This window comes from Pseudomonas sp. 2725 (genome assembly GCF_050434585.1).
Taxonomy (GTDB): Bacteria; Pseudomonadota; Gammaproteobacteria; order Pseudomonadales; family Pseudomonadaceae; genus Aquipseudomonas; species Aquipseudomonas jessenii.
The window spans coordinates 57,672-115,342 of record NZ_JBNDIV010000011.1 but is presented as its reverse complement, the minus strand read 5'-3'; the positions used below and the strand labels follow the sequence as shown (position 1 = coordinate 115,342).

Genomic DNA, 57,671 nt, shown 5'->3' with positions numbered 1-57,671 from the left:
AGATCAATGTGGGAGCGAGCTTGCTCGCGATGGCTGCCTCCAAAGCAATGCACATCTGAAGGGCGGGACAGTTCATGCACACCACCATCATCATCACCTTCGGCCTGATTCTCCTGGCGCTGATGCTCTACATCGGCGAGAAAGTCGGCTTCACCCGCCAGACCCTGGCCTACAGTTTTATCCTGCTGTGGCTGGCGCTAACGCTAATCAATGGCGCAGTCGGCATAGTGCATGCCGGCCAGCCATTGAGCAGCGAACTGGTGGTCGGTAGCGCCGTGTTCGGTGTCCCGGTGGCGGCGCTGGTGTTGTTCATGGTGTTGACCACCGAAACGTGAAGGCCTTGATCAACGCACCAGATGCAGGAACTGCATGTGCCGTTCGTACTGGTCGAGGATGTCGTTGATGATCTGTTCCTTGGAGTAACCCACCAGATCGTAATCCTGACTGCCCTCACTCAAATGCACTTCGGCCCGGTAGTAACGGCGATTGTTGAGTTGCTTGGAACCCATGCCGCCACGGGCGAACGATGGCGTGAAATAGCCGCGCATCTGCACCTGATAAACGAACGGATGCTGGTCGCCATGGCCGATTTCCAGGCTGACGCTGTCATTGGCCGGGTCCGGGTGTGTCGCTACGTGCAAACCCTTTTCGGTGAACACGGCAGACACTTCTTCAATCGCCGGACGCACCGTCGTATCGAGGAAACGGTAGACCTCATCCCGCGACGGGAAATGCACCGCCTGACTCAGGCGCTGGCGCCAACCGCCCCGCCGTGAACCGGACACCGGTGCCAAGGAATGCATCTGCGCAATTTGCTTCTGCGATTCCAGATAAAACGCCTTGTGCAGCCCCCACATCATCAACAGCAAGATCAGCGAGAACGGCAACGAGGTCAGGACCACCGCCGACTTCAACGCATCGATACTGCCGGAAAACAGCAGCGCGCTGGTCACCAATGCGGTCATCGCGCCCCAGAAAACCCGCAGCCATTTCGGCCCGTCTTCATCAGGATTTCCGCCCTTGGCGGACAGCGTCGACAGCACCACGGTGCCGGAGTCGGCGGAGGTGACGAAGAACACGAAGCTGATGAACACCGTGACCGCAATGACGGTTTTGCTCCACGGGTAGGTTTCCAGTAGCAGGTAGAGCGTCATCGACGGATTGTCGATGGCCGACATGCCGAGCGCGCTCATGCCGTGATTGAGCACTTGATCGATGGCGCTGTTGCCGAAGATCGACATCCACGCCAGGGTGAAGCCGAGCGGAATCAACAGCACGCCGAAGACGAACTCGCGGATGGTGCGACCACGGGAAATCCGAGCGATGAACAGGCCCACGAACGGTGACCATGCTATCCACCAGGCCCAGTAGAACACTGTCCAGCCGCCCAGCCAGTCGCTGGGTTTGTCGTAAGCGTAGAGGTCGAAACTCTTCATCGGCAAGGCGCCGAGGTAATCGCCAAGGTTCTGGATCAGGGTGTTGAGCAGGTGCTGCGTGGGGCCGGCGAACAACACGAACAGCAGTAGCGCACAGGCCAGCAGCATGTTGATGTCGGACATGACCCGCACACCCTTGTCGACGCCGGATACGGCAACGATGATCGCAGCGCCCATCATCAAGGTGATCAGGCCGACCTGAACCCATTGGGTATGGGCGATGCCGAACAGGTAGTCCAGGCCCGAGTTGAGGTGCAACACACCGAAGCCCATATCGGCACCGAGGCCGAACACCGTGGCAATGATGCCGAAACCATCCACCGCGTAGCCGATGGGGCCATTGATGCGCTTGCCGATCAGCGGATACAGCGCCGAGCGCAGGGCCAGTGGCAGGTTATGCCGGTAGGCAAAGTAGGCCAGCGCCATGCCGACAAAGGCGAACACGCCCCAGCCATGCAGGCCCCAGTGCAGAAACAGAATCTGCATCGCCTGGCGCGCAGCATCTGCCGTACCGGCCTCGCCCTGGGGCGGTTTCAGCATGTGGGTCAGCGGCTCGGACACACAGAAGAAAAACAGGGTGATGCTGATCCCGGCGGCGAACAGCATGCCGGCCCAGGACAAATAACTGAATTCGGGTTCGTCGTGGTCGGCACCGAGCTTGATCTTGCCGTAGCCGGACAAGGCGGTGACCACCACGAAGACCAGATACAGGGTCATCGCCAGCAGGTAATACCAGCCGACCGTGTTGGCCGCCCAGTTTTGCGCCGCCAGCAACCAGGCACCGGCCTGCTCGGGCATGGCGATGACAACGACACCAAACAACAGAATGAAGCTTGCCGAGAACCAGAACACCGGCGGATTCATGCGGATCAGGCCGCTTGGAGGGATGGACGATGCACTCATGTTCGGTGCACCTCGAAGGGGTAAAACGTGGCTGTAGAAATCGGACTCAGCAAAGGCAAGCCTCCTGTTGTGAGCGGGCAGCGAACCGCCGGTTTAACTTGAATGAACGTTCAAGTTAAACATGGATAGGGGGCTAAGGACTAATCGCAGGGCTCGGCGGTACTGGTATTACGCTAGCTCAAGGGAGGGTTCGGCGCAGGATCAGATCAGGGCCACTGGTTCGATTCGGCTTGAAATCCAATCGCGAGCACGCTCGCTCCCACAGTTGACCGCGTCCCCCTGTGGGAGCGAGCTTGCTCGCGATGAGGTCTGAGAAATCAGTGGAGATTTAGAGGCCTACTTCTGCGCCCCATCATCATGCTGCAGATTTGCCTGGGTCAGGTTGCTGCCCGCCGGCACGCTGCGGGTCAGCCAGACGTTGCCGCCGATGGTCGAACCCTGGCCGATGGTGATCCGCCCCAGAATCGTCGCCCCGGCATAAATCACCACGTCATCCTCGACTATCGGGTGTCGTGGCTGGCCTTTCTGCAACTGACCGTCTTCGTCCGCCGGGAAGCGCTTGGCGCCCAAAGTCACCGCCTGATAGATCCGCACGCGCTCGCCGATGATCGCAGTTTCGCCAATCACCACACCCGTCCCGTGGTCGATGAAGAAACTGCGGCCGATCTGCGCTCCAGGGTGAATGTCGATGCCGGTGGCCGAGTGAGCGATTTCCGCGCTGATCCGCGCCAGCAGCGGCAACCCGGCGCGATACAAATGGTGGGCCAGACGATGGTGAATCACCGCCAGAATCCCCGGGTAGCACAACAGCACTTCATCGACACTGCGCGCCGCCGGGTCACCGTGATAGGCAGCCAATACGTCAGTGTCCAACAGGCTGCGCAACCCTGGCAACGCGAGGGCGAAGTCCTGAATGATCTGGATGGTTTTGGCTTCGACTTCAGTCTCGGCCTGGGCACTGTGGCGCGCGGCGTAGCGCAATTCGAGCCGCGCTTGGGCCAACAGCGCATTCAGCGCCACATCGAGGGTGTGGCCGACGTAGAAATCTTCGCTCTCTTCGCGCAGGTCAACCGGCCCCAGGCGCATCGGGAACAACGCACCGCACAGCGCTTCGAGAATCTCCGCCATGGCTGCGCGGGACGGCAATTCGCGACCGCCCTGCTCGCCGCTGGCCCGGCCGTTTTGTGCACGCCACTGTTCACGTGCCGTGCGCAGCTGGCTGACGATGGTCTGCAATTGCCAATGGCTGGAACGCTCACTCACGGTAAAAACTCCTCACGGGCGGCCGGACTGTCTGGCCGCACTGACGGCGATTACTTTACGGCAAGGGTCGCGAGGCAAATTAAGAACCAATAGTGCTGTGCTCAGTTCGATTGGCTATAAGCGATTGACGGTTGCCCCGGCTTTTGGGCGTGCCTATAGTCCTGAGATCTTCAACCGCCAGTATGGACTCATGATCAAACAACAGCTCGCCCGCTTTAACCGCCTCGACCTGCTCGGTCAGCCCACCGCCCTGGAAAAACTCGAACGCCTGTCGACCTGGCTGGGCCGCGACCTGTACGTCAAGCGCGATGACCTGACGCCGTTGGCGATGGGCGGCAACAAGCTGCGCAAACTCGAATACCTGGCCGCCGATGCCTTGGCCCAGGGTGCCGACACCTTGATCACCGCGGGGGCTCTGCAGTCGAACCACGTGCGCCAGACAGCTGCCATTGCCGCAAAGTTGGGTCTGGGCTGCGTAGCCCTTCTGGAAAATCCTCTCGGTACTGACGACAGCAATTACACCGGCAACGGCAACCGCCTGCTGCTCGACCTGTTCGATGCCAAAGTCGAACTGGTGGAAAACCTCGACAACGCCGACGAGCAACTGCAAGCCCTGGCCAACCGACTGTGCAGCAACGGCAAGAAGCCGTACCTGGTGCCGATCGGTGGTTCCAATGCCTTGGGCGCCCTGGGTTACGTACGCGCCGGGCTGGAACTGGCCGAGCAGATCAAAGACACCGGCCTGAAGTTCGCCGCCGTGGTCCTGGCCTCGGGCAGCGCCGGTACCCACAGCGGCCTGGCACTGGCCTTGAGTGAAGCGCTGCCGGATCTGCCAGTGATTGGCGTGACGGTTTCGCGCAGCGATGAAGATCAGCGACCAAAGGTTCAAGGTCTGGCCGAACGCACCGCCGAGTTGCTGGGCGTCAGCCTGCCGGAGGCTTTCAAGGTCGAGTTGTGGGATGAGTATTTCGCTCCGCGTTATGGCGAGCCGAATGCCGGCACACTGGCAGCGGTGAAGCTGCTGGCGAGTCAGGAAGGCTTGCTGCTGGACCCGGTCTACACTGGCAAGGCCATGGCGGGCTTGCTGGACGGTATCGGCCGTCAGCGTTTCAACGAGGGGCCGATTATCTTCCTGCACACCGGCGGGGCACCGGCGCTGTTTGCCTACAAGGATTTCCTGTAGGAGCGAGCTTGCTCGCGATGGACGACAGGGCACCGCGGGGTGTCAGGTTGCAAGCGTTATCGTTGACGACCATCGCGAGCAAGCTCGCTCCCACAGTAAAAACACAAGCTATTCCAAAATGGAATAACCAGAAGATTAATTATTATTTTCCAATCTAAAAACGCCATCATATAGTCATGCTACAGGCGAATTTCCCGAGAGACGCATTCGCTGCTTTAAGGCAGGATAGCGCTGTCGCTTAATTCCCGATTTCGCCAAATTTTCGCAAAAGCGTCTTCCATAAGAAAACACAGGGGCTTGTCATGAATTTTTCCGCACTACGTCGCAATCTGCTGGTGGGTTCGCTGGGCCTGGCACTGAGCGCCGGCCTGATTGGCCAGGCGGTTGCCGGTGAGCAACTGCAACAAATCAAGGACAAAGGCGTAATCAACGTCGGCCTGGAAGGCACCTACCCACCGTTCAGTTTCGTCGACGCCGACGGCAAACTGGCCGGCTTCGAAGTCGAGTTCTCCGAAGCCCTGGCCAAAGAGCTGGGCGTGAAGGTCAAGCTGCAACCGACCAAATGGGACGGCATCCTCGCGGCCCTGGAATCCAAGCGTCTGGACGCAGTGATCAACCAGGTGACCATCTCCGAAGAGCGCAAGAAGAAGTATGACTTCTCCGAGCCGTACACCGTTTCCGGTATTCAGGCGCTGGTGCTGACGAAGAAGGCCGCCGAGCTGAACATCAAGTCCGCCGCTGACCTGTCTGGCAAGAAAGTCGGCGTAGGCCTGGGCACCAACTACGAGCAGTGGGTGAAAGAAAATGTGCCCAAGGCTGACGTCCGCACCTACGAAGATGATCCGACCAAGTTCCAGGACCTGCGTGTCGGCCGCATCGACGCCATTCTGATCGACCGCCTGGCCGCGCTCGAATACGCCAAGAAAGCCAAGGACACCACCGCTGCCGGTGATGCGTTCTCCCGTCAGGAAGCCGGTATTGCCCTGCGCAAAGGCGAGCCTGAGCTGCTGGCAGCTGTGAACAAAGCCATCGACAAGCTGCGCGCCGACGGTACGCTGAAAAAGCTTTCGGAAAAATACTTCAGCGCTGACGTCACTCAATAATGGAAGAAGCTTTTCAACTCGCACTGGACTCCGCGCCCTTTCTGCTCAAGGGCGCGTATTACACGGTCATCCTCAGCCTGGGCGGGATGTTCTTCGGCCTGGTGATGGGGTTCGGTCTGGCGCTGATGCGCCTGTCGCGCTTCAAACTGGTGAGCTGGATCGCCCGCATCTACGTGTCGTTCTTTCGCGGCACGCCGTTGCTGGTGCAACTGTTCGTGATCTATTACGGCTTGCCGCAATTGGGTCTGGAACTGGATCCGCTGCCAGCGGCCCTGATCGGCTTCTCGCTGAACATGGCCGCCTACGCCTGTGAAATCCTGCGTGCCGCGATCAGCTCCATCGAGCGTGGCCAGTGGGAAGCGGCTGCCAGTATCGGCATGACCCGCGCGCAGACTCTGCGCCGGGCCATCCTGCCGCAGGCGATGCGCACCGCATTGCCGCCACTGGGCAACAGCTTCATTTCGCTGGTCAAGGACACCGCGCTGGCCGCTACCATCCAGGTGCCGGAACTGTTCCGTCAGGCGCAGCTGATCACCGCCCGCACCTTCGAAATCTTCACCATGTATCTTGCCGCCGCACTGATCTACTGGGTCCTGGCCACGGTGCTGTCGCACCTGCAGAACCAGCTGGAAGCGCGGGTCAATCGGCACGACCAGGAGTCCTGACCCGATGATTGTCGTGGAAAAACTGACAAAGCAGTTCAAGGGTCAAGTCGTGCTCAACGGCATCGATCTTGAGGTCAAGGAAGGCGAGGTGGTCGCGATCATCGGCCCTAGCGGTTCGGGCAAGACCACCTTCCTGCGCTGCCTGAATTTTCTGGAAGAACCCACCAGCGGCCGGATCAAGGTCGGCGATATCGAGGTCGATACCAGCCGTCCCCTGAACCAGCAGCAGAGCCTGGTGCGGCGTTTGCGCCAGCACGTAGGTTTCGTGTTCCAGAACTTCAACCTGTTCCCCCATCGCACCGCCCTGGAAAACGTCATCGAAGGCCCGATCGTGGTCAAGAAGACCCCACATGCCGACGCCGTTGCCCTGGGTAAGAAGCTCTTGGCCAAGGTCGGCCTGGCGGGCAAGGAGGACGCTTACCCGCGTCGCCTCTCCGGTGGCCAGCAACAGCGCGTGGCGATTGCCCGGGCGCTGGCGATGGAGCCGGAAGTGATCCTGTTCGATGAGCCGACCTCGGCCCTCGACCCGGAGCTGGTGGGCGAGGTATTGGCGACCATCCGCGGCCTGGCCGAAGAGAAGCGCACCATGGTGATCGTTACCCACGAAATGGGCTTTGCCCGGGACGTGGCCAACCGTGTGGTGTTTTTCGACAAGGGTGTGATCGTCGAGCAAGGCGAAGCGAAGGCATTGTTTGCCAACCCGAAAGAGGAGCGGACAAAACAGTTTCTCAGCAAGTTCCTGAATAACGCCCACAACTAACAACCCTGCTCAACAATGGTCATCTTCCATGGACGGAAGTGACACCCCCGAAAAAACACCTCATCAATACCAAACTAAACCCATCTATTCCATATACATATTTTGTACGCGCGCGCGGTACATATATATGCATCGCAACAATTAACCCCCCTATCTCCACCATGTTCCTTTCGCAGCACCTGGCCAACAACGCCCGCCGAGCCGCCCGACTTCAGCCACTTTCAGCGGACAAATTCGACGCAGCGGCATGGTTTACTTACTTTGCGCCGTAGGAACTTTCTGAATAACATCACGCATCACCCACAACTAATAAATCTTATTGACACTTGCTCCCCCTGACTCTTATCTAGTCTCCGACCAACATCACTCTTCACGCCAAACTCATTATTTCAATTAAAAATAATGAATGGTTTTGCTGTTCGATATTTAGTTTTTGAATTCCCAGAAACGGACTTCGCTGCAAGACTTCAAGGAGACTTCATGAAAAGCACCTCGAACAAATCCGCGCTTGTGGCCCCGACCTTGGCGCAATCCAACAAGACCGGCATCAACGTCACTTGCGCGGCGCACCTGCTGATCGATGTGGCGCCCTACCCCGCCATGGACGAAGGTGACCTGATCGAACTGTTCTGGGACAACTGCTACGTGGCCTCCCGCGTGCTGACGGCCAGCGCTGTCGGCCAACCGGTGCAGCTGCGGGTGCCTGAAAGTTTTGTCGCCAACGGGACCTCGCGCATTCACTACCGGGTCATGCAGGTGGGTCGAGACCCGGTGATTTCGGCCAGCCGAAACGTGCAGATCAAACTCGACTGCCCAGGCGGCCAACCCTCCGCGCTGTGCGGCGATGAAAACCAGTGCCTGGCACCGGTGAGCATTCCCGAGGCGATTCGCCGTCAGGGGGTCAATCCGAGCCAGGTCAAGCGCGGTGTTCCCTTGACCATCGAGCCGTACCTGAACATGGCCGTCGACGACGAAATCACCCTGCGCTGGGGCGATGTGCGCATGGATCTGCCACGGCTCAAGGCCACCGATGTGGGTCAGCCGATTCAGGTCTGGATACCGCCGGCCATCATCCTCGAAGCCGGTGAAGACCTGCGGCTGGAAGTGACGTACTGCATTCTCGACCGGGTGGGAAACAACTCCCGCTGGGCGCCAGCCCGTACGCTGAAAATCGGTTGCGCCAATCCTTATCTGAAAGTCCCCCCGAAAAAAGTGCTCAAGGCCGCCGAACCCCGCAAGCAATGAATACCGCTTCTGTGGCGAGGGGGCTTGCCCCCGTTGGGGTGCGAAGCGCCCCCAAAACCCTGCAATTGAGTCCATTCAAATAAATCGTGGAGAAAGGTTTTGCGACTGCTGCGCAGTCGAACGGGGGCAAGCCCCCTCGCCACAGGGATTGCGCTCTCCCTCGAGAACACCCTTCTATACATATTCCTAAAAGTTAGTTCATAAAATATTTATACACGTTTAGGGTATATACACCGGACCACCGGACATCCTTGTTTTCATGCGCCGCCACAAGCGGCGCTTCCATAAGATGTGAGGTAGGTATGGTCCGGAACACAATCACCCCAGTGCAGATCGCCAGGGCATTGCGTGCAGCCAAGGAGCGGCACTGATGTCCAGTCTGGCAGATGCAATCGTCCAGAGTGACCTGGACATCGCCCCGCTGTTGTTGCCCGCACAAATCTTGCGCAACGACGCTCAAGCCATCAAGGCGGCCCACGAACTGGCGCAAGTCGCCCGCCAGCAAGCAGCCAAACGAGACCAGCAGCGCAAGCTCCCATGGTCGGAAATCGAGCAGTTCACCCGCAGCGGCCTGGGCAGTATTTCCATCCCCCGCGAGTACGGTGGCCCGCAGGTTTCGTTCGTCACCCTGGCCGAGGTCTTCGCGATCATTTCCGCCGCCGACCCGGCGCTTGGGCAGATCCCGCAAAACCAGTTCGGCATTCTTAACCTAGTGCTCGGCAGCGCCACCGAAGCGCAGAAACAACAACTGTTCAAAAGCGTCCTGGAAGGCTGGCGCATCGGCAATGCCGGGCCGGAACGCGGCACCAAAAACACCCTGGAACTGAAGGCGCGCATCACCGCTGACGGCGTCCTCAATGGCCAGAAGTTCTATTCCACCGGCGCACTGTTCGCTCATTGGGTCGCGGTCAAAGCGCTGAACGACGATGGCAAGCAGGTGCTGGCGTTCATCCGTCGTGGCACACCGGGATTGCGCATTGTCGATGACTGGTCCGGTTTTGGTCAGCGCACCACCGCCAGCGGCACGATTTTGCTCAACAACGTGCAGGCCGATCCCGAACTGGTGGTGGATAACTGGCGGATCAACGACACGCCGAACATCCAGGGTGCCGTCTCGCAGCTGATTCAAGCGGCCATCGACGCCGGCATCGCCCGAGGCGCCATCGACGACGCCATCGACTTCGTGAAAACCCGCGCCCGGCCATGGATCGACGCCAAGGTCGAGCGGGCCAGTGATGACCTGTACGTGATCGCCGATATCGGCAGGTTGAAAATCGAACTGCACGCCGCCGAAGCACTGCTGCGCAAGGCCGGGCAAGTGCTCGATGACGTCAGCGCCGCACCACTCACCGCCGAGTCCGCCGCCCGCGCCTCGATTGCCGTGGCCGAAGCCAAAGTGCTGACCACCGAGATTTCGTTGCTGGCCAGCGAAAAGCTGCTCGAACTGGCCGGCAGCCGCGCGACCCTCGCCGAATTCAACCTCGACCGTCACTGGCGCAACGCCCGGGTGCACACCCTGCACGACCCGGTGCGCTGGAAGTATCACGCGGTCGGCGCCTATCGCCTCAACGGCACGCTGCCTAATCGCCATTCCTGGATCTGACGACCAGACATCTGGAGAAACATATGACAAGTTCTCACCACGTCGCGGTCATCGCCAGCGATGAACAAGCGCTGATCGTCGCCAGCGACCTTGCCGAAGACTTCAAACGCGACAGCGCCACACGCGACCGTTTACGCCGCTTGCCACACCCGGAACTGGAAGTGTTTTCCCGATCGGGCCTGTGGGGCATCAGCGTGCCGAAAGAGTATGGCGGCGCCGGCGTTTCCAACGTCACCCTGGCCAAGGTCATCGCCTTGATCGCCCGGGCCGACGGCTCCCTGGGGCAGATCCCGCAAAACCATTTCTATGCCCTCGAAGTACTGCGGGTGAACGGCAGCCACGAGCAGAAGCAACGCCTGTACGCCGAGGTTTTGGCCGGTCAACGCTTCGGCAATGCGTTGGCCGAACTCGGCACTAAAACCGCACACGATCGCGTCACGAGCCTGACTCGCGACGCCAGCGGCTATCGCATCAACGGTCGCAAGTTCTACGCCACGGGCGCGATCTACGCCCAGCGCATTCCCACCTCGGTGGTGGATGAAAACGGCGTGCAGCAACTGGCGTTCGTCCCGCGCAACAGCAAGGGCCTGAGCGTGATCGACGACTGGAGCGGCTTCGGCCAGCGCACCACCGGCAGCGGTTCGGTGGTGTTCGAAGATGTCTACGTCGCAGCCGAAGATGTGATCCCCTTTCAAAGCGCTTTCGAGCGCCCGACTCCGGTCGGCCCGCTGGCGCAGATTCTCCATGCCGCCATCGACACCGGCATCGCCCGCGCCGCGTATGAAGATGCGCTGCATTTCGTGCGCACGAAAACCCGGCCCTGGATCGACGCCACCCACGAAAAAGCCACGGACGATCCGCTGACCCTCAAGAGCTTCGGCCACCTGAGCATTCGCCTGCACGCCGCCGAGGCGCTGCTGGAACGTGCCGGTGAATTCCTCGACAAGGCCCAGGCCGACACGAATGCCGAGACCGTCGCGGCCACCTCGATTGCCGTCGCCGAAGCACGCGCCCTCAGCACCGAAATCTCCCTGGCCGCCGGCAGCACACTGTTCGAACTGGCCGGCAGCCAGGCGACCCTGATTGAGCACAGCCTGGATCGCCACTGGCGCAACGCCCGGGTGCACACCCTGCACGACCCGGTGCGCTGGAAGTACCACGCTGTCGGCAATTACTACCTCAACGATGAAAACCCGCCACTGCGGGGGACCATTTGATGACCGCCGCGAAAAAGAAGATCCTGCTCAACGCGTTCAACATGAACTGCATCGGGCACATCAACCACGGTTTGTGGACGCACCCGCGCGACACATCAACCCGCTACAACACCCTCGAGTACTGGACCGAACTGGCGCAGCTGCTGGAGCGCGGGCTGTTCGACGGTCTGTTCATCGCCGACATCGTCGGGGTCTACGACGTCTACCAGAACTCGGTGGACGTGCCGTTGAAAGAGTCGATCCAGTTGCCGGTCAACGATCCGCTGCTGCTGGTCTCGGCCATGGCGGCGGTGACGAAAAACCTCGGTTTCGGCCTGACCGCCAACCTCACCTACGAAGCGCCGTATCTGTTCGCCCGCCGCCTGTCGACCTTGGATCACCTGAGCCGTGGGCGGGTCGGCTGGAACATCGTCACCGGCTATCTCGACAGCGCCGCCAAGGCCATGGGCCTGAGCGAACAAGTCGAGCATGACCGTCGTTATGACCAGGCCGACGAGTACCTGGAGGTGCTTTACAAACTCCTGGAAGGCAGTTGGGAAAACGGCGCGGTGCTCAACGATCCACGGCAACGGATCTACGCGCAGCCGGACAAAGTGCACAAGGTCGAGCACAAGGGCGAGTTCTATCAGGTCGAGGGTTATCACCTGTGTGAACCCTCGCCCCAGCGCACGCCGGTGCTGTTCCAAGCCGGCAGCTCGGATCGCGGTTTGCTGTTCGCCGGGCGACATGCCGAATGCGTGTTCATCAGCGGCCAGACCAAGGCATCGACCAAGGCGCAGGTGGACAAGGTGCGCGCCAGCGCCGTCGAAGCGGGGCGCAATCCCGAGGACATCAAGGTGTTCATGGGCCTGAACGTGATCGTTGGCGCCACCGAGGAGCTGGCCTGGGCCAAGCACGCCGAGTACCTGAGCTACGCCAGTGCAGAGGCCGGCGTGGCGCACTTCTCGGCGTCCACCGGGATCGATTTTTCTCAGTACGAAATCGACGAGCCGATCCAGTACGTGAAGAGCAACGCCATCCAGTCCGCCACCAAGCATCTGCAAAACAACGACTGGACCCGACGCAAATTACTCGAACAACACGCCCTCGGCGGTCGCTACATCACCGTGGTCGGTTCACCGCAGCAAGTGGCGGATGAACTGGAATCGTGGATCGCCGAGACCGGGCTGGATGGCTTCAACCTGACCCGCATCGTCACGCCGGAAAGCTATGAGGACTTCATCGAGCTGGTGATCCCCGAGTTGCAACGGCGGGGCTCTTACAAGACCGCGTACGACGACGGGACCTTGCGCGAAAAGCTGTTTCAGCGGGAGGCGCATCTGCCTGAGCAACATACCGGCTCGACTTACCGACGCTAAAAGCATCGCGAGCAAGCTCGCTCCCACAGGGATTGTGTGAACACCCGAGATCCACTGTGGGAGCGAGCTTGCTCGCGATGAGGCCCGAACAGACACCACAAATTTAATGCACTGACTGGATAACTCATCATGAAAAAGAACTACCTCTCCCACCCAGTCAAAGCACTGGCCCTGGCCCTCGGCCTGTTCAGCTCGGTGACCTTCGCCGCCGACGCTCCGCTGAAAATCGGCACTACCGCCGCCTTCGCCATCCCCCTGGAAGCAGCGGTCGAAGAAGCCGGCAAACAAGGCCTGAAGGTCGAACTGGTGGAGTTCACCGACTGGATCGCACCGAACGTCAGCCTCGCCGCTGGCGACATCGACGTGAACTACTTCCAGCACATCCCGTTCCTGGAAAACGCCAAGGCAGCATCAGGTTTCGATCTGGTGCCGTTCGCGCCGGGGATCATCAACAACGTCGGTCTCTACTCGAAGAAATACAAAAGCTTCGACGAACTGCCCCAAGGCGCCAGCGTGGCCATCGCCAACGATCCGATCAACAGCGGCCGTGGCTTGCAGCTGCTGGCCAAGGCAGGGCTGATCACCCTCAAGCCCGGCGTCGGCTACAAGGCCACCGAAGAAGACATCATCGCCAACCCGAAGCACATCAAGATCCTCCAGGTCGAAGCCGTGCAACTGGTACGTGCCTATGACGATGCCGATCTGGTGCAGGGCTACCCGGCCTACATTCGCTTGTCGAAAACCTTCGACGCGGGCTCCGCGCTGCTGTTCGATGGCCTCGATCACAAGGAATACGTGATTCAGTTCGTGATCCAGCCCAAGAGCAAAACCGACCCGCGCCTGATCAAGTTCGTCGACATCTACCAGCACTCACCGGCTGTGCGCGCCGCACTGGATAAAGCCCACGGCAAGCTCTATCAAGCCGGCTGGGAAAGCTGAGCATGACCGCCGCCATCCAACGGCGACTGGAGATTCCAGAGCCGCAAAGCGCAGAGCGCACTGAGCTGCATCCCGAACTCAACCATGCCCACATACGCTTCATCGGCCTGGGTAAAACCTACAACGGCCAGCAAGGACCGGTGGCCGCGTTGCACGGCATCGACCTGGCGATCCAGCGCGGCGAAGTGTTCGGCATCATCGGCCGCAGCGGCGCCGGCAAGTCGTCGCTGATCCGCACCATCAATCGCCTGGAACAGCCAAGCAGCGGTCGGGTGCTGATCGATCAAGTGGACATCGGCGAGTTCGACGAAGACCGACTGGTGGCGCTGCGGCGGCGCATCGGCATGATCTTCCAGCACTTCAACCTGATGTCGGCCAAGACAGTTTGGCAGAACGTCGAACTGCCGTTGAAAGTCGCTGGCGTGCCCAAGGAACAACGCGAGCGCAAAGTCCGTGAACTGCTGGAACTGGTGGGTTTGCAGGCCAAACACAAGGCTTACCCGGCGCAGTTGTCCGGCGGGCAGAAACAGCGCGTGGGCATTGCCCGGGCGCTGGTGCATGACCCGCAAATCCTGCTGTGTGACGAAGCCACCTCGGCACTGGACCCGGAGACTACGCAGTCGATTCTCGGCCTGCTGCGCGAGATCAATCAACGCCTGGGCCTGACCATTGTGCTGATCACCCACGAGATGGTGGTGATCCGTGAAATCTGTGATCGGGTGGTGGTGCTGGAGCACGGGAGAATCGTCGAGCAAGGCCCGGTCTGGGAAGTGTTCGGCAATCCACAACATGAGGTCAGCAAGACATTGCTGGCGCCGTTGCAACACGCATTGCCGCAAGAACTGCAAAGCCGTCTGTTGGCGCAATCGAGTGCCTGCGACGCCGCTGTGGTCCTGCGCTTGCAGTTCACCGGCAGCCAACGCGACGAACCGGATCTGGCGGCACTGTTCAGCGCCCTCGGAGGCCGCGTGCGATTGTTGCAAGGCGGTGTGGAACGGATTCAGGGCCATGCGCTTGGGCAACTGCTGCTGGCGGTGACCGGCTCGTCCCTCGATGCCGAGGAGTTGTGTCAGCGTGCCTCTCATTGGGCGCAACAGGTGGAGGTACTGGGTTATGTGGTTTGATCGCTTGCTGCAGGGCTTTATCGACACCTTCCTGATGGTCGGCGTGTCGTCGTTGATCGCGCTGTTGGCGGGCATTCCGCTGGCAGTGATCCTGGTCACCAGTTCCAAGGGCGGCATCTACGAAGCGCCAGCGCTGAACCGCGCTTTGGGCGCATTCGTGAACTTGTTCCGCTCGGTGCCTTTCCTGATCCTGATGGTCGCTTTGATTCCGTTCACCCGGCTCATCGTCGGCACCACTTACGGCGTGTGGGCCGCGGTGGTGCCGTTGACCATCGCCGCTACGCCTTTCTTTGCGCGCATTGCCGAAGTCAGCTTGCGCGAGGTCGACCACGGCTTGGTCGAAGCAGCGCAAGCCATGGGCTGCCGGCGCTGGCACATCGTCTGGCATGTGTTGTTGCCGGAAGCGCTGCCGGGGATTGTTGGCGGGTTCACCATCACCCTGGTGACGATGATCAACTCCTCGGCCATGGCCGGGGCGATTGGCGCCGGTGGACTGGGGGACATTGCCTATCGGTATGGGTATCAGCGGTTTGATAGCCAGATCATGTTGACGGTGATTGTGTTGCTGGTGGCGTTGGTGGCGGTGATTCAGCTGGGTGGGGATCGGTTGGCGCGGGGCCTCAACAAGCGCTAAGCACGTTGCGAACACCCTTTGTGGCGAGGGGGCTTGCCCCCGTTCGACTGCGCAGCAGTCGCAAAACCGGCGTACTCGTTGTTTCTGACATACTTCATTGCATGGTTATGGGGGCGCTTCGCACCCCAACGGGGGCAAGCCCCCTCGCCACAGGTGATCACCACCCCTGACAGGGAAGTTTTCGTACAGGGAAATCAGCCATTCCGCAGGCCTATTCCCTTTCCTTTGCAGGAAGTTTCCTAGATCATTTCGCTCGCTTGCGCCTGCCAAATCCGGCGGCTAGTCTCGGTCCGTCACTGCTCATCAGTGATCGGGTTTAGTCGCCCGGATCTTTCTAGGCGCACAGCGCCACCTCATTCCAGGTGTTTTCATTACCTGAAAGTTATGGTGGCTGTGCGCAGGGCACCCTCGGGTGCGCCGGGTTGCCTAGAGACCGGTCGACTAACCTGCGTGCAGCCGCCACCCCTGCTCGTTTAGTCGCGACATCGGTTGGCTCCAATTAGCTCTAGGAGTTTTACCAATGGAAAAATCCGTTCCCGATCCGCCTCCCGAAAATCCCGACAACGAAACCGTCACCGACGATTCACTCAGAGATCGCTCCGTGCTTTATCGGGCCATCGATTTCTACCTCACCGGCAAGCAACCCGCACCGCCCGATGAAATGCGCTTCTACAACGTCAGCAAAGACGTGAGCTTCGAAGACACCCAGCTCTATGTTGCCGATCTGCTGCGTTGTGCTTCGGTGACGGCGTATCAGTGTGGCGATCAACTCAAGGGCGCCGACCGTGCGATGGTGTACTCGATCTGGCATTTGCTGGAGATTGCCAAGGCGATGGTGGATCACTCCATTGAATGTCTGGGGATGAAAAAGGGCTGAGCCATCTGTTGTCAGTACCAACGCCATCGCGAGCAAGCTCGCTCCCACAGTTGATCCTCAGTGCAGACCAAATTTGTGCACGGCGCGAATCATTGTGGGAGCGAGCTTGCTCGCGATGGGCTGCGAAGCAGCCCCCGGCATGATGGCGTATATTCGACCCATCCCACTTGCCCGCGCAGCCGACCATGAAGCAAACACCCGACGACCTCGAACAGATCACCGCCACCACCCTGGGCCATTACAACGCAGTGGCCGAAGACTTCCGTGAAGGCACCCGCGATCACGACGTCAGCCAGAACATCGATGCCCTGCTGCGGCACATTCAGGGCGAGGCGCCTTTCGATATTCTCGATTTCGGCTGCGGGCCGGGTCGGGATTTGCAAACCTTCACCCGCATGGGCCACAGGGCTGTCGGCCTCGACGGTTCGGAAAAACTCGCGCAGATGGCCCGTGAGGACAGTGGTTGCGAGGTCTGGCAGCAGGACTTTTTGAAGCTTGATCTGCCGGCCGAGCGTTTCGACGGGATCTTTGCCAACGCGGTGCTGTTTCATGTTCCGCGTCAGGAATTACCACGGGTGTTGAAGCAGTTGTGGGAAGCGCTGAAACCGGGTGGCGTGTTGTTCAGCTCCAACCCCCGTGGCGAGAATCAGGAAGGCTGGAACGGGCCGCGTTATGGGTCGTATCACGACCTGGCGGCCTGGCAGCATTTGTTGATCGAGGCGGGGTTTGTGGAGCTGGAGCATTACTACCGGCCGACAGGGCTGCCGCGGGAGCAGCAGCCCTGGTTGGCGAGTGTCTGGCGTAAAGCTGTGTAGCCCATTCGGACGCCATCGCGAGCAAGCTCGCTCCCACAGTGGATTGCGGTCAACCTGTGGGAGCGAGCTTGCTCGCGATGAGCGCGAAGCGCTCGCTTTTTAAACAGTATCCTTCTTCGGCTCGCGGATCTTGTACCAGGCCACATACAGCGCCGGCAAAAACAGCAGCGTCAGCAAGGTGGCGATGACGATCCCGCCGATCATCGCGTAGGCCATCGGCCCCCAGAACACTTCCCGGGCAATCGGGATCATCCCCATGCTCGCCGCCGCCGCGGTCAGCAGGATCGGACGGCGCCGATGTTCGGTGGCCTGCACCACTGCATCCCACGGTGCATAGCCCTTCAGTTCGTATTCCTCGATCTGGGTCACCAGGATCACCGAGTTACGAATGATGATACCGATCAGCGCCAGAATCCCGAGGATCGCCACGAAGCCCATGGGCGTGCCTGTCGGCACCAGCGCGATCACCACGCCGATCAGCCCCAGCGGCGCAACGCTGGCCACCAGGAACAGCTTCTGCACGCTGTGCAGCTGGATCATCAGGAAGGTCGCCATCAAGAACAGCATCAGCGGCACAACTTTGGCAATCGGTCCCTGGGCCTTGCCGCTTTCCTCCACCGTACCACCGGTGGCGACCTTGTAGCCCGCCGGCAATTTGGCAGCGAAATCGTCGATGGACGGCTTGAGGATTTTCACCAGGTCCGTCGGCTGGATCTCGTCGCGTATCGCCGCCTTGATGGTGATGGTCGGCAGGCGATCGCGACGCCACACCAGCGGCTGCTCCAGTTCGTAGCGCACCGTGGCGAACGCCAGCAGCGGTATCGACGTGCCGCTTGGCGTGACGATTTGCAGGTTCTGCAGGGTTTCCGGCGTACCGCGTTCGGAATCCACCGCGCGACCGACCACGTTGATCAGGTAAATGTCGTCATCGACCTGGGTCACCGACTGGCCGCTGACGATGCCGTTCATCAGGTTGGCCACATCCTCCGAAGACAACCCCAACTGCCGCGCCTTGTCCTGGGCGATGTCGATCCGCAGCACTTTGCCCGGTTCGTTCCAGTCGTAGATGATCTCGCCAATGTGCGGGTTCTTGTCCAGCTCAGTGGCCAGGTCGATGGCATGTCGGCGCACCTGGTCGACGTCCTTGCCACTGACCCGGTACTGGATCGGACGCCCTACCGGCGGGCCCATTTCCAGTGCCTGGACATAACTGCCGATGCCAACGAAGTCGTTGCGCAAGCGCTCGCGAAGCTTCTGCATCATGGCCTCACGGGTATGACCTTTGCTGACGATCACCAGCTGCGCGTAGAACGGGTTTTGCAGTTGCTGGTCCAGTGGCAGATAGAAGCGAATGGCACCCTGGCCGACGTAGGTGCTCCAGCGCACGATGTCCGGATCGTCCTTGAGCGTGGCTTCAAGGCGATCGACGGCCCGGCGGGTTTCGTCGATCGAGGCGTTTTGCGGCAGGTTCAGGTCCACCAGGATTTCCGGCCGATCCGAAGACGGGAAGAACTGGTTCTGCACGTAGCGCATGCTGAACACCGCCAGTACAAAGCACAGTACGGTGATGCCAATGGCCCACCAGCGATTGCGCATGCACCACAGCAGCCCGCCGTTGAACGCCTTGCCGATACGCCCGGGTTCGCCTTCATGGGGTTTCACGTTGGTACTGAGAATGTGCACGCCGATCACCGGCGCAAACAATACCGCCACCACCCACGACACCAGCATCGCGCAGGCAATCACCGCAAACAGAGTGTAGGTGTATTCACCGGCCGAGCTGGCGTTCAAGCCGATCGGCACGAAGCCCGCCACCGTCACCAGCGTACCGGTGAGCATCGGGAACGCCGTGGAGGTGTAGGCGAAGGTCGCCGCCTGCTCCTTGGTCTCGCCCAACTCCAGACGCGTAACCATCATTTCCACGGTGATCATCGCATCGTCCACCAGCAGGCCGAGGGCGATGATCAGTGCACCGAGGGAAATCCGCTGCATGGTGATGCCGCTGTATTCCATGAACACGAACACCATCGCCAGCACCAACGGGATCGAGCAAGCCACCACCAGCCCGGCACGCACGCCAAGGCTGACGAAGCTGACCAACAGTACGATCACCACGGCCTCGAACAACGCGCTGGTAAAGCCGCCAACGGCCTCCTCGACCACCACGGCCTGGTCGGAGACGTTGTCAATGCCGACACCGACCGGCAGGTCGGCGGTCAACTGGTCAATACGGGTGTGCAGGGCCTTGCCGAACGCCTGGACGTTGCCACCCTTCTGCATGGCAATCGCCAGGCCGATGGCCGGTTTGCCGTTGAAGCGGAATTCCGGCGAGGCCGGATCGACGTAGCCGCGGCTGATTTCGGCAATGTCGGCCAGACGATAGAAGCGGTCATTGAGCTTGAGGTTGACCTCGGCCAGGTCTTTCTCCGAAGCGAACTGCCCCGAAGTGCGCACCGAAATCCGCTCCGGCCCGGCCTCGATGACACCCGCCGGGGTCACGGAGTTCTGGGTTTGCAGGCTCTGCACCACCTGACGCTGATCGATGCCCAGCGCAGCGAGTTTGCGCGTGGAGAAGTTCAGGTACAGCACTTCGTCCTGCTGGCCGACCATTTCGATCTTGCCCAGCCCCGGCACGCCGCGAATTTCCATGCGGGCCTGTTCCACGTAGTCGCGCAACTGACGCATGGTCAGGCCGTCGGCGGTGAAGGCGTAGATCGACCCGAAGACGTCACCGAACTCGTCGTTGAACGACGGCCCCTGTATGCCTTGCGGGAACTGGTATTTGATGTCGTTGATCTTCTTGCGCACCTGGTACCAGATTTCCGGGATGTCCTTGGCACTGGTGGTGTCGCGCAGGTTCACGTACACCGTCGATTCGCCGGGGCGCGTGTAGCTTTTCACATAGTCGAGGGAGTCGAGCTCCTCGAGCTTCTTCTCGATCCGGTCAGTGATCTGTTCGAGGGTTTCCTCCTGGGTCGCCCCCGGCCATTTGCTCTGGATCACCATGGTCTTGATGGTGAACGAAGGGTCTTCTTCGCGCCCCAGGTTGAAATACGAGAACACACCCATCAACAACGCGACGAACATCAGATACCAGATGAACGACTGATGCTTGAGGGCCCATTCCGAGAGGTTGAAAGGCCCTTTCATTGACTGTCCTCGTCGATTTTCACTTGTTGCCCCGGCTTGAGGCTGTTCACACCGGCACTGACCACCCGCTCGCCGTTCTTCACGCCGCCAGCCAGCACCACGGTGCTGTCGGTACGGCTGATCACGGTGATGTCACGGGGGGAGACGGTTTTACTCTGTGCATCAATCACCCAGATGCGTGGCTTGCCATCGACCTCCTGCAGCGCGGTGACAGGCAACTCGATACGCGGCTTGATCGCCGAGCTCAGGGTGACGCTGATGGCTGTGCCGAGGCGAAAGCCATCTGGTGTTTCAGCCAGGCTCAGGCGGGCGCGACGGGTGCGTGTGGCGCTTTGAGCCTGAGGTTCGATTTCACGGATGATGGCGGTGGTGTTGATGCTCGGATCCAGCTGCGCAGCGACCAGAAACACCACATCGCTGGGCAGTTGATCGACCAGGGTATCGGGCAGGTCGATCACCGCTTCCTTGATGTCCGGTTGCGCCAGAGTCACCACTTGCTGACCGGCCGTTACCACTTGCCCGGCCTCGGCGCTCCACTGGGTGACCACGGCTTTATGATCGGCGCGCAGCTCGGTGTAGCCCAGTTGGTCCTTGCTCTGGTTGACGGCCGCCCGGGCCTGATCGAGGGAGGCCTGGGTGGTTTTGAGGTCCGTGTTGGCCTCGTCGAGTTGCGCTTGCGCGCCGACCCCACGATCAAACAAGGCTTGCTGGCGCAGGGCGCTGGCCTTGGCATTGATCAGTTGCGCCTGAATTTTCGACAGGTCGCCCTGGGCCGAACGCAATTGGTTCTGCTGGTCGGAAGGGTCGAGGGTGGCGAGCAGCGTACCCTTCTCCACCTCAGCGCCGACATCGACGTTACGGCTGGCGATTCGCCCACCCACGCGAAAGCCGGTATTGCTTTCATAGCGCGCCTGGATGCTGCCGGCGAATCGGCCCAGGTCCTCTTCGCTCAAGGTCTGGACCTTGATCGACAACACCGGCCGTACCGGCGCCGGCGGCGGTTCGTTTTTGGAACAGGCGCTCAGCACCAGCCCGATGGACAACGCCCATAAAGGCTTCATGGCTTGGCTCCCCACGTCAGATCCTTGTAAGTGTTTTCGGCAATTTCGACTTCCATGTCCGGGTGCAAGAGTTGTCCGCCGGCGATGATGACTTTGTCCCCGTCCTTCAACCCGCCGCTGATGATGACCTTGCCGGTCAGGTAGCGGCCGACCGTGACTGAATGCAATTGGGCCTTGCCCTTGTCGTCGACAATCCAGACAGCGGGGGCACTGATGTTTTTGGTCAGCGCCGACCACGGCAACTCGATGACCGACTTGCCCGATCCGCTGGCCGTGGCACTCACCACCGAACCCAACTGCATGCCGTCGGGCAGTTTGTCGAGGCCGACCTTGACCTGCACGGTTCCGGATTGCGCCGACACCGCCGGGGTGATTTCGCGTACGGTGCCAGTGGTTTTGATCGCAGGGTTATCGACCAGGCTGAGGACAATGGTGTGATCTCTCGGCTTCTCGGCCAGCAGCGATTCGTAGACGTTGAACACCGCATCCCGGTCGCCGTCACGGGCCAGGCTGAAGATGGGCATCGTCGCCTGCACCACCTGGCCGACTTCCGCCTGGCGCTCGGTAATGATCCCCGGTGCATCGGCGATCAGCGCCGTATAACTCAACTGATCCTTGGCATTGGCCAACTGCGCCTTGGCAGCGCTCAGGGCGCTCTGGCTGCTGTGCAAGGTTGCCTGGGCCGAGTCGTATTCGCTCTGGCTGGTGTAACCCTTGGGCAGCAATTTTTGCTGACGCACGAACGCCGCCGCACTTTGCGTCACCCGCGCCTGCTCGGCGACGACTTGCGCCTGGGCCGAATCGACATTGGTCTGCAAATCCTTGGGGTCGAGCCGGGCCAGCACTTGCTTGGCGGTCACTCGATCACCGACGTCGACCGAGCGCTGGATGATCTTGCCACCCACGCGGAAAGACAGCTCCGTCTGTACCCGGGCCTGGATATCACCGGTGAGGGTAACCGGGACCGCGTAATCGGCCGGCTTGACGACTTGCACGAACACCCGTGGCAGGTATTCCTGCACGGGTTTCTTCTCGTCGCAAGCCGTCAGCAGGGTGACGACACTCAAGGCCATGACTACTTTAAATCCGGGAACCACCATGCAAACTCCTTGGCCTTTTCCATGTACAACTCGACAGAGAGCTTAGAACAGGATTGGAACCTTGCACGAGCGTCTTATGAAGAAAAAGCTCACACTCTTTCAGCCCTGAAACACTTGCCATAGACGCCTGTGCATGCCTGACAATGAGCCCCGGTCGATCCCCCATCAGGAACCCAAATGCTCAAGACCCTCGCGGTGGCCAATTACCGCTCGATCAACAAACTGGTGATCCCGCTGGGACGGCTGAATCTGATCACCGGCCCCAACGGCAGCGGCAAGTCCAACCTGTACCGCGCGCTGCGCCTGCTGGCGGAAACCGCCCACGGCGGGGTGGTCAATGCCCTGGCCCGTGAAGGTGGCCTGGATTCGACCTTCTGGGCCGGCCCGGAAACCATCTCCCGGCGCATGCGCACTGGCGAAGTCGCCATCGAGCCCACCGTGCGCCAGGGCGTCAAACGCTTGCGCCTGGGGTTTGCGGGAGAGGATTTCGGCTACTCGATCAGCCTCGGCCTGCCCGATTCCAATGGCCATTTCATGCTGCCCGGACGCAGCACGCCGATACCGTCTTATTTCAGCCTCGACCCGCAGATCAAACGCGAATGCCTGTGGGCCGGAGCGTTCTATCGCCCGGCCAGTCTGCTGGTCGATCGTGACGGCCCGATGATCCGTGCCCGCGCCGATCGAAAGTGGGATTTATTGGCGCAGCACACGCCGACTTTCGACAGCCTGTTCGATCAGGTCGGCAGCCTGCGCAGTTCGCCGGAAGTGCTGGAGATGCGCGAGTTCATCCGCCGCTGGCGCTTTTACGATCACTTTCGCAGCGATGCCGACGCCCCGGCGCGGCAACCGCAACTGGGCACCCGCACGCCGGTGCTGCACCACGACGGACGCGATCTGGCGGCGGCCTTGCAGACGATCATCGAAATTGGCGACCCCGAGGCCTTGCGGGCGGCGATCAGCGACGCCTTCCCCGGCGCACGACTGAACATCGAACCTCTGCCGGGTGGGCGCTTCGCCATCGAGTTCTTTCAGGAAGGTTTTTTGCGGCCGCTGTCGGCCGCCGAGTTGTCGGACGGAACGTTGCGTTACCTGCTGTTGGTCGCAGCGCTGCTGACGCCACGCCCGCCGACGCTGATGGTGCTGAACGAACCGGAAACCAGCCTGCACCCGGATCTGCTGCCGGCGCTGGCGCGCTTGATCATCCGCGCGTCCGAGCAGTGCCAGGTGTGGGTGGTGTCCCATGCGCGACGTTTGATTTCGGCGTTGCAGGAGGACCCGGAGTGCAATTGCATCGTGCTGGAGAAGAATCTCGGACAGACCGGGATTGTCGGGCAGCGGATGCTGGATGAGCCGGCGTGGTATTGGCCGGAGTGAACGGCGCGTAATTTGACGGGAGATGGAAGACGTCTATTTTCCCTTGCGCCGTAGGAAGGATCTTTTTTTCGAAACGCCTCTCCAAGGACGAACCACTTTTGGCCAGAATCCCGGCCAACATCTCACAAGGACGAGAACATGGCAGACGTACAACCGCCGCAACGGCTGGATCCGCAGGACATTCTGAAACTCTTGATGGCGTTGCGCAGGGCCTTGAAGGCCAGGCCGGCCTGAGCAATTCAGAGTCAACTGGCTCCCTGTGGCGAGGGGGCTTGCCCCCGTTGGGCTGCGAAGCGGCCCCAAACAGATCTCCCGCGCTCCCCTGGGCGAATGCTGCGGCCCGACAAGCTCCCTCGCCACAGTTAAATCGAGCACCCATAAAAAAACGCCGACGCTAAATCAGCCGTCGGCGTTTGAAACCTTGAAGGGGTTTGCTTCGCGAATCAGAACGCAGGCAGTACCGCGCCGCTGTACTTCTTCTCGATGAAGGCTTTCACTTCCGGGCTGGTCAGGGCCTTGGCCAGTTTCTGGATGGCAACGCTGTCCTTGTTGTCCGGACGAGCCACCAGGAAGTTCACATAAGGCGAATCGGCACCTTCGATCACCAGGGCGTCTTTAGCCGGGTTCAGACCCGCTTCCAGCGCGTAGTTGGTGTTGATCATGTCCAGGTCGACCTGATCCAGCACGCGCGGCAACATCGCGGACTCGAGCTCCTTGAACTTGAAGTTGTGCGGGTTCTTGGCGATGTCTTTCGGCGTGGCCAGGGCGTTTTTCGGGTCTTTCAACTCGATCAGGCCAGCCTTCTGCAGCAGGATCAGGGCACGGCCGCTGTTGCTGCCTTCGTTCGGGATGGCGATGGTCGCGCCGTCTTTCAGTTCAGCCAGGGTTTTGACTTTCTTCGAGTAGCCGCCGAAGGGTTCAACGTGAACACCGATCACGGTTTCCAGGTGAGTGCCTTTACCTTCGTTGAAGCTCTTCAGGTACGGCAGGGTCTGGAAGTAGTTGGCGTCCAGACGCTTCTGATCGACCTGCACGTTCGGCTGAACGTAGTCGGTGAAGACTTTGATTTCCAGGTCCACGCCTTCTTTGGCGAGGGTTGGCTTGATCAGCTCGAGAATCTCGGCGTGTGGAACCGGGGTCGCGGCAACCACCAGTTTCTCGCCAGCCTGGGCCAGGCCCGCGGTCAGGGCAGCCGCCAGTGCGGTGAACAACAGAACCTTTTTCATGCAGTGTCCTTATCGAAAATCACAGTCGCTTGTGGCGACGGCTTGAACATGAGAGTGCCAGTGAAGTGCTATCGCTGGCGTGAAGCGGACAATACCGGGATTTTTTATTCCCGAACAATAACTTTTATTCGAGTTGATATTCCATTTTGAAATAATCTAGATCTCTGCTCATCGTTGTTCAAACACCGCGCAGCTTGATGATCTGCTCGCCAATCTCATGGGTGAATGACTCCAGAGCGTCCAGCGCATCGCTTCGAAATTTCTGGGCACTGAAACCCTCAGTCAGTGATGGCCAGTAGTCTTGAAGCAATGCGTCGGCTTTGGCAGCGTACTTTTCCGAATTCGCGACCACGAATGCTGATTTGGCAGCGATACCCACCCCACTGGTGACCGTTTTTGCCGTCAACACGTTGTTTAGCCGGCTTTGTAATTTGACCGTGCTTCTCAATGCCTCATTTGCCGTGGAAACAGCGCCGTGTAGACGCCGCCCCACTGCCACCCGCGCGGCCCCTCGCTGTGCAGCCACCACGTCTGCCAGGGAGCCGACACTTTTCGTCAACGCAAAGCCAATGCCTTTACTGCCAATTTTTGCAACCGCGGTGGCCCCCAACGACACCACTCCCAGCACCAGCGACGAGTAGGTCAATATCTGGGCGCCAAGGCTATCCGGGGCCAGTTCATCGACAACCGCGGAGGCAATTGAAACTGTCGCGGAAATGACCTCCAGGGTTAAAAAGGCCAAGGCGTTGGCCGAGATCGGCACGAGTGGTGCGGTTGCGCCCATGGTCACGACGGTGAGGGCAATCGCGGCGGCGGCCAGGGCGGCAGTCACTCCGATTTTCACCCATCCCAGGGTCGGGATATGCCCGGTGGGATCCTTGAGATTGACCGGATCCCCCAGACAATAGGCATAGGCATTGAGGCCGCCACCCTCAAAGGGGCTCCAACTGTCGGGGCTGTGAAATCGCATCAATCGGGGGTTGTAGGCCCGATACCCCCTGCCGAGCAGGTAACACCCGGTTGAAGGGTCCAGTCGCTCACCCTGAAACCCCAGCAGGGCGCCAAGTCCGCTCGATGCGGGGCGATCACCATAAGGAAGGCAGGACAAAACAGATTCGTCTTGAGATCCAAGGCGAGCAAGGGCGGTGCCCTGACCATCCGTGACAAACAAGACAACATCGTCACCTTGCTGCTCGGCCAAGTACTTGCCGTCGCCTGACAACAGACTGCGTCGATGGTTACCCGCCACTTCGCTGCACAGCGCATGTTCGCTATGGAAAAGCCTGATCAACTCTGCGGATTCGGCAGCCACCGCATGCAATTGATCTTCGCCGTCGAATTGATAGTGCGTGCGACCGCCAGCGCTGGCGACACTTTCGAGCCGACTCAGCGTGTCATACCTGAACGTGCGCCCTTGGTTATCGTTAAGCAGATTACCGTTGGCATCGTATTCGAAGCTCACTTGCCCGGGCTGATAGTGCGCGTGACTGTGAGTCATTGAACTCAACTGGGTTTTGTCAGGACGATCGTAGGAAAACCTGCACAGGTTCTCCTCCCCATCGAACCCCGTACGCACCGTCAACAGGTTGTCGAGGTAGTCGTAGGTGAACGCCTGAAAATCAATGCGTTTTCCCCAGGCATCGATCGGTGCCTGCGTGCCTTCACAGTCATAGCGCGTCAGACGCCCGCGGCTGTCGTAGGCGAAGGTTTCTGTACGTGACTGCGCACCGGACACCAGCGATCGTTGCTGAAGTTTGTCATCGGCCCCAAACGCTTGAATGACCTCCAGGCGAGATCCGTCGCCGAACTGCGAAATACGCTGAATCTCACGACCGAACTCATCGTGAACCAAGGTGGTCGTCAGCGAACGTTTCGAGGCGGTGTCCTCGACACTCAATGTCAGCAACTGGCCCTGGGCACCGTAGGCGTACTTCGCCAGAACCGGTCCCTGCCGTATTTCCACGGGCCGCGCCGCAGCGTCATGGATGTAAGCAGTTTCTACATCGTTGACATCGATAAAGCTGACGGGCAGCCCATTCAATGAACGGGTAGTGGCAGTGCCGAAGCGGCCTTCGCTGGAGATCCACTCCCGGGACTTTTCTTTGCCCGACCTGGAGTACTCAAACCGGCGCTGAATGGCAGGGCTGGAAGTTTCGACGAGTTGCCCGGTCAATGGATCAAATCGATGCCTGGCTGATTCCGCGTGGCCGCCCATCCGCGCGGTCACTGCCCCGTTGAGCATGGGATCAAGGGCGAACCTGAAAACATCGCCCGCCGCCGTCACTTGCTGCAAAGCTTGAGCGCCACCCCCCTCATAGGTCCTGGTTTCGGTTCTGCCGCCGACGGTCGTACGAGTGACACGCAACAAACCGTCGTAAGTCCGGGTGCCCAATACGTAGTCATCGGCACTGATTTCGATTGGATGATCACCCGTGCTCAGGGGGTCATACTTTTTTTTTATCGAAGTGCCATCCGGCAGAATCGTCTCGATCAGACGCCCGTAAAGGTCATAACGGAAGCTCGTTTCGAATCCCGCCTCGTTGGTTTGCGTCAGGCAACGCCCAAGTCCGTCGTAGGTAAAAGTCGCGGTGATAGTGACCGCACCTTCGGAGTCGATGCGTTCTTCCCGGTCCGGCTTACCGAACACGTTCAATACAGAACGGGTTTTTCCAGCGCCGTCGAGCCAGCAAGTTCGAGTCAATGAAACCGGGTCAAACACATCGTTTACCGGGACACCGTCAGGACCTACCGTTCTGCATACGCGCCCCCAGCCGTCGTGGCTGTAGGTCGTGGTTGACTCGGTGGCCTTGCCCTCGGACCAGTCCTGGCTGACTTCGCTCACCAGTCGCCCAAAATTGTCGTAGTGGGCCTCATAGGTCAGACGTAATGGTCTGTCGGCTGAATCGAAATCCTGAACCTTGACCTTGGTCGTGCGCCCGACCCCGTCGAGCCAAATCTTGCTCAGCACTCCCCGTATGTTGGTGATGCCGATGGTTGCGCCGTCCTCTGACTGGCTTTCGCCGTAGAATTCAGTGATGCGTGACGCGATATCCGTTCCATCGAATGCCGCTGTCTCGCGAACGACACGGTTCAGATTGTCGTACTTCTTCAACAACTCATTGCCGCCCCCATCCCGAAGCTTGACTTCCTGTCCGATAAATCGGTCATGCCAGACATTGCGATCATGCCTTTCACTACCCACGAACAATCGTTGAAGGGTTTTTACCCAATCTCCATCAATTGAATATTTGAATTCGAGACGGCGGTGACCGTTGTGCCCGGTTTGCGAGCGACTCTTGAGGCGTCCGTAAAATGCATCGCTGGCATCATCGATGTACTCGAATCGAGTATCCACGCATGGCTTGTTGTTCCCGCCTTCAAACAACCTTTCGCTTTGAGGCAACAAAAACCGATGACCGCCTTCGCGCAAAGAGGGCAAGTCGATGTAGGAAAAACGGACAATGACTGTCGGCGCCGGGGCAAAATCAGGTGAAGGCGTGACCGATCGCTCCTTCAATGCCGTGATGAAGCCCAGTGAATTGGGGGGGCAACCCTCGGCACCTTCGGCCGGATAATAGACGTAGTCCTCCCGGGCTCCGCTCGGATTGATCTGGGTTAGCAGATTGCCGAATTCATCATAGGTCGTATGGGTAGTTTCGGTTCGGCGCGTGGCGCTCGCGGAAATATCGACATAACTGACGATAGCTGTTTTCTGCAGTTGGAAATGGGCGGGCTGACCGGAGAAGTCCAGACCGTCAACATCGTGATAAACAACCGTTTTTTGCTGAACCTTGCCGTTGGAAATGGATTTTTCCGAGATCATCAGGTGAAAGCGGTTGTAGGTTCTTTCGATGCGACTCAGTTCAACCGCATTAACACCCTCCCCCGCAACCAGGCGTTCGGTGCAGGAGTAGGTGTAAGGTCCTTTGTGCCCATGCAGATGGTCCCCGTCCTGCACCCAACGAAGTCCCGATTGATAGCCGAGGAAATTTTTGTCGGAGTATTCATAGACACGGGTGATCGTCGGCAACCCTGTACCCGGCACCAGAACACTGCGCCGCACCGCCGGCAAGGCATTGATCGGCGCCCCGAGCGGCAACCGATGCTTCTGAGGAGCGTACTCGATACGCTCGACACTGCCGCCCGGCGCGCGGACGTCCGTCATGACCAGAAAACCATCGAGTAACTGGTAATTGAATGACCATGCAAGGTGCTCGGCAGAACCGTGATCAAGGGTTATCTGCCGAAGCCAACCATCACGAACCCGCAAAACAAAATTCAAGCGTCTTGGCGGATGATCAGGCCATACGGTAATGCTGGCGGGTTGATCTTTCGTTTCATGACTCAGGGCCACGACGCGTTGTTGCTGATCGTGAATTTCGTGCAGGACGCGACGGCCCCGCACCAACATGTATTTCAGATTGATCGAGCGCCCTTCGTTGGAGAAGACATGTTCGGGCAACCATTCATCATAAGTTTCATCCGGCCTGACCAACCTCTCGATCAGACCGTTTTTATGGCTGACAACCAGGTTGTCGCCGTCGAGCGTGACCCGAGTGTCTTGAAGCTTTTTATCCCGGACGATGAGCTGCCCTCTGCTGATGTAGACACGATAAGAAACTCCGCTAGCAAGGGTCAGCTTACGGGTCTTTCGATTGTAGGAGCTCAAGCCCAATGACCAACCGCGTCCCCAACCGAAATCCGTTGTGCGGAAACTATCGAATGAAATACTGAAGGGTATCAGCGGACCGTTGATATTGTTGGCCACCCACCCCGCGAGATTAATGCTGGTACTATAAGAGCCGGTACGGACGTCCACTCCAGACTGTATAAATTCAGAAAAATTGAACGCGCTGGATTCCACTTCTGGCATAGCTGTACTCATCATCATTCCTTGACGCTGCAGATACAGTAAAATTAAACAACTTCGATCATCGAAGGGCTTTGGGTGTTCATTGCGACGTCGACTTCATGCCCGTTCCCATACATATCCCGAACAAACATCTTCACCGACAATTGATCATATCGAACTGTGGACTCTCCGCCCTTTCTGGCAAAGTGCATCAAAAAAGTTATTTTGCCTTGCTCATCATGGTAGGTCGCAATTTGATCGGCTGTTTCCCACAATGCCTCCGCGCCGTCATTAGACTTGAGCCCATTAAAATAGCCAACGGCGTAGTACCCGAGATAGTCAGGATGTTCACTGCGTGCCCGCAACACGCCGGTAATCGAGCAATCGACGAATTTTATATGGTGCTGGTCCACTAACAGGTCCAGGACATATCGATCAACCTTGGCAACGTTCTCTGTCGGTTTCCAGTTGGCGGACAGGTGTTTGACCCTGAACTGTTCTTTTCGATAGATCGGCGGTGGCACGGTCCTCAGGCTTATTTCACCGAATTCCGAGGTTTCTTCCGAATTGAACACCTCACCGTCCGAACGGGTAATGGCCGCAATCAGCTTGACGGGGTCGGGTGAGTTGCTGCTGACGTAGAACTCCTTGAGAAAGATGCCTTTCCCCCGCACAACCGGGCCATGCAGTTCACCCGTGTGAGGAAACGGCGCGTACGGCAAGCGTCGCTCCAGCATGCACTTCCACACCGGTTCCTCGCCGTCTCGAATGGTGTCTATCGGCAGGGCTTTTCCGGAATAGGCATCCAGCAGTTGAATGCTGTCGAGTTCGCTTTCGGAAATTCCAACTACCTTTTGCCCTTCGTCGACAGCTTGTACAACTACCATCAATCTCAACTGCTGGTATCCGTTGGCGTAAATTATGTTTCCGCCCGAAGTCGAGAAAACCTGAAGTCGTTTGAGGTCTATCCACTCAGGAGAATCAGCCTCTTGAAAAGACTGGGGCGCCATCTCCGGGTCAGCAGGCATATAACCGTCGACAAGGAGATTGATATCTTTCAACTCATCGTCGACACCTGGAGCTATCGCAGCATTATTTCCAACAAACTTCACAGAAAAATCCTTTTTCATATGATATTTAACAATGACGGATATCAATGTATCCAGGGAGAAATAAGAAGATATGTCAAAACCTATCAACCCACAAAACAGAAAATTGTTACAGCTACACTGCAAATAGTACAAAATATAACAGCAAGAATCAGCGCCCATAAAAAAACCAGGCAACCATCAATTGCCCGGTTTCGTTATAACGCCAATAAACGTGCTTATATATTGATGCTTGCGAAATACTCTCTCAGCGCCCGGACGTCAGCGACATCCCCTTGTTGAATAAGTAGATCTATCCATCCTCGTACAAGAACCGCAGATGGACGGACAACCGGCAAATTCAAATGCTCCGGCAAGATCTCGTCGCCGGTACTCACCAACAGCGCAAAGTGGATGACGTTTTCCAGTTCCCGGGTATTGCCCGGCCAACTGTGGCGTTCCAGCACAAGCTGCGCCGCTTCGCTGATCAACGGCACTGGCAAGTCGAGACGCTGGCTGTAGATACCGAGGAAGTATTCGGCCAGCGGCAGGATGTCACCTGTGCGTTCGCGCAGTGCCGGCAACTCGAGTTGGCCTTCGCTGAGGTAGTGATAAAGGCGTTCATGGAATTTTCCGGCGGCAACCGCCTGGGCCAGATCGATGCTGGTGGCCGCCACCAGACGCACATCCACCGGGCTCGGCTGATGGGCTCCGACGCGGGTGACTTCGTGGTTCTCCAGGGCAGCGAGCAATTTGGTCTGGATCGGCAGCGGCAGGTCGCCGATTTCGTCCAGGTACAGCGTGCCGCCATTGGCCGAACCGAACCACCCGGCGCGGCTGCTCGCCGAGCCGCTGTAGCTGCCCGCCGCATAGCCGAACAATTCGGCGTCGGCGTAGGTCGGGCTGATGGCGCCGCAATTGACCGACACGAACAACCCGCCGCGATCACTGGCGCGGTGGATATGGCGGGCCAGCAACTCCTTGCCGGTGCCGGTTTCGCCACGGATAAGCACTGACACTGAACGCGTGGCCAGTTGCTCAAGGTCTTCACGTAATTGTCGTGAACGTGAATCGACAAACACCAGCGCCTTGGCGCGGATGCTCAGGGGACTTTTTTCCGCATCGGGAAAGGTCAGCAGCGGCTGGCCGAAGGTTTCAAAGCTCATGGCAGACTCCCGCCCAAAACCGCCGGGAGACGGGGGCGTTAAATAAAGAAAGTGTTCAAGCGCGGCGCAGGGCGTGGTGTTCCATGCGGTTTTGCAGTCGATAGAGGTAGGCAAAACCTTGCTCCCAACGCTGGTGACCGGACTTCACGTTGATGTGCCCTGCCCCCGCCAGAATCCCCGCCTCGGCGCCCCAGTTACGCGCCAGCTCCAGGGCCCGCGGTGCACTGACGGCGCTGTCGTTGTCGGAGCTGACAACCTGGCTGGGGAACGGCAGCAGATCCGTCGGTATCGGTGCGAAGTTGCGCAACGCCGGCGCGCAAGCCGGGCGTTCGACATCTGCCGGTGCGACGAGCAAGGCGCCGCGCACTTGACGCAAAAACTGCACGGGGGCACTCGCGGCCCAATGGGCGACGGTGATGCAACCCAGGCTGTGGGCAATGAGAATCACCGGCGTGCTGTCGGCGGCAATCGCCTCGGCCAGCGCCGCGACCCAGTCTTCACGGCGCGGCGTCAACCAGTCAGCCTGTTCCACCCGTGCGCTATTCGGCAGGCTGTTCTGCCAGTGGCTTTGCCAATGATCTTCTGGCGATCCTTGCCAGCCCGGCACAATCAGGTAGCGAATTGATTCGTTGCGCATGGGGGAGCTCTCCTGCTGCGTGTCTGTTCCAGGTCGAGTATAGGGAGAGGATTTATATTCGTTAAGGAATAAGAAGCTATTTATTAAGACCAGTATCGAATATACAACTCGATCTAATGTGGGAGCGGGCTTGCTCGCGAAGGGGCCTTCAGATCCAACATCCTTGTCGCCTGACACTCTGCATTCGCGAGCAAGCCCGCTCCCACAGGGGGTTTGTGGTGTTACTGAAATCGAGGCATAAAAAAAGGGCCGCACCCTGCCAAGGAGACGGCCCCGGAAAACGAAAATTTGTTAACGCGCAGTAATCACCGACAGCCTGGTAATCCCTGCCCGTTCAATCGACGCCATGGCCCGTGCCACTTCGCCGTAATTCACCCCATCGTCCGCCTGCAACTGCACGCGCACCTCGGGGTCCTTGGTCTTCGCCGACTTGAGGTTGAACTCCAGCAAGTCCGGCTGTATCTCGTCCTTGTTGATAAACAGTTTGCCGGCACCGTCGATGCTCACCACCAACGGGTCTTTCTGCTCCACCGGCGCCACCGCTTCGGTCTTGGGCAGGTTGATCGGAATGGCGTTGGTCAGCAGCGGTGCGGTGACGATGAACACCACCAGCAACACCAGCATCACATCCACCAGCGGCGTCACGTTGATCTCACTGAGCACCTCATCGGTGTCTTGCGTGGAGAAGGCCATATCAGGACGCCTCCTTCACTTTCTGCACGCTGCCCTGGGTCGCCACTTTGTGCGCCGTCGGGTGGATCAGCACACGGAACGAACTCTTCTGCGCCAGGCTGTAGAAGTCGTGGGCGAAGTCATCCAGGTCCGCCGCCGTCAGTTTCAAACGACGCAAAAAATAGTTGTAAACCAGCACCGCCGGCACCGCGACGGCGATCCCTACGCCAGTGGCGACCAGTGCCGCGCCAATCGGCCCGGCGACCGTTTCAAGGCTTGCCGAGCCCGCCGCGCTGATGCCTTTCAACGCTTCCATGATTCCCCACACCGTGCCGAACAAACCAATGAACGGCGAGGTGCTGCCAATGCTCGCGAGTACCGCCAACCCGGTTTCCAGCGACCGGCGCTCGCGCACGATCTGCTGTCGCAAGGCTCGCTCCAGTCGATCCTGATGATTGATCGCCTGGCTCAGGTCCGCCGCCTGCGGCGCCTCGCCCACCTGGATGGCCGCATAACCGGCCTGTGCAACCCGGGCTGCCGCTCCGGGCCTGGTTTCGCTCAGTTCGGCCGCCGAGTCGAGACTCGAAGCGGCCCAGAACTGTTGATGAAACTTTCGATCCTGTGCCTTGAGGCGACCGAACTGCACGCCCTTGAGCAATGCCAGACCCCAGGTCGCGACGGAAAAAACCACCAGCAGCCAGATCACCGCGCTTTCGATGGATTCAAGTGGAGATGCCAGTAACGTCATGGTGTATTCCTCGTGTAAACGTTTCGCGCGAATTTGGTTTCGGTTTAATGAATCTTGAAATCGATGGGCACGCTGACCCAACCGTCCTGGGCGACATCACCCTGCTTGGCCGGCACGAAACTCCAGCGCTTCACTGCGTTCAGAGCGGCTTCGTCCAGTGCATCGCGACCGCTGCTTTTCTGGATCTGGACCTCGCCGGGCTTGCCGCTGGCCAGCACATGCACGCGCAACAACACCGTGCCTTCCCAGCCACGACGCTGGGCCAGCGAGGGGTATTCCGGCGCCGGGTTTTTCAAGTAGCCCGCGCTTGCTGAAGCAGGTGTCACGGGAGCTGGGGCCGGGGGAGCAGGTGGCGCAGGAGCCGCTACGGGCGCAGCCGGTTTCGGCGGCGCGGGTGGTTGCTCAATAGCCTTGGGCGCCGGTTTCGGTATCGGCTTGGCAACCGGTTTGGGCTTGGGAACCGGCTTCGGTGGCGGCGGCTTCACAGCCAGTTCGTCTTCCACGGGCGCAGGCGGCTCAACCACTGGCTGGACAGGTTGCGGTGGCGGCGGCTCGACCACCGGTGGCGCCGGACGCGAGAACTCGATGGTCATCGGCGGAATCTGCGGTGGCACGATGGGCAGCACGGTGGTCGGTTGCTGATTGACCCAATAGATCACCGCGCCATGCACCAGCAACGCCAGCAAGCCCAGCACGATCGTTTCCCGTCGGCGAAGGACGCCTTTTGGCGCGCGCTGCAAACGTAACTGGCCCAAGGGCACCCGGTGCGGTCGGCCGAGGTCGACCAGCTCACCACCGGGTGCCTGGCGCCACAGCACTTCATGTGCACCGGCGGCGGTCTGGACATTGCCCATTGTTTAACTCCCTGCGGTCTCTTTGCGGATTACCGGAACGTCGTGCTGAACATCCCCCGACGACGTTCTGGTAGAGCAATCATTGGCTTGAACGCTTAGCTCTGAAAGTAATGTTTAAACTTATGTTTAGACCTTTAGTGAATATATAAAACCATCACCCACCGCCAGAGCCCGCCGTTCAAGGGCTCCGGCGTAGTGGAAAAAAACCGATGCCTTGCCCGCATTGAAAGTATTCATCCAAGGCATGGTTTTTCGCCGTCAGAAGTCATATCGACCGGTCACGCCCAGCGTCCGCGGTGTGCCGAGCAGGCCTTCATAACCGCCATTGGCGGCCGTCCACAGCGTCGTGTAGTAGGTTTTGTCGAAGGCGTTTTTCAGCCACAGCGAAACGTCCCACTGCCCCTGGTTGAAGTCGCCGCGAAGGCCGGTGGACAGGTTGACCACCGCATAACTCGGAATCTGCCCGAAGTCGGAATCTTCCACCGTGCCCACCGCTTTGGAGCGGAACGCATAGCTGGCGGTGACGTACTCTTCGAAGCCGTTGCTCAGGTTCCATTTGTATTCGCCATTGGCGTTGCCGATCCATTTCGAAGCACCGACCACTTGATGGCCGCTGAGGTCGCAGGACGCTGGAGCGCCCGGCGCCAGGCTGACTTCCGGCGGGCAAGGTGCGTCCTTGTAGGAGAGGTAGCTGACGTCGTTGTACGAGCCGTTGATGTTCAGCGTCAGGCCACGCAGCGGGATCAGGGTGCTTTCGAACTCCACGCCACGGGAGCGCACGGAGCCGGCGTTCGTCAGGTATTGCACGCGATTGACGGCGTCGTAGGCGTTGGTCTGATAGCCGTTGACCTGGGTCCAGAACAGGTTGGCGTTGAGTTGCAGGCGACGGTCCCACAGGGTGCTCTTGAAACCGAGCTCGGCGTTATTGGCGCGCTCGGTGCCGATCAGCAGCGAGTCGGCGCCGGCAACCGCTGCCGTGCCTACCGCCAGATTGACCCCGCCGGACTTTTCGCCATGGGACAAGGTGGTGTATGTGAGCAGGTCGTCGGTGATGCGGTAGCTGAGGTTCAACAGACCCGAAGGGCTGGAGCTGTACTGATTCAGATCGCCGGAATCGAAAGCGCCGGCACGACCGCGCCGTGCTGCGGCGGCCGCACCGGTTACCGCAACGCCACCGACCGGTGCCTCGCGCGTGACATTGGCGTTTTTCTCTTCATAGGTGCCACGTAGCCCGGCGGTGAAATCCAGGCGTTCGGTCAAGTGCCAGGTGCCTTGGGCGAACAGCGCAAAGCTGTTGGTTTCGATATGACCGTTGCCGACGCTGTCGATGTTGTTCAGCGCACCGTTAGGTGTACCGCTCCAGATGTCCGCTTGCGGTCCGTAGAAGGTGAAGGATTTGTTGTCCAGGTCGGAACCGAAGTAGTAGGCGCCGAGCACGTAATCGAAGAATCCACCGGTAGGCGACGCCAGGCGAAACTCCTGAGAGTACTGCTTATCCTCCACCGAAACGCCAGCGTTGTGGAAGGCGGATACGTTCAGACCATCATCGTTGCGCGGGGTGAAATTCCACCAGCGATAGGAGCTGATAGAAGTCAGGGTGAAGTCGCTTGGCAGCGTCCAGTTGGCCTCGACCGAAGTACCGCCCTGATGCACGGTGACGTGCTGTTCGTTGTTCAGGTTGACCTTGCGGTGCGTGCCGTCGACCAGTGTCGCGCCCGCCGCGTTGGCCCGGGTCTGATACAGGTTGGTGCCATTGATGGTTGGGCCGGTGTTGTACAACACACGGGTGCCGGCGCTGGAATCTTCCTCGTTGTAGTCGCCGATCCAGCGCAAGTTGAACGACTCGTTAGGCTTGAACAGCAACTGCCCACGGAAGCCTTCGCGGGAGCCACCGTTCAAATCGTGGCCGTCGAATTCATTCTTGATGTCACCGTCGCTGCGGGTGCGATACGCAGAAAAACGTCCCGCCAGTTCGTCATTCAGCGGGCCGGAAATCGTGCCCTTGGTCTGGAAGTAGCCATCCTCGCCCACCGAAGATTCGATGCTGCGTTCAGGGGTAAAGGTCGGCGCGCGGGTGCTGATGTTGATCACGCCGGCGGTGGTGTTCTTGCCGAACAAGGTGCCTTGCGGGCCACGCAGCACTTCGAGCTGCTCGATGTCCATCAGGTCGAATACAGCCATGCCGGGGCGGCCGAGGTAAACGTTGTCGATGTACAGGCCGACACTGCCTTCCAGGCCATCGCTGGCCGGGTTGTTGCCCAGGCCACGGATCGACACGCTGGATTGGCGCGCATGCATGTAGGCGACGTTGACGCTCGGCACCAGTTGCTGCAGATCCTGGATGCGATAGACCCGCTGGGTTTCCAGGGTCTGGCCACTGACCACGCTCATCGGCGTCGGCACATCCTGAGAACTTTCTTCGCGGCGGCGAGTGGTGACCGTCACGGTTTCCAATTGCGCGCTGTCGGCCGTGGCGGCCTTGGCCGGAATGGATTCCGGGGTGGCGCTGTCGGCTGCATAGCCTTGGGTCCAACTGGCGCTGCCTGCCAGCAACAAGGCCAGTGGCAGGCTTTTGAGCCGTTGGGGTGAAGAGGTTGAAGCGAGGTGCAACGGACTCATAAGACGGGGTTCCCGATCAAAGTAAATGCTTTGTTGCTTGCCAGGCCGCCATCGCGAGCAAGCTCGCTCCCACACTGATCCTGTGAACTCCGAAGATCCCCTGTGGGAGCGAGCTTGCTCGCGATAGCGTCAGTTCAGACGCCGTCGATATCCGGCCCTTTCACCGTCTGGCTGACCTGCCCGTTCACCCCCACCGGCACTTCCCCCTTGAGCGTCACCCGGCGCACGATGCGATCCTGGGTCCCGTAGTCATCCACCGCGTAATGCTGGGTGGAGCGGTTGTCCCAGATCGCCACATCACCGGCCTTCCAGCGCCAGCGCACGATGTTTTCCTGGCGGATCACATGGCTCTGCAACAGACCGAACAGGTGCGCCGAATCGGCCTGGGAATAACCCTTGATGCGTTTGACGAAATGCCCCAGCAGCAGGCTTTTCTCGCCGCTGATCGGGTGCACGCGAACCACCGGGTGTTCGGTCTCGTACACGGTCGAAGTGAAAATCTTGCGATAGCGCTCCAGCTTCTCGGCCGAGACATCAGGCCTGGTGCCGGCGTAGTCGTATTCGTTGCTGTGCACGGCGACCAGCTTGTCGGCCAGCTCACGCAGCTCCACCGACAACCCGTCATAGGCAGTGGCGGTGTTGGCCCACAGGGTGTCGCCGCCGAAAGCCGGGGCCACCACCGAGCGCAGGATCGAGGCTTTTGGGTAGGCTTCGACGAAGGTCACGTCGGTGTGCCAGGAGCTGGCACGCTGGCCCTCGGCACCGTCCAGCTCCAGCAGAAAGCGCGTGCCTTCGCGCACCGGTACGGTCGGGTGCGCCACCGGTTCGCCGAGCAGGTGGGCGAACGCCTCCTGGCGTTGGTCGTCGAGCTGGGTCTGGTCGCGGAAGAAGATCACTTTGTATTGCAGCAGTGCCTGTTGAATGGCTTCAACAGTGGCGGCATCCAGCTCGCCCGAAAGCTGTACGCCACGGATTTCGGCACCGATGCGGCCGGCCACCGGATGGATTTCAAGCGCGTGAACAGCGGGTTGTACTGCGAAAGCGGCATTGCTCATGGGTAGACCCTCATCAGACTGCTTGCGGTTGAACCGGCCGCGAAACCCTGCTCTATCTATATTCTATTTAGATCTAATAGATATCTACATGCTTCGTTGACGGAATAAGAGGTTGCATTTAAAACCTCAGTCAACCCTCGTCGCAAATGCCTTCGAGCTATTTTTAGGATGCCGGAAAAGCATATGGATCTTCGCCAGTTGCGTTACTTCATCGCCCTCGACGAACACCGCAGTTTCGTGCGCGCGGCCGAGGCCATGGGCATTACCCAGCCGGCCTTCAGCCGCAGCATTCAGGGGCTCGAACACGAGTTCGGCTGCGTCCTGGTGGACCGTGGCAACAAGGATTTGCGCCCCACCCCTGAAGGCTTGGTGGTGCTGCAACATGCCCGCAGCCTGGTGCAGGGTGCTGCGCTGCTCAGTTGCGAAGTGACGCAGATGACCAAGCTCGATGCCGGTGAACTGCGCTTCGGTTGCGGCCCGGCGCCGGCGGTGAAACTGGTGCCGGATGCGGTGGCGCAGTTCATCAACGCGCACCCGAAAGTGCGCACCTGTTTCGAGGTGGATAACTGGGAGAAACTCAGCCGCGCCCTGAGCCGTGAAGAGATCGAATTCTTCATCGCCGACATCCGCCATTTCGAGTCCGATCCGAACTTCCAGACCCAGGCTCTGACGCCCAAGCGCGGCGTGTTTTTCTGCCGGCCAGGGCATCCGCTGCTGGCCAAGGAGAGCCTGTCGACCAACGACATGTTCGATTACCCGCTGGCGACCACGAAGATCCCGCCAGGCATTCGCAAACTGCTGGCAAACCTCAGTGGCCGGGTGGACTTTTCACCAACCATCGAGACCGAACATTTTCCGGCGCTGGTGAAAGTGGTGCTGCAATCCAATGCCATCGGCGTGGGGACTGAAGAAGCGTTTGTTGAAGACATTGCCCAGGGCTCGCTGGTGCTGCTGCACTGGCGCAACCTGCCGCAGAACATTGAGAGCATGAATGCGCGGTGCGGGATCGTCAGCCGCACGGGGTTCCGGTTGTCACCGGCGGCGCGGGCGATGATCGAAACGTTGGTGGCGGTGGACAGGCAGCAGATGCCCGTTGCGGTTTAGGGCCTCATCGCGAGCAAGCTCGCTCCCACAGGGGATCTCCGGTGTTCACACGGTCAGTGTGGGAGCGAGCTTGCTCGCGATGAGGCCAATGAATTCACTAAAGATTCAGAGCTTCGCAGCAGCCAACTCCGGCGCCACCCAATCACTGACCTTGAACGACTTGCGAATCAGCTTCTGCTGCGAAGCCAGGTCCACGGCATCCTGCAATTTGCCGAGGAACACCGGGTCAAGCGTCGAGGGGAACACCTCGCTCAGTTTCTGATCCTTCAGGTCCTGTGTGAGGATCACCGCCGGATAACTCGCCAGCCCCGACACCAACTGAATGTAGGCGTCCTTGTTGCTGTCCTGGGTCAGCCACTCCACGGCCTGCTGTTGGGCCTTGAGCAATTTCGCCACCGCCTCCGGATGCGCATCGACAAACTTTCCAGTCCCTATCAGCACCGCCTGCACGCTGCCCGCACCGCCCAGATCCTTGGTGTTTAGCGGCAACTCGGCCAGCCCCTTGGCTTGCAACGCCGTCAGCCCGGAACCGCCCCACGAGGCATCGATCTGCTTCGCCGCCAGCGCCGCGACCGCCGCGTTGAAGTCGAGGTTGATGACTTTCACATCCTTCTCGCTCAACCCCTGGCTAGCCAACGCCGCGTCAAAGGACAGCTGGCTGGCAGTGCCACGGAAGATGGCCACGCGTTTGCCCTTGAGGTCCTGCAGGGTCTTGATCCCTGAACCCGGCACCACGCCGAGGTAATGCTTCACCCCGCGCGCCGAGGCGCTGAGCAGTCGCGTATCCAGACCATTGGACTTGCCGATGATGGCCGCCAGATCGCCGAGGTAGGCCAGGTCCACTTGACCGTTGGCGAACGCCTCGTTGATCACCGGGCCTGCGCCCTTGAAGAAGCTCCACTGAATCTTGATGCCTTGATCGGCGAAAGCCTTTTCGAAGATCTGTTGATCACGCAGCACATCCACGACACCGCCACCACTGTGCTGGGTACCGGCACTGAGGTCCGGCACGGCGATGCGGATTTCCTTGAGTTCACCAGCGTTGGCCGTGAAAGCCAGCAGGCTCGCCAGGGCCGGTGCGGCGAACAGACTGATGACACGTTTGAAGGGAAGGTTCATGGGTACGGCTCCTTGAGGCAACGGGCGTTGAGGAGCCGAAAGTAGGCCCAAGTAGAACCAACGCTTAAATACTATAAATTCACATTTTTAGACTATTTGGATCTATACCAACGCCTGCGGACCTCTCCGTGGCGTATGCCTTGGCAGCATCAAAAATATTCTTCGAATGCATTGGATGCAGTGGCTTATAGAGGCCTTAAATGGTTTCGCTTATCTCTCAATAGCATTGATTTTAATTTTTATAGATCAATTTTGCATACGCCTTGGACCCTGTGGGAGCGGGCTTGCTCGCGATAGCGGTGTGTCATCCAGCACATGAGTCGCCTGACATGCCCTCATCGCGAGCAAGCTCGCTCCCACAAAAAAGCAGGCCTGTATTGCAACCCGACAACGGAGGTCACCCATGGCCCGTGTTTCTCTGCTCAGCTTGCCATTGCCCGCGCCGTCGCTTGAAAGCAAGCAGCGCTGGCCGAGCCTGAACCATCGGCTGTTGCCATGGTTGTTGCCGACTCTCCTGTTCAGCCTCTGGTGGCTCGCCAGCCGCAATCACTGGATGAGCGAGCAGATCCTGCCGGCGCCGAGCCTGGTCTGGAGCAGCGCACTGGAACTGTCCCAAGGCGAGTTGTGGAGCAATTTGTGGATCAGCCTGCAACGCTTGTTCTGGGGGCTGCTGGCCGGGATCGGCACAGGCGCTGTCTTGGGAGCGGCACTGGGTTTCAGTCGTCGGCTGGAGCGCCTTGTGTTTCCAACCTTCGCCGGGTTGGCGCAAGTCCCGACCCTGGCCTGGATTCCATTGTTCATGGTGTTTTTCGGCATTGGCGAAGTGCTGAAACTGGTGGTGCTGATCAAGGCCATCGTGGTGCCGGTGACCCTGCACACACTGGTCGGTGTGCGCGATGCACAACCAAAACTGCGCGAAGCCGCCGCCGTGTTGCGCCTGCCCAGGCACCTGTTGATCCGACGCCTGGTGCTGCCTGCCGCACTGCCGGCATTCATGGCCGGTGTGCGCCTCGCACTGGCCGCCGGCTGGACTTCACTGCTCGCTGTTGAACTGCTCGCTTCCAGTGAAGGCATCGGCTACCTGATGGTCTGGGCGCGGCAGCTGTTCATGCTCGACATCGTGTTCGTGTGCATTGTGGTGATCGGTTTGATCGGTGTGGCGATGGATCGCGGCATCGGTTTGCTGGACAGGAAACTGGTGCACTGGCCACACCCGGCCACGGCCGAAATCCGTCGCGGGCCGCGTTATCGAGGTTGGCAGCGATTGCAACCGTGGCTGCTGCCACTGGCGCTTCTGGCGTTGTGGCAACTGACCTCGGATCAGCAATGGATCGACGCGAACATTCTGGTCAGCCCGCTGGCCGTCCTGCAGACCACTCGGGATGGTTTGCTCGACGGCACATTGCTTGGTGGCATGGCCCTGAGCCTGGGCCGAACCCTTGGCGGGTTGCTGCTCGGTGGCGGGCTCGGGTTTGCCTTGGGGTTGCTGCTGGGGTTGTCGCGCACCAGTGAACGCGTGCTCGGCCCAACCCTCGCCGCCATCCGTCAGATCGCCATATTCGCCTGGGTGCCGCTGCTCACCGCGTGGTTCGGCCTGGGGGAATTGGCCAAGTGGGTGTTCGTTGCCCTCGCCGCCTTTTTCCCGCTGTTTATCGCCACCCAACGCAGCGTCGCCCACCTCTCGCCGCAACTGAACGAGGCCGCGCAGGTGTTGCGCCTGAGTCTGCGTCAGCGCCTGGTTCGACTGGTACTACCGGGCGCGGCGCCAGGGATTTTTGCAGGGCTTCGGCTGAGCCTTATCTACGCCTGGCTCGGCACCATTGGCGCTGAATACTTCATGCCGTCCAATGGCGGCATCGGCAGCCAGATGATCGGCGCCCAGCAACTGCTGCGCATGGACCTGATCATGGCCGGCATGCTGCTGGTGGGCCTGACCGGCGCCCTGCTCAACCTCATTGGCCAACGCCTGGAAATCCGCGTCACTCGCTGGAGACACGCATGAACGCACCGATTGTCAGCTTCAATCACGTGGGCAAAACCTTCGACGTCGACGGCTTCACACTTGAGGCCATTCGCGAATTCAACCTGGACATCGCCGAGGGCGAGTTCGTCGCCATTGTCGGCTCCAGCGGTTGCGGCAAATCCACTTTGCTGCGGCTGCTGGTGGGCCTCGATACGCAGTTTCGCGGGCAAATCAGCGTGGACGGAAAAGCCGTCACCGGCATCGGCGGCGAGCGCGGCATCGTCTTTCAGGAACACCGCTTGTTCCCGTGGCTGAGCGTGGCCGACAACATCGGCCTGGGCCTGGTCAACGAGCCATTGAGCGCTGCGCAAAAGCACAGGCGCATCCATGATTTCATCGAACTGGTGGGCCTGGGCGACTTCGCCCGCGCCTATCCGCACCAGCTCTCCGGCGGCATGGCCCAGCGCGTGGCCATTGCTCGCGGCCTGGTGGCCAGCCCACGGATTCTGCTGCTGGATGAGCCCTTCGGCGCCCTCGATGCACTGACCCGCCAGCAGATGCAGGACGAACTGTTGGCGATCCGCGCCCGGGCAAAAATCACCACCGTGCTGGTCACCCACGATGTCGAGGAAGCGATCTTCCTCGCCGACCGTGTCGTGGTGATGGAGCCGCGTCCGGGGCGGATCAAACAAGTGGTCGACATTGCCCTGCCCCACCCGCGCCAGCGCAGCAGTTTCGACTTCCACCAGTTACGCGAGGAACTGCTTCACGAACTCACCAGCGACGATCACTACCAGCCCCCCGTGCCGGTGCAGGTCCGCGATCTGCCGTTGTCCTTCATTGCCTACTGAAAAAGGAAATTCTTGATGCCGCAACGTCCCAACTTTCTAGTGATCCTGGCCGATGACCTGGGCTTTTCCGACATCGGCGCCTTCGGTGGCGAAATCAACACGCCGAACCTCGATGCACTGGCCAACAATGGCCTGCGCTTGACCGACTTCCACACCGCACCGACCTGCTCGCCGACCCGTTCGATGTTGCTCACCGGTACCGACCACCACATCGCCGGCATCGGCACCATGGCCGAAGCATTGACCCCCGACCTGATCGGCAAACCGGGTTACGAAGGACACCTGAACGACCGCGTGGTCGCCCTGCCCGAGCTGCTGCGCGAGGCCGGTTACCAGACATTGATGAGCGGTAAATGGCACCTGGGCCTGACCGCAGAACTGGCGCCTCACGCCCGGGGTTTCGAGCGTTCGTTTTCGCTGTTGCCCGGCGCGGCCAACCATTACGGCTTCGAGCCGACCTACGATGAAACGACGCCACGGCTGCTGAAATCCACCCCGGCGCTGTACATCGAAGACGACCAATTCATCGACGAACTGCCGAAGGATTTCTATTCATCCGATGCCTTTGGCGACAAGCTGCTGCAATACCTCAAGGAGCGCGACCAGACCCGGCCGTTCTTCGCCTACCTGCCGTTTTCCGCACCTCACTGGCCGCTGCAGGCACCGGCCGAGGTGGTGGAAAAATACCGCGGGCGCTATGACGCCGGCCCTGAAGTACTGCGACTTGAGCGTCTGGAAAAACTCAAGAAACTGGGGCTGATCGAGGCCGATGTCGAGCCGCATCCATTGATCCAGTTGACTGCACAATGGGATGCCCTGAACGACGAGCAACGTCAGATCTCCGCGCGGGCCATGGAGGTTTATGCGGCGATGGTCGAGCGCATGGACTGGAACATCGGGCGGGTCGTCGATTACTTGCGCCAGCAAGGGCAACTGGACAACACCTTCATCCTGTTCATGTCCGATAACGGTGCCGAAGGGGCGTTGCTGGAGGCCTTTCCGAAATTCGGCCCGCAGTTGCTGACCTATCTCAACCAGCATTACGACAACAGCCTGGACAACATCGGTCGCGCCAACTCCTACGTCTGGTACGGGCCGAACTGGGCGCAAGTGGCGACCGCGCCGTCGCGGCTGTTCAAAGCCTTCACGACCGAAGGCGGGATACGTGTTCCGGCGCTGGTGCACTACCCGCAATTGCCGCTCAAGGGCCAGATCAGCCATGGGTTTGGCACGGTGATGGACATCACGCCGACCATTCTTGATCTGGCCGGCGTGCGTCATCCGGGCAAGCAGTGGCACGGCAAACCCGTGGCGGAAGTTCGAGGCAAGTCGTGGCTTGGGTTCTTGTCGGGCGAGACGGCGCAAGTGCATGACGAGCACACCGTCACCGGTTGGGAATTGTTCGGGCGACGGGCGATTCGGCAAGGGCAATGGAAGGCGGTTTACATCCCGGGACCGGTGGGGCCGGCGACCTGGCAGTTGTATGACCTGGGCAATGATCCGGGGGAGATTCATGACCTGGCGTCGAGCCAACCGCAGAAGCTCAGTGCCTTGATCGAACATTGGCAGCGGTATGTGGATGAGACAGGGGTGATCTTGAGTGAGTCGCCGTTTCAGCCGGATTGATATTGCCTGATGCACCGCATTCGCGAGCAAGCCCGCTCCCACACTGGCCGATGTGATGCAAAGATCGCATTCACACCGACACACCCTGTGGGAGCGAGCTTGCTCGCGATGAGGCCTTAACAAACAACCATCAAGCCCGAGCCGTACGCACCTTATCCCCGACCAATTCGTCCTTGCGCTCAAACCGGTTGGCCCGTGCAAACGTACCGAAATCATTGAACCGCACGCCCATCTCGCGCATCACCTTGTGTCCCACCGGCACGGTGAGCTGCCGGATGTAGAACGGTTCCTTCACCACAAAGTGATGAATCCCGTGGCTGCTGCCGAAGTTGAAGCAGAACGCCTGCAACGGCCACAGCCACCACGCGTTCAGCACTTGCGTCTGCTGCATCACGTTGCCCGGCTCCACGTCACCGTAGTAGTGCATGTTCGAGCTGATGAAGTGCAGGCAGAACGTGCGCAACACGTTCGGGCCGATGATCACAACCGCCGCGATGTCGATCACCTGCATCACCGACAACGTGGTCGCCGACCACTCGATCGGTGCGCCCATCAGATGTGCAACACCGTTCGCTGCGTGGAAACCGAGAAACACGTACCACGCGCCCCAATGCATCAGCGCCAGCGGTGCGTAGACCTTCAGGGTGCGCTGGACGATGCTGATCTTTTGCGCCCAGGTCTTGGCCCGCAGCATTCGGATGAACGACGACATCATGTTGTCGCCAATCATCAAGAATCGCGCGATGCCCCAGGGTTCGCCGTTGGTAATGGCGCGTTCTTCCATATCGGTTTCAGAGCCCGACACCTTGTGGTGATTGAGGTGCAGATGGCGGCGAATCCACGGATTGATAGTGCTCGGCCGCGCCAGCCACACCAGCCCCATCATCAGGTTGTGCGGCACCTTCTGCTTGCGGAAGTACATGCTGTGGATCAGGTCGTGTTCCAGCTCATGGGTCAGCGAGGCGAAAAATGCGTTGAGCAGCAGGCACGCCCACCATGCCATGTGCCCGCTCATGTAGAGCGCCGCTGAGCCGACCATACCGGCGATGGCGAAGGTCAGAATGCCTGCGCCGAGGGCGTCCTGATGCTTGAGAATCGGGTATTGCTCGCGCAGCTCGACGCCTCTGGCCAGCACCACTTCACGGATATGGGCCGATCGTTGGACTGCATTCAGTCGTTGGGGGCTTGCAGAAGTACCGCTCATGCTTCCATCCTCTGGTTATTGATGGTTGCATCCTGCCTTGGAAACCTCTGCAAGGCGGTAGCCGAGAACGCCAACCTGTTGACCGGAAGCGCCAATCAGCATGACTGAACCGACCTCCCTCGCCAGCTGGACCCGCGCCCTGCGCAAGCAACTCGATGCCCTGGGCATCGACAGCACCGCCCTGTGCCAGCAAGCGGGGCTCGACCCGCAACTGATGGACGACCCGAACGCGCGCTATCCGCTGTCGGGCACCACGCACCTGTGGAATCTGGCGGTGCAGACCAGCGGTGACCCGGCGATCGGTTTGCGGGTTTCGCGTTTCGTCAGCCCGACCACCTTCCATGCGCTGGGTTATGCGCTGGTGGCCAGCGGCAGTCTGCGGGAAGTGTTCGAGCGCATCGTGCGCTATCACCAGGTAGTCAGTGATGCCCTGGAACTGGAACTGACCCGTGCCGAGGATCGCTACCGTTTCAGCCTGAAAATCCCGGCCGGTAACCCCGCCCCGGCCTTCGAAGCCATCGATGCGTTCATGGCGATTTACGTGCGCACCTGCCGCAATCGCCTGGGTCGCGACTACGCGCCACTGGCGACCTACCTGCGCCGCCCGGAGCCGACGGACGCGCACCAGTGGCATAAAGTCTTCCGCTCGCCCATGCACTTCGGCGCCGACGAAGACCGGCTGGAGTTCGCCCTCGTCGACTTCGACAGCCACCTGGATGACGCCAACCCGGAACTGGCCGAACACAACGAAACCGTGCTCAAACGCACCCTGGCGCAACTCAAGCCGCTGACCTGGGAGCGCAAGGTTCGCGATGCCATTGAAGAACAACTGCCCGAAGGCGAACCCAGCGCCGAACACATCGCCAAGGCCCTGCACCTGAGCCTGCGCAGCCTGCAACGGCACCTGGCCGATGAAGGCTGCCGGTTCGACACGCTGCTCAACGAAAGCCGCGAAAACCTCGCCCTACTGCACCTGCGCGACCCTCAAGTCTCGCTGAGCGAAATCAGTTACCTGCTCGGGTTTGCTGACACCAGCAGCTTCAGTCGCGCGTTCAAGCGCTGGACCGGGATGACACCGGGGCAGTTTCGGGATGGGTTGCGGTGATTGATCCGGATCCCCTGTGGGAGCGAGCTTGCTCGCGATAGCGGACGGTCAGTCGACACACCTGGAGACTGACACACCGTCATCGCGAGCAAGCTCGCTCCCACAATGGGCCTGCGTAAACAGTTAAATCGAGGCCAGCTCCCGCAATCGCTCGGCATCGAGGATTTCAATTTCGCCGTAACTCAGCCCTATGATCCCCTGCCCCTGCAACTCCTTGAGAATCTGGTTAGTGGTCTGGCGCGACAGCGACAGCATTGAAGCAAGCTGCTCCTGGGGCAGTTGCAGGACGCGGCGCGCAGGAATGGTCTCGCCATAGCCTTCGGCGATCATCAACAAGCGGTGCGCCAGCCGTGCCGGGGCCGGCAACAGGCTCAGTTGTTCGAGGTTGATGAAGGTCATGCGCAACTTCTGGCTCATCAGCAATGCCAGTTGCCGCCAGTGCTGCGGATGCTCGTCGAGCAGCGCCAGCAAGGTGTTCTGGGGAATGTGCAGCAGCGTGCACTGGCCCACGCCGTACGCATCGTGGGTGCGTGGCTGGCCATCGAACAGGCAGATTTCGCCGAACCAGTGCGGCGGCTCCACCAGGCTCAGCAACGCTTCCTTGCCTTGCTCGCTGACGGCACCGACGCGCACCGCGCCTTCAAGCACCGCGTACAGGCCACAGGGCGGATCGCCACGCTTGAACAGCCGCTGGCCCGCAGACAAGCGCCGCAGCCTGGCCGCCGACAGCAGGCTATCCTGTAGGGAAACAGGCAAATGGCTGAACCACTGACCGCTCATCAGGCGTGGACGCCAGACCTGCATATCCATGAAAACTCCTAGAGATTGTCGCCTGGCTGACAGAGTGGGAAATGGCCCCGGGGCATGATCAATCACCCTACAGGAGAACAACAATGAAAAGCCTGGTCGACCACCTCAGTCAATACGCCGCCTACCACCGTGACCCGCGCAACATCGCCTCGCACTTTATCGGCATTCCGCTGATCGTGGTCGCCGTCGCGGTGTTGCTGTCCCGGCCGGAGTGGTCGCTGGGCGGCGTGTGGATGTCACCGACGGTGCTCATCTCGCTGGCATCGGCGTGGTTTTACCTGCGCCTGGAGTTGCGCCTGGGCGTGTTGATGACCGTGTTGCTCGGGCTGTCCGTGTGGGCCGGTCATGCGCTGGCGCAGCAAAGCACGCTGGTCTGGCTGGGCAGCGGCGTGGCGATGTTCGTGATCGGTTGGGCGATTCAGTTTGTCGGTCATCACTACGAAGGGCGCAAACCGGCGTTCGTCGATGATGTGACGGGATTGATTGTCGGGCCGTTGTTTGTGGTGGCCGAGCTGGCGTTCATGCTGGGGATGCGGCATGACCTGAAAGAGCAGATCGAGGCGCGGGCGGGTGGGGTACGGGTCAATCCGAAACGTGCCGCTGTTTAGATAGCAATCGCGAGCAAGCTCGCTCCCACAGAGGATCTATGGTGCACATAGACCCCCTGTGGGAGCGAGCTTGCTCGCGATGCTTTTGCCTTAGATGTTTGCAACCTTCTGCCAAACCTTCGGCTTGAAGAACAGCGTCTCTCCCTTCGCCAATCCGATCAGGCTATCGTGATCCTTGACCACTTCGGCCTCGATCAGATCGCTCTGCCCTTCAACCTTCAGCGTCACCCGCGTTGTCGCGCCCAGCGGACGAATGTCCCGCACTTCCGCCGCGTGGTGGTCTTCCAGTTCATGGCGTGACAGCGACACCTCGTGCGGGCGGAACAGTACGTGCCTGTCTTCGCCCAGGTGCAGACGGTTCGAATCACCGAGGAAGTGATAGACGAAATCGCTGGCCGGGTTTTCGTAGACGTCACCCGGTGAGCCGATCTGCTCGATCACACCCTTGTTCATCACCACGATACGGTCGGCGACTTCCATCGCTTCTTCCTGGTCGTGGGTGACGAACACCGAGGTCAGGTTGATGTCTTCGTGCAGGCGCGCCAACCAGCGACGCAGCTCTTTACGAACCTTGGCGTCGAGGGCGCCGAAAGGTTCGTCGAGCAGCAGCACTTTCGGCTCCACCGCCAGGGCTCGGGCCAGGGCAATGCGCTGACGCTGTCCGCCGGAGAGTTGTTCCGGGTAGCGATCCGACAACCAGTCCAGTTGCACCATGTTCAGCAGTTCGTGGACTTTGGTTGCGATCTGGCTTTCGCTCGGGCGCTGGTTTTTCGGCTTCATGCGCAGGCCGAACGCGACGTTGTCGAACACCGTCATGTGGCGGAACAGGGCGTAGTGCTGGAACACGAAACCGACGTTGCGATCACGCACGTCATGCCCGGAAACGTCTTCACCGTGGAACACGATGTTGCCCTGGTCCGGAGTTTCCAGGCCAGCGATGATCCGCAGCAGCGTGGTCTTGCCGCAGCCCGACGGACCGAGCAACGCGACGAGTTCGCCGCTCTGGATATCCAGGCTGATGTTGTCCAGCGCCTTGAACGCGTGGAAGTTCTTGCTGACATTACGCACTTCGATCGACATGAATTATTCCTCCGCGGCGCTGGCGCGCAGGCGGTTAATACGGTTTTCGCTCCACTGCTTGAGCAGCAGGATGAAGAGCGCCAGGATCAGCAACAGGCTCGCCACGGCGAACGCGGCCACGTGGTTGTATTCGTTGTAGAGGATCTCGACGTGCAACGGCAGGGTGTTGGTCACCCCGCGAATGTGCCCGGAAACCACCGACACCGCACCGAACTCCCCCATGGCCCGCGCGGTACACAACACCACGCCGTAGATCAGGCCCCATTTGATGTTGGGCACGGTGACGTGCCAGAACATCTGCCAGCCGTTGGCCCCGAGCAGGCGCGCGGCCTCCTCTTCCTGGGTACCTTGCTCCTGCATCAGCGGGATCAGTTCACGGGCAACGAACGGCACGGTGACGAAGATCGTCGCCAGCACGATGCCCGGCAGGGCGAAGACGATCTGGATGTCGTGGTCCTGCAACCATGGGCCGAACAGGCCTTGGGCGCCGAACATCAGCACATAGACCAGACCGGCGATCACCGGCGACACCGAGAACGGCAGGTCGATCAGTGTCACCAGCATGCTCTTGCCGCGGAACGAGTACTTGCTCACGCACCAGGCGGCGCTGACGCCAAACACCAGGTTCAGCGGCACCGAAATCAACACGGCGATGACCGTGAGTTTCAGCGCCGACAGCGCGTCCGGCTCAAAGATCGCGGTGAAAAACGCCCCGAGGCCGAGCTTCAGCCCTTGGGACACCACGATGAACAGCGGCAGCAACAGGAACAGCGCAAAAATCAGCCAGCCAAGGCCGATCAGGATTCGCCGCGAGGTCGCGCTGCCACGGCGGGCAGCGTTCGAGGAAGCGGCAGCAATAGACGATTGGGACATGGGTGCGCCTCCTTATGGGGTTTCGATGCGCCGCTGCAACAAGTTGATCAGCAGCAACAGGACGAAGGAAACCACCAGCATCAGTACACCAATGGAGGTAGCGCCGGTGTAATCGTATTGGTCGAGCTTGACCATGATCAGCAGCGGCAGAATCTCGGTTTTCATCGGCATGTTGCCGGCGATGAAAATCACCGAACCGTACTCGCCGACCCCGCGGGCAAAGGCCAAAGCGAAACCGGTAAGCCATGCCGGAAGCAGTGCCGGCAGCAGGATATGGCGGAAAACCTGCAAGGGTTTTGCACCCAGGCACGCCGCCGCTTCCTCGACTTCACGAGGAATATCCGCCAATACTGGCTGTACGGTACGTACTACGAATGGAAGTGTCACAAAAGTGAGGGCAAGGGTGATGCCCAGAGGGGTGTAGGCGATCTTGAAACCCAGATCCGCCGCAAACTGACCCACCAGACCGGTAGGGGTGTACAACGCCGTCAGCGCAATACCGGCCACCGCCGTGGGCAATGCGAACGGCAAGTCGATCATTGCATCGATCACTTTTCGCCCTGGGAAGGTATAGCGCACTAATACCCAGGCCAGCAGCGTGCCAATGATGCCGTTGATGATCGCGGCACACAGGGCGGTGCCGAAGCTGAGCTTCAACGCGGCCAGCACCCGTGGCGCCGAGATGATTGCCCAGAACTGATCCCAGGTGAGTTGAGCGGCATGCACGAACATCGCCGCCAGTGGTATGAGCACAATCAGGCTGAGGTACACCAAGGTGTAGCCCAGCGTCAGCCCGAAGCCGGGTATGACGGGGGAGATACGACGCGACATAAAAGTCCTTGGTTAAAAAGCGATCCGCTAAACGCATCAATGTGGGAGCGGGCTTGCTCGCGAAGAGGCCATATCAGTCAACATTTACGTCGCCTGACACACCGCCTTCGCGAGCAAGCCCGCTCCCACAGTTACGAGCCCAGGCATCAGGCTCGTTGCGTGGCTTGAGTCAGATTACTGCGCCTGGTAGATCTGGTCGAACACGCCCCCATCATTGAAGAATTTCGGCTGTGCGACTTTCCAGCCGCCGAAATCCTTGTCGATGCTCACCAGCTCCAGTTTCGGGAACTGCTGGGCGTATTTGGCGGCCACGTCCTTGTCACGTGGACGATAGAAGTTCTTCGCCGCGATTTCCTGGCCGGCCGGGCTGTACAGGTGCTTGAGGTAGGCTTCGGCGATCTGCCCGTTGCCCTTTTTCTCGGCATTTTTGTCGACTACCGCCACCGGCGGCTCAGCGAGGATCGACAGCGAAGGCACGACGATGTCGAACTTGTCGGCGCCACCCTCTTCTTTCAGGGCCAGGAAGGCTTCGTTTTCCCAGGCCAGCAATACGTCGCCCTGGCCGTTGTTGACGAAGGTAATGGTCGAGCCGCGGGCGCCGGTATCCAGCACTGGCACGTGCTTGAACAGGGTTTGCACGTATTCCTTGGCCTTGGCTTCGTCGCCGCCATTGGCTTTCAGGCCATAGGCCCAGGCCGCGAGGAAGTTCCAGCGCGCACCGCCGGAGGTTTTCGGATTCGGTGTGATCACCGAGACATCATTCTTGATCAGATCGCCCCAGTCCTTGATGCCTTTAGGGTTGCCCTTGCGCACCAGGAACACGATGGTCGAGGTGTAAGGCGTGCTGGCGTCCGGCAGGCGCTTTTGCCAGTCCGCCGGCAGGGACTTGCCAAGCTTGGCGATTTCGTCGATATCGCCGGCCAGGGCCAGGGTCACGACGTCGGCACGCAGGCCATCGATCACCGCCCGACCCTGCTTGCCCGAACCGCCGTGGGATTGCTGGATTTTCACGGAGTCACCGGCGTGGTCCTTTTGCCAGAACTTGATGAATTCGGCGTTGTAGTCCTGATACAGCTCGCGGGTCGGGTCATACGACACGTTGAGCAGCTCATAGTCCTTGGCAACGGCGGAACCGGCAAAAAGGGCGCTGGCCAGGGCGGCCAAAGCGAAATGACGAATCGACGACATGGTGAAAGCTCCTGGAATTCTTGGTTTGTTGGCTTTTTCTTATGGGATATCGCGTTGCCTGATTCGCCTCAGCCCGACTTGTTGCCCGGCTGCTGCAAACGGAATTTTTCCTTGCGTTCGATCTGCACCACCTGGGCGTTGTGCACAGTGATTTCCACGGCGCCAAAGCGCAGATCGCGCAGGGCACTCTGGATTTCACGCAGGATGGTGGCTTCGTCTTGACCGTCGACGCTACGCAGGGATGCGCTCATATTGCTGCTCCTTCAACTGAGAGGTTGCCTCGCAGTGTCGGCACTGCTTGCGGCTTGAGAGCAATACTAGAGAGGTGTAGATATTCTTAAAAAGACTATTTAAGAATGTTTATATAACCATAAGAGATTAACTGTAGAGACAAGAGCTTGAGGTGAATCACCCTCTTTCAGGCACACCAAAAAAATCCTGTGGGAGCGAGCTTGCTCGCGATGAGGCAGTGTCAGCCACCAGAAATGTCGACTGATATTCCGCTATCGCGAGCAAGCTCGCTCCCACAGGTTTTGCTCCTACACGATCACCGGCTCATGCATCCAGTCAAGCTGCTCCGCCGGTACCGGCCGCCCGAACCAGTAGCCCTGACCCAGATCGCAATCGTGCTCGAGCAGAAATTCCGCCTGCTCAGCCTGTTCGATCCCCTCGGCATGGACCTGCATGCCCATGCTCTGGGCCAGCGCAATGATCACCCGCGAGATCGCCGCATCATCCTCATCCCACGGCAATCCGGCGACGAAGCCCTGGTCGATTTTCAACTTCTGCACCGGCAGACGCTTGAGCCGCAGCAACGATGAATAACCCGTGCCAAAGTCGTCGATGGCCAGGCGCACACCCAGCTCGCGCAGGCGATGCATCTGCTCCAGCGCGACTTCCGGGTCTTCCATCACCGCGCTTTCAGTGACTTCCAGCTCGAGAAACGCCGGCTCCAGCCCGGTTTCGCGCAGGACCTGCGCCACCTGCTGATACAGCTCACGACGGGCGAACAGACGCGAAGAAACGTTGACCGCGACGAACGACAGCACCACCCCGTCCTGCTGCCACTGGCACATCTGCCGGCACGCCTGCGCCATGACCCAGGCGTCGATTTCTGCAATCAGACCGGTTCGTTCGGCGACCGGAATGAATTCCGCCGGCGACACCAGGCCCCGCTGCGGGTGCTGCCAACGCACCAGCGCCTCGACGCCGATCAGGCGACGGCTCTTGAGGTCGTGAACCGGCTGGTAGTAGACCCGCAGCTCTTGTCGATCCAGGGCGCGGCGCAATTCGAAGGCGATCTCGACCCGTTGCTGGGCGTGAGCCGTCAGCTCTTCGGTGTACAACGCATAATCATTGCGCCCCGCGCTCTTGGCCTTGAATAGCGCAGAGTCGGCATTACGCAGCAGTTGCTCGACGCTCAAGGCATCGCTGGGGAACAGGCTGATGCCGATGCTGGTGTTGATGAACAGCTGGTGCCCATCAATGAGGAACGGCTCCTTGAGGCCATCGATAATCCGCTGGGCCAACGCAGCGGCCTGAACCAGTTGCGGACAGCTTTCGGCAAGTATGGCGAACTCATCCCCGCCCAACCGCGCCAGGGTGACACCCGGACCGAACATGGCCCCCAGGCGCTCGGCCACAACCTTGAGCAACTGGTCGCCAATGGTATGCCCGAGGCTGTCGTTGATCATCTTGAAGTGATCGAGATCGATCATCAGCAGCGCGCAGCCACGCTTGTGGACCTGTGCCGAGGCCAGGGCCTGTTCGGCGCGGTCGGTGAACAGCAGGCGGTTCGGCAGGTCGGTCAGCGGATCGTGGTGCGCCAGGTGCATCAGTTCGTGTTCTGAATTCTTGATTGCACTGATGTCGGAAAACACCGCCACATATTGGCTCGGCTGGCCGTAGTCGTCGTGGATCAGGCGGATCGTTTGCCATTGCGGGTAAATCTCGCCGCTTTTGCGCCGGTTCCAGATTTCTCCACTCCACTCCCCGACACTGGCGAGCGTGGCAAACATCACCTGATAGAACTCCGGAGAGTGTCGCCCGGACTTGAACAGGTTGGGCCGCTGCCCCAGCACGTCCTCACACCCGTAACCGGTGATTTCCATGAACGCCCGGTTCACATGGACGATCAGACCTTCCCGATTGGTGACCAGCACGCCTTCGCGGGTGCAGTCGAACACGGCTGCCGCCTGGCGCAAGCGCATGCGGTCGGCATCGCGCTCACGCAGTTTGGCGCCGATACCCAGACACCGCAGCAGCCGCGCCCGGGCAATGAAGATCAACCCGGCACTGAACAGCACCCAGACATAACCGTTGATCAGTTGCCATCGCAATCGCTCGGCAGAGCTATCGAAGAAACTGTTTAATAAATAGCCACTGATCTGCAGCCAAACCACAGAAAGCAGCAGATAGAGCAGCGCTGCACGCAAGGCATCGCGATAGGTGGCAGACATCCGGCGATCCATGTCCCTACAAAAAGGTTGGAATTATAGTTTAAAGACACATCCAGCCACTCTTATCTGAAAGGGTGACTGGTTTTCTGTGTGGGCTTAGTGATAATGCAACGGCTGTTTTTTCTTTATCGAGGGCCCTACAGCCTATGTGGTACGAAGGTTTTCTTGGCTTGTCGCCCTGGTCGCTGGTAGCAGTCACCCTGCTGATGACCCACGTCACGATCATCGCCGTCACGGTCTATCTGCATCGTTACTCGGCTCATCGCTCCTTGGAGCTGAATGGCGGCCTTAAGCATTTCTTCCGTTTCTGGCTGTGGCTGACCACGGCGCAGAACACCCGCGAGTGGACTGCCATCCACCGTAAGCATCACGCCAAATGCGAAACCGTCGATGACCCGCACAGCCCGGTCATCAAGGGTTTGTCCACGGTGCTGCGCAAAGGCGCCGAGCTGTACCGCGCCGAAGCGGAAAACCCCGAGACGCTGCGCATCTACGGCAAGAACTGCCCCGAAGACTGGATCGAGCGCAACCTCTACAGCCGCTTCCCGCTGCTGGGCATCGCGATCATGGGCGTTATCGACCTGCTGCTGTTCGGCACCATCGGCATCACCATCTGGGCCATCCAGATGATGTGGATCCCGGTGTGGGCCGCCGGCGTGGTCAATGGCCTGGGCCATGCCATTGGCTACCGCAACTTCGAATGCCGCGATGCGGCGACCAACCTGGTGCCTTGGGGCATCCTGATTGGCGGCGAAGAACTGCATAACAACCATCACACCTACCCTAACTCGGCAAAACTGTCGGTGAAGAAGTGGGAGTTCGACCTGGGCTGGGCGTGGATTCAAGTCTTCAGCTTCCTGCGCCTGGCCAAGGTTCAACGGGTTGCGCCGATTGCCCATCGCGTCGAAGGCAAGGGCAACCTGGACATGGACACCGCCATGGCGATCCTCAACAACCGCTTCCAGATCATGGCCCAGTACCGCAAATTGGTGATCGGCCCGCTGGTCAAGCAAGAGCTGGAAAAAGTCGATCACTCGGTACGTCACCAGTTCCACCGGGCCAAACGCCTGCTTTCGCGGGAGACCAGCCTGCTGGATGACAAACACCATGTACGCATCCAGAACATGCTCGAGCACAGTCAGGCGCTGAAGGTAATTTACGAAAAACGCCTGGCCCTGCAACAGATCTGGGTCAAGACCAGCTCAAATGGTCACGACATGCTGGCGGCCATCAAGGACTGGGTACACGAAGCCGAAGCCAGCGGGATTCAATCCCTGCGCGACTTCGCCGATCAGTTGAAGACCTACTCCCTGCGCCCTGCCGCCGTCTGAAAAAACCTGTGGGAGCGGGCTTGCTCGCTCCCACATGGTTATGTGGCGTGCCATCAGTACCGCCCGGCGGGAGCCAGCTTCCTCGCCACACAAGGCGGGAACTTCATCTAAAAAGCCCTATCTCAAAGACACTTCGCCATTCCCGGCAGGCTTGGTGTTGGCCGCTATCGAACGCGCGGCATGCCCTTTGAGATTTGTGTCGATGGCCCCAAAAAACCTGCAAGACTCATCTCCGTCCCATTGGCCCGAGGCCGCGCAGCCCCTGATAGCGCTGATGCACGCCCAACGCGAAGTCGCACGCCTGAGCGAACGCGAACAGTTGTTCAGCACCTTGCTGATGAGCGTCAATGCAGTGCTGTGGGCATTCGATTGGGAAACCCGCAAGGTGCTTTACGTCAGCCCCGCCTATGAACGGATCTTTGGCCGTTCGGCCGATCTACTGCTGGCCGACGGCAATCAATGGTGCGACAGCATTCACCCTGACGACCTGGACTATGCCGAACGCAGCCTTGCCGAAGTGCTGGACAAAGGCGCCGTCGAAGACCGCGAGTATCGAGTCATCGCCGCAGACGGCCAGGTGCGCTGGCTAAGCGACAAATGCTACATCAACCGCCAGCCCGAGCCGGGGCAACCGGTGATCATCGTCGGCATCGCCGAAGACATCACCGACAAGAAGCAGATGGAAACCGAGCTGCATCGTCTGGCCACCATCGATGCGCTGACCCAGAGCAGCAACCGCCGTCATTTCTTCGAATGCGCCCACCGCGCGTTCGCACACACCCGGCAACAGGG

At 59.8% G+C, this 57,671-nt stretch carries 47 protein-coding genes (1 of these 47 only partly in view); 23 read left to right on the top strand and 24 right to left on the bottom strand.

What is annotated here, in order from left to right:
- Positions 1–74 precede the first annotated feature (74 nt).
- The gene (locus tag ABIE16_RS26720; protein ID WP_102670676.1) at positions 75–335 is read left to right on the top strand and encodes a hypothetical protein; all 261 of its coding nucleotides are present in this window, start codon (positions 75–77) and stop codon (positions 333–335) included.
- Positions 336–344: 9 nt separating this feature from the next.
- Here ABIE16_RS26720 and betT read toward each other — a convergent pair whose 3' ends face one another.
- Both betT and epsC read right to left on the bottom strand, forming a co-directional pair.
- Positions 345–2,300: a choline transporter BetT gene (gene betT / locus ABIE16_RS26715; RefSeq protein WP_429522269.1), complete on the bottom strand. Its 1,956-nt coding sequence runs from the start codon at positions 2,298–2,300 to the stop codon at positions 345–347.
- A gap of 375 nt (positions 2,301–2,675) precedes the next feature.
- Positions 2,676–3,602, bottom strand: coding sequence for a serine O-acetyltransferase EpsC (epsC, locus tag ABIE16_RS26710; RefSeq protein ID WP_090452493.1), 927 nt, complete (start codon positions 3,600–3,602; stop codon positions 2,676–2,678).
- 190 nt (positions 3,603–3,792) lie between these two features.
- On the opposite strand from epsC, the gene ABIE16_RS26705 reads away from it, so the two are divergent.
- The 13 genes from ABIE16_RS26705 (at position 3,793) to ABIE16_RS26645 (ending at position 17,125) form a co-directional block, all read left to right on the top strand.
- Entirely contained in the window at positions 3,793–4,785 is a 993-nt protein-coding gene (locus tag ABIE16_RS26705; protein ID WP_057712479.1) for a D-cysteine desulfhydrase, read from the top strand.
- Positions 4,786–5,087: 302 nt separating this feature from the next.
- Positions 5,088–5,888, top strand: coding sequence for a cystine ABC transporter substrate-binding protein (gene tcyJ / locus ABIE16_RS26700; RefSeq protein WP_090452489.1), 801 nt, complete (start codon positions 5,088–5,090; stop codon positions 5,886–5,888).
- Positions 5,888–6,553 carry a cystine ABC transporter permease gene (gene tcyL / locus ABIE16_RS26695; protein WP_007983131.1) on the top strand — a complete coding sequence of 222 codons (666 nt, stop codon included), beginning with the start codon at positions 5,888–5,890 and terminating at the stop codon, positions 6,551–6,553. Before tcyJ ends, tcyL begins: the two co-directional genes overlap by 1 nt.
- A gap of 4 nt (positions 6,554–6,557) precedes the next feature.
- Positions 6,558–7,313: an L-cystine ABC transporter ATP-binding protein TcyN gene (gene tcyN, locus ABIE16_RS26690; protein ID WP_108216113.1), complete on the top strand. Its 756-nt coding sequence runs from the start codon at positions 6,558–6,560 to the stop codon at positions 7,311–7,313.
- A gap of 480 nt (positions 7,314–7,793) precedes the next feature.
- Positions 7,794–8,558, top strand: coding sequence for a hypothetical protein (locus ABIE16_RS26685; RefSeq protein ID WP_349734792.1), 765 nt, complete (start codon positions 7,794–7,796; stop codon positions 8,556–8,558).
- Between the two features lie 370 nt (positions 8,559–8,928).
- Positions 8,929–10,161 (top strand): SfnB family sulfur acquisition oxidoreductase, encoded by a 1,233-nt coding sequence (locus ABIE16_RS26680; RefSeq protein WP_057712483.1) that lies wholly within the window; start codon positions 8,929–8,931, stop codon positions 10,159–10,161.
- A 23-nt stretch (positions 10,162–10,184) separates the two neighbouring features.
- The gene (locus ABIE16_RS26675) at positions 10,185–11,378 is read left to right on the top strand and encodes an SfnB family sulfur acquisition oxidoreductase (protein ID WP_429522258.1); all 1,194 of its coding nucleotides are present in this window, start codon (positions 10,185–10,187) and stop codon (positions 11,376–11,378) included.
- Entirely contained in the window at positions 11,378–12,736 is a 1,359-nt protein-coding gene (locus tag ABIE16_RS26670; RefSeq protein ID WP_223502496.1) for an LLM class flavin-dependent oxidoreductase, read from the top strand. Before ABIE16_RS26675 ends, ABIE16_RS26670 begins: the two co-directional genes overlap by 1 nt.
- 129 nt (positions 12,737–12,865) lie before the next feature.
- On the top strand, positions 12,866–13,675 hold the full coding sequence (locus ABIE16_RS26665; protein WP_057712486.1) for a MetQ/NlpA family ABC transporter substrate-binding protein: 810 nt from the start codon (positions 12,866–12,868) through the stop codon (positions 13,673–13,675).
- 2 nt (positions 13,676–13,677) lie between these two features.
- The gene (locus ABIE16_RS26660) at positions 13,678–14,799 is read left to right on the top strand and encodes a methionine ABC transporter ATP-binding protein (RefSeq protein WP_429522257.1); all 1,122 of its coding nucleotides are present in this window, start codon (positions 13,678–13,680) and stop codon (positions 14,797–14,799) included.
- Positions 14,789–15,433, top strand: coding sequence for a methionine ABC transporter permease (locus ABIE16_RS26655; protein ID WP_057712488.1), 645 nt, complete (start codon positions 14,789–14,791; stop codon positions 15,431–15,433). The genes ABIE16_RS26660 and ABIE16_RS26655 overlap by 11 nt, the downstream gene beginning before the upstream one ends.
- Before the next feature lie 520 nt (positions 15,434–15,953).
- Positions 15,954–16,310, top strand: coding sequence for a DUF6124 family protein (locus ABIE16_RS26650; RefSeq protein WP_429522256.1), 357 nt, complete (start codon positions 15,954–15,956; stop codon positions 16,308–16,310).
- 185 nt (positions 16,311–16,495) lie between these two features.
- Entirely contained in the window at positions 16,496–17,125 is a 630-nt protein-coding gene (locus tag ABIE16_RS26645) for a class I SAM-dependent methyltransferase (RefSeq protein WP_429522255.1), read from the top strand.
- Positions 17,126–17,224: 99 nt separating this feature from the next.
- Here the strand turns inward: ABIE16_RS26645 and ABIE16_RS26640 are convergent, their stop codons facing one another.
- The 3 genes from ABIE16_RS26640 to ABIE16_RS26630 are packed head-to-tail and all read right to left on the bottom strand — an operon-like array spanning position 17,225 to position 22,436.
- Positions 17,225–20,275: an efflux RND transporter permease subunit gene (locus tag ABIE16_RS26640; RefSeq protein ID WP_407515132.1), complete on the bottom strand. Its 3,051-nt coding sequence runs from the start codon at positions 20,273–20,275 to the stop codon at positions 17,225–17,227.
- The gene (locus ABIE16_RS26635) at positions 20,272–21,336 is read right to left on the bottom strand and encodes an efflux RND transporter periplasmic adaptor subunit (RefSeq protein WP_349734803.1); all 1,065 of its coding nucleotides are present in this window, start codon (positions 21,334–21,336) and stop codon (positions 20,272–20,274) included. The genes ABIE16_RS26640 and ABIE16_RS26635 overlap by 4 nt, the downstream gene beginning before the upstream one ends.
- Complete coding sequence (locus ABIE16_RS26630) at positions 21,333–22,436, bottom strand: efflux RND transporter periplasmic adaptor subunit (protein WP_057712492.1); 1,104 nt, start codon at positions 22,434–22,436, stop codon at positions 21,333–21,335. Before ABIE16_RS26630 ends, ABIE16_RS26635 begins: the two co-directional genes overlap by 4 nt.
- Before the next feature lie 177 nt (positions 22,437–22,613).
- Between ABIE16_RS26630 and ABIE16_RS26625 the strand changes: the two genes are divergently transcribed.
- Positions 22,614–23,810: an AAA family ATPase gene (locus ABIE16_RS26625; RefSeq protein WP_429522254.1), complete on the top strand. Its 1,197-nt coding sequence runs from the start codon at positions 22,614–22,616 to the stop codon at positions 23,808–23,810.
- A gap of 443 nt (positions 23,811–24,253) precedes the next feature.
- Here ABIE16_RS26625 and ABIE16_RS26620 read toward each other — a convergent pair whose 3' ends face one another.
- The 10 genes from ABIE16_RS26620 to ABIE16_RS26575 form a co-directional block, all read right to left on the bottom strand.
- Positions 24,254–25,036 (bottom strand): MetQ/NlpA family ABC transporter substrate-binding protein, encoded by a 783-nt coding sequence (locus ABIE16_RS26620; protein ID WP_007972924.1) that lies wholly within the window; start codon positions 25,034–25,036, stop codon positions 24,254–24,256.
- 178 nt (positions 25,037–25,214) lie between these two features.
- Positions 25,215–29,909: an RHS repeat domain-containing protein gene (locus tag ABIE16_RS26615; RefSeq protein ID WP_429522253.1), complete on the bottom strand. Its 4,695-nt coding sequence runs from the start codon at positions 29,907–29,909 to the stop codon at positions 25,215–25,217.
- A gap of 44 nt (positions 29,910–29,953) precedes the next feature.
- Positions 29,954–31,000 (bottom strand): hypothetical protein, encoded by a 1,047-nt coding sequence (locus ABIE16_RS26610; protein WP_429522252.1) that lies wholly within the window; start codon positions 30,998–31,000, stop codon positions 29,954–29,956.
- 215 nt (positions 31,001–31,215) lie between these two features.
- On the bottom strand, positions 31,216–32,142 hold the full coding sequence (locus tag ABIE16_RS26605; protein ID WP_429522251.1) for a sigma 54-interacting transcriptional regulator: 927 nt from the start codon (positions 32,140–32,142) through the stop codon (positions 31,216–31,218).
- A gap of 55 nt (positions 32,143–32,197) precedes the next feature.
- Positions 32,198–32,779, bottom strand: coding sequence for an alpha/beta hydrolase (locus ABIE16_RS26600; RefSeq protein ID WP_008045411.1), 582 nt, complete (start codon positions 32,777–32,779; stop codon positions 32,198–32,200).
- A gap of 291 nt (positions 32,780–33,070) precedes the next feature.
- Positions 33,071–33,472 carry an ExbD/TolR family protein gene (locus ABIE16_RS26595; protein ID WP_429522250.1) on the bottom strand — a complete coding sequence of 134 codons (402 nt, stop codon included), beginning with the start codon at positions 33,470–33,472 and terminating at the stop codon, positions 33,071–33,073.
- Between the two features lies 1 nt (position 33,473).
- Positions 33,474–34,199 (bottom strand): MotA/TolQ/ExbB proton channel family protein, encoded by a 726-nt coding sequence (locus ABIE16_RS26590; protein ID WP_429522249.1) that lies wholly within the window; start codon positions 34,197–34,199, stop codon positions 33,474–33,476.
- Positions 34,200–34,243: 44 nt separating this feature from the next.
- Positions 34,244–35,053: an energy transducer TonB gene (locus tag ABIE16_RS26585; protein WP_429522248.1), complete on the bottom strand. Its 810-nt coding sequence runs from the start codon at positions 35,051–35,053 to the stop codon at positions 34,244–34,246.
- Positions 35,054–35,311: 258 nt separating this feature from the next.
- Entirely contained in the window at positions 35,312–37,672 is a 2,361-nt protein-coding gene (locus ABIE16_RS26580) for a TonB-dependent receptor (protein WP_429522247.1), read from the bottom strand.
- Between the two features lie 134 nt (positions 37,673–37,806).
- Positions 37,807–38,727, bottom strand: a complete 921-nt coding sequence (locus tag ABIE16_RS26575) for a TauD/TfdA dioxygenase family protein (protein WP_340312583.1) — start codon at positions 38,725–38,727, stop codon at positions 37,807–37,809.
- Between the two features lie 183 nt (positions 38,728–38,910).
- On the opposite strand from ABIE16_RS26575, the gene ABIE16_RS26570 reads away from it, so the two are divergent.
- The gene (locus ABIE16_RS26570; RefSeq protein ID WP_090452450.1) at positions 38,911–39,831 is read left to right on the top strand and encodes a LysR family transcriptional regulator; all 921 of its coding nucleotides are present in this window, start codon (positions 38,911–38,913) and stop codon (positions 39,829–39,831) included.
- Between the two features lie 105 nt (positions 39,832–39,936).
- Here the strand turns inward: ABIE16_RS26570 and ABIE16_RS26565 are convergent, their stop codons facing one another.
- Entirely contained in the window at positions 39,937–40,950 is a 1,014-nt protein-coding gene (locus tag ABIE16_RS26565; RefSeq protein ID WP_429522246.1) for an ABC transporter substrate-binding protein, read from the bottom strand.
- Between the two features lie 403 nt (positions 40,951–41,353).
- Between ABIE16_RS26565 and ABIE16_RS26560 the strand changes: the two genes are divergently transcribed.
- The 3 genes from ABIE16_RS26560 to ABIE16_RS26550 are packed head-to-tail and all read left to right on the top strand — an operon-like array spanning position 41,354 to position 45,390.
- Entirely contained in the window at positions 41,354–42,952 is a 1,599-nt protein-coding gene (locus tag ABIE16_RS26560; protein WP_429522245.1) for an ABC transporter permease, read from the top strand.
- Positions 42,949–43,764 (top strand): ABC transporter ATP-binding protein, encoded by an 816-nt coding sequence (locus tag ABIE16_RS26555; protein WP_057712506.1) that lies wholly within the window; start codon positions 42,949–42,951, stop codon positions 43,762–43,764. Before ABIE16_RS26560 ends, ABIE16_RS26555 begins: the two co-directional genes overlap by 4 nt.
- A gap of 15 nt (positions 43,765–43,779) precedes the next feature.
- Positions 43,780–45,390, top strand: coding sequence for an arylsulfatase (locus ABIE16_RS26550; protein WP_090452443.1), 1,611 nt, complete (start codon positions 43,780–43,782; stop codon positions 45,388–45,390).
- A gap of 130 nt (positions 45,391–45,520) precedes the next feature.
- Here the strand turns inward: ABIE16_RS26550 and ABIE16_RS26545 are convergent, their stop codons facing one another.
- A complete protein-coding gene (locus ABIE16_RS26545; protein ID WP_429522244.1) occupies positions 45,521–46,594 on the bottom strand; it encodes a fatty acid desaturase in 1,074 nt (357 codons plus the stop codon).
- A 100-nt stretch (positions 46,595–46,694) separates the two neighbouring features.
- On the opposite strand from ABIE16_RS26545, the gene ABIE16_RS26540 reads away from it, so the two are divergent.
- Entirely contained in the window at positions 46,695–47,699 is a 1,005-nt protein-coding gene (locus ABIE16_RS26540) for an AraC family transcriptional regulator (protein WP_429522243.1), read from the top strand.
- Positions 47,700–47,822: 123 nt separating this feature from the next.
- Here the strand turns inward: ABIE16_RS26540 and ABIE16_RS26535 are convergent, their stop codons facing one another.
- Complete coding sequence (locus tag ABIE16_RS26535) at positions 47,823–48,509, bottom strand: Crp/Fnr family transcriptional regulator (protein WP_218495454.1); 687 nt, start codon at positions 48,507–48,509, stop codon at positions 47,823–47,825.
- 83 nt (positions 48,510–48,592) lie between these two features.
- Between ABIE16_RS26535 and ABIE16_RS26530 the strand changes: the two genes are divergently transcribed.
- Positions 48,593–49,117, top strand: coding sequence for a DUF962 domain-containing protein (locus tag ABIE16_RS26530; RefSeq protein ID WP_429522242.1), 525 nt, complete (start codon positions 48,593–48,595; stop codon positions 49,115–49,117).
- 90 nt (positions 49,118–49,207) lie between these two features.
- Here the strand turns inward: ABIE16_RS26530 and ABIE16_RS26525 are convergent, their stop codons facing one another.
- The 6 genes from ABIE16_RS26525 to dibA form a co-directional block, all read right to left on the bottom strand.
- Positions 49,208–50,197 carry a sulfate/molybdate ABC transporter ATP-binding protein gene (locus ABIE16_RS26525; protein WP_090452434.1) on the bottom strand — a complete coding sequence of 330 codons (990 nt, stop codon included), beginning with the start codon at positions 50,195–50,197 and terminating at the stop codon, positions 49,208–49,210.
- A gap of 3 nt (positions 50,198–50,200) precedes the next feature.
- Entirely contained in the window at positions 50,201–51,070 is an 870-nt protein-coding gene (cysW, locus tag ABIE16_RS26520; RefSeq protein WP_007972954.1) for a sulfate ABC transporter permease subunit CysW, read from the bottom strand.
- A gap of 12 nt (positions 51,071–51,082) precedes the next feature.
- Positions 51,083–51,901, bottom strand: coding sequence for a sulfate ABC transporter permease subunit CysT (cysT, locus tag ABIE16_RS26515; protein WP_007972956.1), 819 nt, complete (start codon positions 51,899–51,901; stop codon positions 51,083–51,085).
- A gap of 174 nt (positions 51,902–52,075) precedes the next feature.
- A complete protein-coding gene (locus tag ABIE16_RS26510) occupies positions 52,076–53,089 on the bottom strand; it encodes a sulfate ABC transporter substrate-binding protein (RefSeq protein WP_429522241.1) in 1,014 nt (337 codons plus the stop codon).
- Between the two features lie 68 nt (positions 53,090–53,157).
- Positions 53,158–53,340: a sulfur starvation response protein OscA gene (oscA, locus tag ABIE16_RS26505; protein ID WP_056726967.1), complete on the bottom strand. Its 183-nt coding sequence runs from the start codon at positions 53,338–53,340 to the stop codon at positions 53,158–53,160.
- Between the two features lie 288 nt (positions 53,341–53,628).
- Positions 53,629–55,548, bottom strand: coding sequence for a phosphodiesterase DibA (gene dibA / locus ABIE16_RS26500; RefSeq protein WP_429522240.1), 1,920 nt, complete (start codon positions 55,546–55,548; stop codon positions 53,629–53,631).
- Positions 55,549–55,694: 146 nt separating this feature from the next.
- Here dibA and desA point away from each other — a divergent pair, with 146 nt between their 5' ends.
- Together desA and ABIE16_RS26490 are read left to right on the top strand one after the other, a co-directional pair.
- Positions 55,695–56,879, top strand: coding sequence for a delta-9 fatty acid desaturase DesA (gene desA, locus ABIE16_RS26495; RefSeq protein WP_057712516.1), 1,185 nt, complete (start codon positions 55,695–55,697; stop codon positions 56,877–56,879).
- Between the two features lie 202 nt (positions 56,880–57,081).
- Positions 57,082–57,671 carry the 5' portion of a GGDEF domain-containing protein gene (locus tag ABIE16_RS26490; RefSeq protein ID WP_429522239.1) on the top strand. 400 nt of this gene lie beyond the right edge of the window, so 590 of the gene's 990 nt are visible here — the first part of the coding sequence; the start codon lies at positions 57,082–57,084; the stop codon falls past the right edge of the window.

What these genes read in the sequence shown, in the direction of transcription:
- ABIE16_RS26670 (WP_223502496.1), top strand. Translation starts at nt 11,378, where the DNA reads ATGACCGCCGCGAAAAAGAAGATCCTGCTCAACGCGTTCAACATGAAC.
- tcyL (WP_007983131.1), top strand. Translation starts at nt 5,888, where the DNA reads ATGGAAGAAGCTTTTCAACTCGCACTGGACTCCGCGCCCTTTCTGCTC.
- ABIE16_RS26545 (WP_429522244.1), bottom strand. Translation starts at nt 46,594, where the DNA reads ATGAGCGGTACTTCTGCAAGCCCCCAACGACTGAATGCAGTCCAACGA.
- desA (WP_057712516.1), top strand. Translation starts at nt 55,695, where the DNA reads ATGTGGTACGAAGGTTTTCTTGGCTTGTCGCCCTGGTCGCTGGTAGCA.
- ABIE16_RS26680 (WP_057712483.1), top strand. Translation starts at nt 8,929, where the DNA reads ATGTCCAGTCTGGCAGATGCAATCGTCCAGAGTGACCTGGACATCGCC.
- tcyJ (WP_090452489.1), top strand. Translation starts at nt 5,088, where the DNA reads ATGAATTTTTCCGCACTACGTCGCAATCTGCTGGTGGGTTCGCTGGGC.
- ABIE16_RS26535 (WP_218495454.1), bottom strand. Translation starts at nt 48,509, where the DNA reads ATGGATATGCAGGTCTGGCGTCCACGCCTGATGAGCGGTCAGTGGTTC.
- ABIE16_RS26655 (WP_057712488.1), top strand. Translation starts at nt 14,789, where the DNA reads ATGTGGTTTGATCGCTTGCTGCAGGGCTTTATCGACACCTTCCTGATG.
- ABIE16_RS26660 (WP_429522257.1), top strand. Translation starts at nt 13,678, where the DNA reads ATGACCGCCGCCATCCAACGGCGACTGGAGATTCCAGAGCCGCAAAGC.
- ABIE16_RS26530 (WP_429522242.1), top strand. Translation starts at nt 48,593, where the DNA reads ATGAAAAGCCTGGTCGACCACCTCAGTCAATACGCCGCCTACCACCGT.
- ABIE16_RS26565 (WP_429522246.1), bottom strand. Translation starts at nt 40,950, where the DNA reads ATGAACCTTCCCTTCAAACGTGTCATCAGTCTGTTCGCCGCACCGGCC.
- ABIE16_RS26575 (WP_340312583.1), bottom strand. Translation starts at nt 38,727, where the DNA reads ATGAGCAATGCCGCTTTCGCAGTACAACCCGCTGTTCACGCGCTTGAA.
- betT (WP_429522269.1), bottom strand. Translation starts at nt 2,300, where the DNA reads ATGAATCCGCCGGTGTTCTGGTTCTCGGCAAGCTTCATTCTGTTGTTT.
- ABIE16_RS26570 (WP_090452450.1), top strand. Translation starts at nt 38,911, where the DNA reads ATGGATCTTCGCCAGTTGCGTTACTTCATCGCCCTCGACGAACACCGC.
- ABIE16_RS26665 (WP_057712486.1), top strand. Translation starts at nt 12,866, where the DNA reads ATGAAAAAGAACTACCTCTCCCACCCAGTCAAAGCACTGGCCCTGGCC.
- ABIE16_RS26555 (WP_057712506.1), top strand. Translation starts at nt 42,949, where the DNA reads ATGAACGCACCGATTGTCAGCTTCAATCACGTGGGCAAAACCTTCGAC.
- ABIE16_RS26705 (WP_057712479.1), top strand. Translation starts at nt 3,793, where the DNA reads ATGATCAAACAACAGCTCGCCCGCTTTAACCGCCTCGACCTGCTCGGT.
- cysT (WP_007972956.1), bottom strand. Translation starts at nt 51,901, where the DNA reads ATGTCGCGTCGTATCTCCCCCGTCATACCCGGCTTCGGGCTGACGCTG.
- ABIE16_RS26625 (WP_429522254.1), top strand. Translation starts at nt 22,614, where the DNA reads ATGCTCAAGACCCTCGCGGTGGCCAATTACCGCTCGATCAACAAACTG.
- ABIE16_RS26590 (WP_429522249.1), bottom strand. Translation starts at nt 34,199, where the DNA reads ATGACGTTACTGGCATCTCCACTTGAATCCATCGAAAGCGCGGTGATC.
- ABIE16_RS26675 (WP_429522258.1), top strand. Translation starts at nt 10,185, where the DNA reads ATGACAAGTTCTCACCACGTCGCGGTCATCGCCAGCGATGAACAAGCG.
- ABIE16_RS26720 (WP_102670676.1), top strand. Translation starts at nt 75, where the DNA reads ATGCACACCACCATCATCATCACCTTCGGCCTGATTCTCCTGGCGCTG.
- ABIE16_RS26525 (WP_090452434.1), bottom strand. Translation starts at nt 50,197, where the DNA reads ATGTCGATCGAAGTGCGTAATGTCAGCAAGAACTTCCACGCGTTCAAG.
- dibA (WP_429522240.1), bottom strand. Translation starts at nt 55,548, where the DNA reads ATGTCTGCCACCTATCGCGATGCCTTGCGTGCAGCGCTGCTCTATCTG.
- ABIE16_RS26645 (WP_429522255.1), top strand. Translation starts at nt 16,496, where the DNA reads ATGAAGCAAACACCCGACGACCTCGAACAGATCACCGCCACCACCCTG.
- ABIE16_RS26640 (WP_407515132.1), bottom strand. Translation starts at nt 20,275, where the DNA reads ATGAAAGGGCCTTTCAACCTCTCGGAATGGGCCCTCAAGCATCAGTCG.
- ABIE16_RS26600 (WP_008045411.1), bottom strand. Translation starts at nt 32,779, where the DNA reads ATGCGCAACGAATCAATTCGCTACCTGATTGTGCCGGGCTGGCAAGGA.
- ABIE16_RS26560 (WP_429522245.1), top strand. Translation starts at nt 41,354, where the DNA reads ATGGCCCGTGTTTCTCTGCTCAGCTTGCCATTGCCCGCGCCGTCGCTT.
- ABIE16_RS26615 (WP_429522253.1), bottom strand. Translation starts at nt 29,909, where the DNA reads ATGCCAGAAGTGGAATCCAGCGCGTTCAATTTTTCTGAATTTATACAG.
- ABIE16_RS26550 (WP_090452443.1), top strand. Translation starts at nt 43,780, where the DNA reads ATGCCGCAACGTCCCAACTTTCTAGTGATCCTGGCCGATGACCTGGGC.
- ABIE16_RS26510 (WP_429522241.1), bottom strand. Translation starts at nt 53,089, where the DNA reads ATGTCGTCGATTCGTCATTTCGCTTTGGCCGCCCTGGCCAGCGCCCTT.
- ABIE16_RS26635 (WP_349734803.1), bottom strand. Translation starts at nt 21,336, where the DNA reads ATGAAGCCTTTATGGGCGTTGTCCATCGGGCTGGTGCTGAGCGCCTGT.
- ABIE16_RS26540 (WP_429522243.1), top strand. Translation starts at nt 46,695, where the DNA reads ATGACTGAACCGACCTCCCTCGCCAGCTGGACCCGCGCCCTGCGCAAG.
- oscA (WP_056726967.1), bottom strand. Translation starts at nt 53,340, where the DNA reads ATGAGCGCATCCCTGCGTAGCGTCGACGGTCAAGACGAAGCCACCATC.
- ABIE16_RS26585 (WP_429522248.1), bottom strand. Translation starts at nt 35,053, where the DNA reads ATGGGCAATGTCCAGACCGCCGCCGGTGCACATGAAGTGCTGTGGCGC.
- tcyN (WP_108216113.1), top strand. Translation starts at nt 6,558, where the DNA reads ATGATTGTCGTGGAAAAACTGACAAAGCAGTTCAAGGGTCAAGTCGTG.
- ABIE16_RS26580 (WP_429522247.1), bottom strand. Translation starts at nt 37,672, where the DNA reads ATGAGTCCGTTGCACCTCGCTTCAACCTCTTCACCCCAACGGCTCAAA.
- cysW (WP_007972954.1), bottom strand. Translation starts at nt 51,070, where the DNA reads ATGTCCCAATCGTCTATTGCTGCCGCTTCCTCGAACGCTGCCCGCCGT.
- ABIE16_RS26605 (WP_429522251.1), bottom strand. Translation starts at nt 32,142, where the DNA reads ATGAGCTTTGAAACCTTCGGCCAGCCGCTGCTGACCTTTCCCGATGCG.
- ABIE16_RS26630 (WP_057712492.1), bottom strand. Translation starts at nt 22,436, where the DNA reads ATGGTGGTTCCCGGATTTAAAGTAGTCATGGCCTTGAGTGTCGTCACC.
- ABIE16_RS26595 (WP_429522250.1), bottom strand. Translation starts at nt 33,472, where the DNA reads ATGGCCTTCTCCACGCAAGACACCGATGAGGTGCTCAGTGAGATCAAC.
- ABIE16_RS26650 (WP_429522256.1), top strand. Translation starts at nt 15,954, where the DNA reads ATGGAAAAATCCGTTCCCGATCCGCCTCCCGAAAATCCCGACAACGAA.
- ABIE16_RS26620 (WP_007972924.1), bottom strand. Translation starts at nt 25,036, where the DNA reads ATGAAAAAGGTTCTGTTGTTCACCGCACTGGCGGCTGCCCTGACCGCG.
- ABIE16_RS26685 (WP_349734792.1), top strand. Translation starts at nt 7,794, where the DNA reads ATGAAAAGCACCTCGAACAAATCCGCGCTTGTGGCCCCGACCTTGGCG.